Raw genomic sequence first — 48,483 nt, 5'->3', positions numbered from 1 at the left:
CTGTTCAGGTCACTGGCGCATGCGCGCCGGATATTGGCGGCCTGGCGGGACGATTACAACAATGTCAGGCCGCACTCGAAACTGGGCGGAAAAACTCCCGCCGAGATCGCCGGCCAACGGCCATGGGGGCATGCCCCCATGGCCGTTGCCATGTCAGCAACCAGCCCGCACAAAGGGCAAGGACTCTATCTCTGAGTGGTAACACTCAGGGGAGCACGTCAAGAGATACCCAATGTCCGGAAGGGGGCGACTCCCGCCGGAAGCGAACGCCGGATCGTGGGACTTTCCTGACCTTCGAGCCAAATGCCTCAGTTGGCGGCTTCGGCGAGGAGCGGCCATGGCGGGATCGCCAACGCACTCCCGACCAGGCAAAAATGGGTGGGAACCAGACGTTAAGCCCTATTTAGGCTCAGGGTCGTCAGTTTCCCAGGAATATTTGGTAAACCGAGTCTCGGTTCTCTATAGCTCTAAATGATATCCGAAGAGCAGTGCAAGCCTCTCAGTAGCCGCTCGTATCATCATTGGTCGCCTACTAATCTTGTCTACATGAGCCATGCGGTTAAAGCTTCCAGTCTGCACAACAATCCATAAAAACGAGTCAACTCTATCAGCCTTCACGCCAAGGGCATTCAACATTGTGTAAGATCCGATTCCTCGAAGCGTGCGCATTCGGCTGACTGCAGAGCTCAGTTCGATGGATCGAACGGAAGTTCGAAAAAGGATTTCCATCGCGGACAGAAGGCTCTGGGAATCGGCTGCGCTAAGCACCAACAGGATCGCCGACTTGTTATCGAGATTAACGTCTATACTTCGCGCAGCATAGTTCGCGCGGCGAATAATCTCCTCAAATGCGGCCTTTACGAGCTCATGCTTTGGTCCGAAGAAGTACGTCACAGCGGATAGAGAGACACCTGCCTTGGCGGCAACGTCGCGTTGACTCAGGCGGTCCACCCCCTTTTCAAGGATCTCTTCTATAGCTGCATCAAGGACTTTGGCGCCCCTTTCGTTGGCTGGAGCTACAGGCGGAGTCAGGGGGCCGAATTCATCAGGCGGCGAAGGCACGAGCACAACGGGCTGACGCGTAAGTCTAAGCTGCAGGCGCGTCGCCAACTCAAAGATCCAGGCGGACCCCGACGCGGTCTGTGCCTCCGACAGAGCTAATGTAGAAAGCGACATAGCCATGTCGGTCCAGGCTTGCGCATGAGCTGGAGGTGCCCCGAAGCTGGTCGCGAGACTGGTCCAGAATTTTGCCTCTTCCTCGATATCAGCGGCAAGCATGAATGTAACATCTGTCCAGCCGTTAATACGTGCTTCCTGTTCCAATTCTCCACCGAGCGTGATGAGTAACCGGCAAGAACTGATCCTTGCAAGAAGTGTCGCCGAGAAAGCGCTGGCTATACCTACCCAAAAGGGGAAATCAAAACTCTCCCCATTTCGATACCTACCTCGCCAACTCTTGAGAGCCTCAAGCATTTCCGCGCAAACTTCCGACGCCAGCTGCTGCCGATTTCCAAAGTGGTAGCTCACCGCAGACGAGCTCCCGCCGGTCTTCTCGGCGAGCGCGCGTGTGCTGAGAGACGCGAAGCCTTGATCGCGGGCCAACTCAAATGCCGCTTTCCGCAAGCGGCTGGCTGCCGCGGAACCTGATCTTGCTGATGCCATAACGCCTTGTGGCTACTGTGATCGTGCGTTGCAATCAGCTTTTCGGCGTGGGTGGCGTTCAACTGAACGAGTGATCGATATCATAAATTTGATAGAGGTCGAAAGCCCATCATCCGCTTGATATACAGCCCTCTTTGTCCTGCTGTCGCACTGAACGTATGAGCTGTGTGTCATAAACTCGTCACTTCAGCGAACTACTGAACGGGTGTCCGATTCGAAGCCGGAGCTTCCGGGGGAGTGTCGAAAAATGGCGGTCGATCAGGTGCGGCATGCCGAGAAGGGATGAAAAATGGATTTTGTGTCTGAAGACCGTTGCATGCAACATCTGACGCCGGGATCTGTGGCGTGAGTTTTCTGGCCCTGTTCGTCATTGGCGCTCTAAGGCGCCGTTGGAAACAGCGACAGTTATCCCCGGTCAAAACTTCCTGATCGCCCCGCTTCTCGTACGGCGCGAGTTACATGACGCAAAAGAGACAAAGACTGCCACGCTAGTACTGGCGCTTGAAGTGCTCAGGCACGTCTGATTCTTATTCACTAAAGATCATTTCAAAACATCGGGGGTCTCATGTCGATCACTTTACGACTGGGCGTAAGCACGCTCGCGCTTGCCATTCTTTCGCCAAGCCAAGTCCTGGCGCAAAGCTCGACCGCTAACTCCGCGACGGACGTTGGCGACGAAACGCAAGATATCACGGTGACTGCGCGACGTATCACGGAGCGACTTGCCGACGTGCCTGTCGCTGTTTCTGTGGTTTCGGGCGACCGGCTCACCGTCAGCAATTATACGCGCGTTGAGGATCTCAACCTGATCGCCCCCAGTACCAACGTGGTGGTCAGTAACGGACGCCAGACCAGCTTCTCACTCCGCGGCTTGGGTAATAACCCGGGAAATGATGGCCTTGAGGCGAGTGCGGGCGTTTTCGTCGATGGGGTCTACCTCGGTCGGCCGGGCATGGCAGTTTTCGATCTGATGGACATCAATCAGATTGAGGTGCTGCGCGGTCCTCAGGGCACGCTCTTTGGTAAGAATACCACGGCCGGTGCGATCAACATAACGACCAAGCTGCCTGAGTTCGACTTCGGCGCTCAAGCCCGAGGTTCCTACGGAAACTATGACTTCCAACAATATCAAGCTACGATCACCGGGCCGGTCATATCTGATGTTTTGGCGGCCCGCCTGACAGGATATGTCACGAGATCGGACGGCAATGTCAGAAATCTGACAATGGGCAAGAAAGTCAACATGCGCGCTCGGGAGGGCATTCGCGGACAATTGTTATTTACGCCGACGCCCGACTTGAAGCTTCGGATTATCGGTGAATATCACCACGAAGATCAGGATACCGGCACAATCTTGCGGCTGACCAATCTGGGAGCCACACCAAACCTCCTTCAGACGAAGCTGAACGCGCTGGGCGTCACTCTGATCGCCGATCCTTCCGGTGAGATCAGCTATGCCGGGACACCGGGTTCGCAAATCATGAAACAGGCGGCTGTTTCAGCGCAAGCGGACTGGAGCTTTGGACAAGGCTTCGAGCTCACCTCGATCACGGCTTGGCGCAACTGGAATTATCGCTCCAGCGCGGACTCGGATTTGACGGCCGCGGACGCAATCGTCGGGGCGCAGGCCCCCGTTCGCAGCGAGCAGTTTAGCCAGGAAGTGCGCCTGCGGGCGCCACGCGTCGGACCCGTCGATATAATCGGCGGCCTTTACTACTTTCACCAATCCGTCTTCGCCGACGGCCGGACGAAGTACGGCTCGGATGCGGCGGCTTGGTTGTCCGGCGTTTCGCCATCCAACCTTCCTGCTGCCGCAGCGTCGTCGCCAGCGGTGGCAGCACTGCTGAACTACAACAATACGCAGTGGGACGTCATCGCGACGCCCAAAACGGACAGCTACGCAGCGTTTGCCCAAGCGGTCGTCCACCTCTCCTCCCGATGGAACGTCACGGGCGGACTTCGTGCAACGCATGAGAAGAAGACAGCCCGCATATACCGGCCGCAGCCAATCAGTTCGATCACCGGACAGCCGGTCGCAGGGTTGGCGTCGCAGGCCTACGCACCGTTCTCGCTATCGACCGACGATACCGGCGTGTCCTACCTGATCAGCACGGATTATCACGTGGCGCCGGACGTGCTGCTATACGGTTCAATCAGCCGTGGCCAGAAGGCTGGCGGCGTCAATCCGGCATTGCCGCCCAGCGGAGCCGTCGACCGGCTGCTAGTTCGACCCGAAACGGCGACCGCGTACGAAATCGGGCTAAAAAGCAGCTTCTTCGATCGATTGCTGACCGCCAATCTCGCCTTCTTTCGTACCGACGTGCGCGATTATCAATCGACGGCACAGAACTTCGTCAACGGCGCCTTTATTTCGCTGCTCTCCAATGTCGGCCGGGTACGAAGCGAAGGCGTCGAGGTGGAGACGACCCTTCGTCCTGTGCGCGGGCTGACGTTAAATGCCGCCGTCTCCTATAATGACGCGCGGTATCGCTCGTTCCCCAACGCACCTTGTCCAGCGGGCACCACGGCTCCTTCCTGTGATCTGACTGGGCAGAAACTCGCTGGTGCCCCGCCCTGGATCGTCAACCTGTCGGGCCAATACGAGACCCGGGTGACGGACGCGGCCTCAGCCTTCTTCGGGGCGGACTATTCTCGTCGATCGAGCTTCAGCGGCTACGTCGATAATTCGCCTTACGCCCGGATTTCCGCCTTCGGAATCCTCAACCTGCGTGCCGGCGTGCGCTTCTCCGACGATCGTTACGACGTCACTGTCTGGGGCCGTAACGTCACCGATACACGCTACGCCCCCGGCTATATCTCCCTCGGCGGCTCCGCCCCAGGTGTCTATGCCGCGACCGTTTTCGGCGACCCCGCGACCTACGGCGTGTCGTTTCAAGCAAAATTCTAAATCCTAAGGGAGCTACTATTATGCGTCGGTTAAAAACCACGACGTTGTCGTCTGCCTTGCTGCTTTCCGCTCTATTCGCTGCAATTACCCCTGTCGCAGCGCAGAGTGGCGACAAGACCTTCACGATTGCCGTTATCCCCGACACCCAGAACTACATCGATTACACCCACCAGGAAGATCAGGGATTCCCACTGAATGGGAAGGATCTTTTTATTGAGCAGATGCAATTTATCGCAGCAAATCTGCGCAGCCAAGGTGGTGACATAGACTTTGTAACCTCGGTGGGAGATGTCTGGCAGCATCAGCCGCTCGACATCGATCGCAAGAGCGTGGCCCGGGGCTACAAGGTGGTGCCAAATCCTGTCCTCAGTTCGGCGGGGCTTGGTGCCGATGCGAACTACAAGCTAGAGACGATTACGGCGATCGAGGGATATCGCTTGCTTGAGGGCAAGGTTCCATTTTCGGTTGCGCCCGGCAATCATGACTTTGACGCCATGTGGGGCACAGGACCAGCGAAGAATGCCGGCCCCAGCGGCCCCAATGATCCGCCGCTCACGCAGTTTACCCCAATGGCTGAAGTGGCTCGTAAAGCCGGCTCCCTGATGGCGGGGGGGCTGGACAATTTCAGGTCAGTTTTTGGCGCGGAGTCGTCGTTCTTCAAGGGCAAAAGCTGGTACGTCGCATCGCACGACGGAGGCGGCGACAGTGCCCAGATCTTTGCCGCCGGTGGGTACAAATTCTTGCACATCGCATTGCAGTTCGACCCACCCAATAGCTCCCTGGAGTGGGCATCTGGAATCATCCGCCAGCATCCTGGGCTTCCGACAATTGTCACCACGCATGACTACCTCGATACCACTGGCGAGCGTCGCGCCAACCCTGCGATCGATCTTTCGGTGAACGATCCGGAGGCGAACAACCCACAGATGTTGTGGGATAAGTTCATTAGCCAGAATGATCAGATATTCATGGTCATTTGCGGGCACCAGCACGCGCAGGCATTCCGGGCCGATGACAATCGCTATGGCCATAAGGTCTATCAAATCCTCTCTGACTATCAAGATCGGCAGCATCTGCTGGAAGGCAAAACAGTCAGAAAAAATACGGTAGCGGGGCTCGGCGATGGCTGGCTAAGGCTCATGACGTTCGATATGTCTCAGCCGACTCCGGTGGTCCGTGTTCGCACCTATTCAAGCTACTTCAAGTCACACTCCCTTGACACTCCCGGCTACGCTAGCTGGTATCGAAAAACCGAAGACCCGCATCTCACAGATGAGCAGTTCATGCGTGAGGACGACTTCAAGGTAGACCTACACGACTTCCGTCAGCGATTCGGTGTTGGAAGTTTAAATTGACGACGGATAACAACGATGGCGCCTCATGGGTCGGAGTAGAAACCAACGCTCCAACATAGCAGTAACTGGGCCGCGCCCGGCTTCCATTCGTCTTGGAATTAGCCCAGTGCTTCATCTTCGGCTTTAACAACTGCGAGGAAGCCCTTAGCACATTGCTGTCCGCCATGGTCGATGGCTGGTCCTTGCTGGCGGGTGGCGCCACCCGTCCTGAAGCTATGCGGGACCGCGGCGGATTGACCGAATGGCGGGTTCGGGACGCCATCGCGATTTTCTAACGGCCGCATTTGGGCGACTGCCGACCTGACGCTTCACGCAGGCTGACCGGCAGCTTCCGCTAGGATCGGACGTTCACCGATGCTGATATAAACGACCGGAGCTGGGGCGGAAGCCGGCATTCGATTCCCTCAGGGTTTGCAATCTGAACACTGCCGAGCCTAACCCCATCCTCGCGCGAGGGCTTAAGGAAGGTCAATGCCGAGGCTACCGAGCGTACCTAAAAACGCCCGCACCTTGGAACTGGACAGGCGGCGTGAGTTCTGAAGTGCCCAGATTTCCACTTTCGGGCCATCGTACGCGCCCCATGAGACGAGCCGACCCTCGTCGATATCCTCAGTCACCATCAATTTCGGCACAAGGGCGATGCCCGCGCCCGCGAGAACAGCGTCACGCACCATCAAGAAGGACGAAAATCTCAACCTGAAATGCGGCTGCACGAACCGTGTCCCGGTGCCGGTCTTTATCGGCCAAAGTTGGTCGTCAGGCGTGCCAACGCGGCCGACCGCTGGAACGGCATGATCGGCAGCTGCCAGCTCTGGGTGAAGATCAACCGAAAACCCGGGCGGTGCTACCAGCAGGCGTTCGTCCTCGAGAATGCGGCGCCCGACCAGCCGCTCGTCCGGGCTGGGATCGATCCGGATCACGAGATCGTAATTGTCATCGACCGGGTCGACCTTGCGGTCCTCGGCAATAATTTCGAGATCGACGTGCGGATAGGTGGTGACGAAGCTGGTAGCGAGCCTGGGCAGGAGCACATGCGCCAATACGATCGGTGCGCTTATGCGAAGCCTGCCTGAGGGGACGGACGAGCCACTCGCTACGGCCTGCTCGGCTTCGATGATCTCGGCAAGCGGCCCAAGCGTGCGTTCATGCAATGCGCGCCCTTCTCCGGTCAGGCGCAGCGTCCTCGACCCACGGTCAATGAGCCGCACGCCCAAGCTCGCCTCCAGTTCCGACACTTTGCGCGACAAGGTCGCCTTCGGCCGACCGCTGGCGCGGCTCGCCCGTCCGAAACCGCCATGCGTCGCAACCAGATTGAAATCGACGAGCGCGGGCAGATCCATGTGACGTTCCATTTGTGAGACGATATGGTCCGATATTGCCATCTGTTGCGTTTTTTCGAAACGACTAATTTGCCAGCAGCGACAACGAGCCGCTCCCGTTCGATCAAGGAGATTACGACATGACGATTTTGGTCACTGGCAGCACCGGCACCATCGGAACCCAGGTGCTCAGCTTTCTCGACGGGCATGGCGCCGACATCCGCGCGCTGACCCGCGCGCCGGAGAAGGCCAATCTGCCGGCAGGCGTTACGGCGGTGAAGGGTGACCTCGCCGATATCGACAGCATCCGCGCGGCGCTGGACGGGGTCAGCACGCTGTTCCTGCTCGCGCCCAATGCGCCCGACGAACTGACCCAGGCGATGCTCGCGCTGAACGCTGCCCGCGAGGCTGGCGTGAAAGGGATCGTCTATCTCTCCGTGTTCAAGGGCGAGGCCTATGCCGACGTTCCCCACTTCGCCAGCAAGATGACCGTCGAGCGCATGATCGACGCCTATGACCTGCCCGCGACGATCCTGCGCCCGGCCTATTTCATCCAGAACGACATGCGGCAGAAGGACGCCCTGCTCGGCGGCGGCATCTACGGCATGCCGGTCGGCGCCAAGGGCATTTCGATGGTCGATGTCCGGGACATCGGCGAGGCCGCCGCCAAGGAGCTCCTGCGGCGCGAGCAGGCGAGCGCGCCGCTTCCCCGCGAGATCTACGAACTGGTCGGTCCCGACGCGCTCACCAGCGATACGCTCGCGACGCTGTGGAGCGAGATCCTCGGACGCCCGATCGCCTATGCGGGCGATGACCTGGACGGCCTGGAACAGCGTCTCAAGAGTTTTGGTCCGGCCTGGCTCGCCTATGACATGAAGCTGATGATGCGTCGCTACCAAGAAGATGGCGCGGTCGCGACCGATGAAGACGTTGCTCGCCTGACGGCACTGCTTGGCCATGCGCCGCGCTCATATCGTGACTTTGCGCAAGCCGCTGCTGCGGGCTGGTCGCAGCGCTGACTGGGAAACCCGCCGGCCTTTATGACCGGCGGGTCGCAATCATCCTTGCGACGCCGTTGAAGGAGCATCGTGATGACCGAGACCTACCGCAAGGAGCAGGATGAGATATTCCTCGACGATGCGCGGCGCATGGCTGATCGCATCGTCGCTGCCGGTTCGACCGCCGTGCTCCACAGGTGGCAGGGGATGCTCGATGTGTTCCCCGCAGACCTCGCGCTTCTGAAGGCTGCGACGGAAGCGCTCGATATCGTCGCGACCTTCCTGCGTCTTAATCTGCGGAGATAAGCGCTCGGACACGGTCCCCGACAATTTTTGAAAGGAGAATTTCCATGACTCGCATCCTATTCGTTGGCCAGAAACCCGAAACCGTGGACTTCTCGGACCCCGCTCTGCCGCCGGGGTTCGATGCGGGAAAAATCAATGCGGGGATCGCCTTGGCGGTCGCGAAGATTCACGAGCGCGGCTGGGAAGGCGATACCTGCATGATCACGCCTGACGATGCGGGGCTCGCCATGCTGGAGACACAGCTCAAGAGCGCGCACTATGATTGCGTCGTCATCGGCGGGGGCCTTCGGATCCCACCAAACGGCCTCATATTGTTCGAGATGGTGGTCAACGCCGTCCATAAGGCGGCCCCCGACGCGACGATCGCGTTCAACACCCGTCCCGAAGATACAGCTGACGCAGCCGCCCGTAATCTGCGACCTATGGATGGTTCACCGCGATGAATTTCAAAACTGCTTCGCTCGTCGCTGCGTCGATTCTTACCCTGATCGCCACGGAAGCTCGCGCGGAAGGGCCGGAGCGCTCGCCCGCCGCGATCGGCGCGACAGCCTCGTCGCCGATGACCTTCGCCCGAGGCAAAACGTCGAGCGGATGGCTGCCGTTCGAATACGTCGCCGGCACCCGGATTTTCGTTCGAGCCACAGTCAACGGGCGGCCAGTGCTCGCCATGCTCGACAGTGGTGCGTCATCGACCGTGGTCGATCGGCGCTTTGCTTCCCGCCTCGGGCTGAGTCCGAAGGGGGATCTGACAGGCGAAGGCGCGGGTGGCTCAACCCCATATAGTGTGGTCCATGGCGTTACGGTGCAGCTGGGCGATCTCAGCTGGAACGGCGGCGATGCGGTGGCGATCGATTTGTCGGCGGTCGAAAAACAGGTCGGTCATCCCCTGCCGATGGTTCTGGGCGGCGAGTTGTTCCGGGATGCGGTTGTCGAGATCGACTTCACGAGGCACAGGATCGCCTTTCACAATCCTTCATCCTACCGCGCTGCCCCCAATGCTCGCACGGTTGCATTGACGCCCGCCGGCGAAAACCAGGCGATCTCCGTGCTCGTCGAGGGGCGCGCCGCGAAGCTCCTGTTTGATCTGGGCAATGCCGGGGCAGTGGACCTTTTCCCCGGTTTCTGGGAGCAGCCCGGTTTCGCCGACAATCGGCGGACATCGACGACCCTTGCGGGCGGTGTCGGCGGGATGAGCGTCCAGAAGGTGACGATGCTCCGCACGATCGCTCTCGGCGGCGCGACATTCAAGGAACTGCCGTCCCGTCTCGAAGATCGGCAATCGTCGCTGGACGCGCGCTCAGGACTTCTGGACGGCAATATCGGCATGGGCGTCCTCAGCCGCTTTCATCTGGTCGTGGACTTTCCTCACCACCATGTGTTGTTCGCGCCTCCGGTAGACGTGAACACCCCATTTCGCGTGAACCACGGCGGTTTGACGCTGCAGCCGGGATCAACGGGCTCCAAAGTCCTCTACGTGGCCCCCGACTCTCCAGCGGCCATCGCCGACCTAAAGGCCGGTGACATCATTATCATGGTGGACGGCAACAGGGCCGCCGGGACGAACGGCGAGTGGCAAGGAGGACAGATTGGTCGAACCGTCCGGCTGACGTTGGCGGATGGACAAGAAAAAACTGTGACTCTTGCAGCATATTTCTGACGGACACGGCCGCCACTGTCCAAGGTTCCGGGCGAAAACTGCCAAGCCGTTTTCGGCAGGCGCCACCGCCCTGCGGCGTATCCGGGATTGGGTGGTTAGCGACGGGGCGAGGTGCCAATCCATCCCAGCCAGCGTGACGGAATTGGTAGACGTATCACCGCTCAGAAACGGTGGTCCCTGAAAGACGGGTGCCGGGCATCCGCTGCAAACGCTGGCCGACCCCGGCCCCGGGGCGATTTGATGTCTGGTCGAGCGGCGTCGAGACTGTAGAGAGGCTGGCTGGCAGACGCGTCGAGATCCACGAAACGGCTCGCTCACATCGGCTTCAGGCCGGTTTGGATGCCAGCCATATCGTGGAGGGCGTGCGCTCCCGCGGGCCGGCATCGATCCTGATTTGCTCGACCGCGAAACCGGCGGTTTCGAGGCGCCAGACAAAGGCGTCGTCGTCATAGGCCGACCATATCGCCAGCACGCCCGCCGGGCGCAGCGCGGCATAGGCCGCCCGCAGGCCCCAGTTGCAGTAGAGCCTGTCGTTGGCGAGGTTGATAAATCCGTCCGGGCCGTTGTCGACGTCGAGCATGATGCGATCGAAACCGCCAGGGGCGCCGACGATCACGTCATGCACATCGCGAATCTCGATCGTCACGCGCGGGTCGGCAAGATTGCCGCCGAATAGATGGGCGAGCGGGCCATTGGCCCATGTCACGACCTTGGGAACAAGCTCGGCCACCACGATGGTGGCGCTTGCCGGCAGCGCGGCCAGTGCCGCCCCCAGCGTGAACCCCATGCCGAGCCCGCCGATGAGCACGCGGTCCTGATGCTTGCCCATCCGCCGACAGGCCAGGGTCGCCAGCGCCTTTTCGGAATCGACTGCCTGACTGCTCATCAATTCGTCTTCGCCGAACTGGATCGAGAAATCCGGGCCGCAGCGCAGGAGTCGCAACAACCCGCCACCGGGGATATCCGCCGTATCGACGAGCTCGATCGAGTTCATGACGGCTCGCCTTTCTGGTGGGGAGGGCCGGCAGGCATCAAAAGCCAGCGGCGCAGCAGCGCTAGGAGGTGAATGTCGATTCGCCTAGCTTTCTTCGTTCTCGGGCCGCGCCTTGGGCGGATGCAGCCTGACCCGCTCAACCCGGGTCGGCTCGGCCTCGATCACCTCGATCGTCCAGCCGCTGTCATGGCGGATGCACTCACCCGCCTGGGGCACATGCCCGGCCAGCACCGCGGTCAGGCCGCCGATCGTGTCGATATCGCCGTCCACGTCCAATACGGTGCCGATCGTCTCGCCGACATCTTCGAGTTCGGCACGCGCATCGGCTTCCCAGGCGCCGCCGTCGAGCGGGACGATCAGCGCCTCGGGCGCATCGTCATGCTCGTCCTCGATGTCGCCGACGATCTCCTCGATCAGGTCCTCGATCGTGACGAGACCCTCGGTCCCGAAATATTCGTCGAGCACGATGGCGAGATGGACACGTTTCTGGCGCATGTCGGCGAGCAGGTCGAGCGCACCGCGCGACATCGGGACGTACAGGGGTTCGCGGATCAAACCCTCGATCGACGTCGGGTGCTCGGCACCGGTCGCCAGGATGTTGAACACGTCCTTGATATGGACCATGCCGATGATCGTATCGAGCTTTCCGCGGTACACCGGCAGCCGGCTGTGGCCGGCCTCTGCGAACAGCTTCACCAGGTCGTCGAAGCTGGTCTTCTCCTCGACCGCGACGATGTCCGCCCGCGGCACGCCGACATCGCCCGCGTCCCGCTCGCCGAAATGCAGCAGGTTGCGCACCATCTGGCGTTCCAGCGGGGAGAGGTCGCCGGCCGCGTCGGGCCCGGGCTCGTCCTCATGCGCGTCGATTGCATCTTCGAGTTGTGCCCGGAGCGATTCGTCGCCGGGATCACCGAAAATAAGGGCACGGAAGGAGCGCCATATGCTGCCTTCCTGGGTGCCGGCCGTATCCGTTTTCAGGCCGGTACCGGTGCTACTGTCGCCTTCGGGCATGGTGGTGTGTCAGTCCTCACGTATCAGATAGGGGTCCTTGAGGCCAAGCGACGCCAGCGCATCGGTTTCGATGCTCTCCATCGCTTCGGCTTCACGATCCTCCATATGGTCATAGCCTAGCAAATGAAGCGTGCCATGCACGATCAAATGTGTCGCATGGTCCTCGACCGAAATATTCTTCTCGGCCGCTTCGCGCGCGCACACGCCATGAGCGAGCACGATATCGCCGAGCAGCACTTCGCCGTCATCCGAATTCTGGTCGATCGTGTCGAGCAGATCGGCTTGCACCATCGGGAAGCTCAGCACATTGGTCGGCTTGTCCTTCTGCCGATATTGCGCATTGAGCGTCTGCACTTCCTCATCGGTGGTGAGGCGCACGGATATCTCGACCAGCGCGGCGGTGGTCAGCATTTCGCCATGCTGCGTACGTTCCATCGCCGCGGTGGCAGCGCGCAGGGCGAGCGTTTCCCAGTCGATGGTCTCGGGCCAGGGCGATTCGATGGAGAGGGCGGTTTCGAGCATAAAGCCTTTCAGGCGAGATCTGTCTGGACGAAGTCATTGCCCTTGTAGAGAAGTCGGGCGTCATTGGCCTTGGCACAGGCATAGGCGAAGCAATCGCCCATGTTGAGTGCGGCGGGGTGCCGGCCCTTACCGTAAGATCGATAGGCTTCGAAGGCCAACGCAGCCTCGTCGCCACCAATGGGTACGCGGCGCAACGGGCGCGCGGCGGCGACATCGGATACCTCGCGCTGCGCAGCCTCGCTCGAATATCCGTAGGATCGGCATAGAGCTGTCACCGTTTCCCATTCGGTCATCGCCGACCACAAGGGATCATTGTCGTCGCGCACCTGGACGGCCAGATCTACCTGTTCCGGCTCGCCCGCGATGATCGCGACCAGTGCCGATGCATCAACGAAAAGGGTCAACGACATCCTCCTCGCCGGAAAGCCAGTCGTAAAACGCCTTGTCCGCCCGCTTGCCGGTGGGCTTCGGCATGGGGTGGGCCCGGCGGTATTTCGCCAGCCATTCCACAAAATCCGGCTTGGGTTCTGCTTCGCCCAGCTCGGCCTTTCGTCGGCGAAGAAGGTCGCGAACCACCTCCGTCTTGGTCGTCCCCAGTCGCGTAGCCAGCTCGGCAGCGAGTGCCGCCGTCTCACTGTCCTTGATGAAAAGGGATGCCATATGCGCCTCCGGGATATCCTCTAATGTAGTTTGGGATATCCCATCCTTCAAGCATCCTGTCCCTCATAGGCCTCGACGATGCGCCCGACGATCGGATGCCGCACCACGTCGCCAGCGCCGAAGCGGCAGATCGACAGGCCCTCGACCCCCTCCAGCCGCCCGACCGCGTCGTTCAGCCCGGAGGCGGCCATGCCACCGGGAAGGTCCGTCTGCTTGGGATCGCCGCATACCACCATGCGGCTGTTCTCGCCGAAGCGGGTCAGGAACATCTTCATCTGCGCGGGCGTGGTGTTCTGCGCCTCGTCGAGGATGATGAAGGCATCGGCCAGCGTGCGCCCGCGCATGAAGGCGATCGGCGCGATCTCGATCTCGCCCGAGAGGATGCGCCGCTCGACCTGCTCCGCCGGCAGGCAGTCGTTGAGCGCATCGTAGAGCGGGCGGAGATAGGGATCGACCTTCTCCTTCATGTCGCCCGGCAGGAAGCCGAGCTTCTCGCCGGCCTCCACCGCCGGCCGCGACAGGATCAGCCGCTGCACGCTGCCGGTGATGAGCTGCGCGACCGCCTGTGCCACTGCGATATAGGTCTTGCCCGTACCCGCCGGCCCGAGCGCGAAGATGATGTCGTGGTTGAGCAGCTCGCGCATATAATGCTGCTGCGCCAGGGTCCGCGGCACGATCGTCTTCTTGCGCGTGCGGATCATCACCTGCGGTGCGCCGTCGGCATCGGCACGGATGATGCCGGCGAGCGTCGGCTCGACCGACATGGCGATCACCGCGTCGACCAGGCCCGCATCGGCGCGCTCGCCGCGTACGATCCGGTTGTACAGGCTTTGCAGCACGTCGCGCGCGGCCGCGACCGACTCGGCAGTGCCTTCCAGCCCCACCCGATTGCCGCGCGCGGTGATGTACACACCCATGCGGTTCTCGAGCAGCAGCAGGTTCTGGTCGAACTCCCCGAAGAGCTGCGGCATGAGCTGGGGCTTGTCGAACACGACCTCGGTACGGCTGCGATCACCGGACTGTGCTTGGACAGGCTTGCGGCTCATGCGGTTCCTTCAGGCGGGAGGGGAAGGGCGGGTGACTCGACCGAACAGACCGCTCGGGGCGGTGTTCCGGAAGAGGGGCGAGTCTGCTGCATCCGCTCGCGAGTTTGGCAGAGCCGGGGCGGCGATGACAGGGGGAATATCGATGGTCTGTGCTTTGCTCTGGCCCTGTGGCAGGATTGTCTATGCCAGCAACGCGGTGCGGCTCGCTATAGCCGCCGGATCGACATCGGTTTCGTACGCGATGGCGATGCAGAAACGTTGCCAGGTCTCTGGGTCCGCGGCCGACTCCGTCGGAAGTTCGTTGAGCAGGGAGGTCCACACATCACCTACGGTGAGCCAGCGTGGGGCATTCGCCGTATCGAGCCTTACGCTAAAGGTATGTTCGACTCGCTCGATCGCGTCGATCTCGTCGCCGTCACCACCAAGGCCGAGACTTGCCAGCATTGCCTGACCTTTCTTAAGCCTGAGAGACCTCAGGCCGCTTCGCGCACCCGCTCCACGCCCGATACAGAATTCGGCCACGCCGCCTCGATCTCCACCTCGATCACGTCGCCGATCGCGGCGCCCGAAACGAGATGTACCGATTGCAGCCAGGGGCTCTTGCCGATCAGCTGGCCGGGCAGCTTGCCCTTGCGTTCCAGCAATATTTCACAAGTGCGCCCCACGCTCGCCTTATTGAAGGCCTCCTGATCGCGGTTGATCGCGGCCTGGAGCCGCTGGAGCCGTTCGTCCATCACTTCCGCCGGCACCTGATCCGCCATGTCGGCGGCCGGGGTGCCGGGGCGGGGGCTGTATTTGAAACTGAATGCCTGGGCGTAGCCGACCGCATCGATCAGGCTGAGCGTGTCCGCGAAATCGGCCTCGGTCTCGCCGGGGAAACCGACGATGAAGTCGCCCGACAATGCGATGTCGGGCCGTGCCGCCCGGACCCGGTCGAGGATGCGCAGATAGGAATCGCGGCTGTGGCTGCGATTCATCGCCTTCAGGATCCGGTCGCTGCCGGCCTGCACCGGGAGGTGGAGGAACGGCATCAGCTTTTCGACGTCGCGGTGGGCGTCGATCAGGCCCTGCGTCATGTCGTTGGGATGGCTGGTCGTATAGCGGATGCGGGCCAGTCCCTCGATCCTGTCGAGTTCGCGGGCGAGCGCGTCGAGCCCGCCGGTGCGCCCCGCCGCGTCTTCGCCCGTCCAGGCGTTGACGTTCTGCCCGAGCAAGGTGATCTCGCGCGCGCCGGCATCGACCAGCGCCTTCGCTTCATCGACGATCGCGGCCCAGGGGCGGCTGACCTCGGCACCGCGCGTATAGGGCACCACGCAATAGGTGCAGAATTTGTCGCAGCCTTCCTGCACCGTCAGGAAGGCCGATGGCGGCACGCGGCGGCGCGCGGGGAGATGGCCGAACTTGGTCTCGACCGGCATGTCGGTGTCGAGCGCGGACTCGCCGCGCGCTGCCTTCGCCACCAGGTCCGGCAGGTTGTGATAGGCTTGCGGGCCGACCACTATGTCGACCTTCGCACGGCGCACGATCTCGGCGCCTTCGGCCTGTGCCACGCAGCCTGCAACCGCGATCATCGGCGCGCGGCCGTTCTTCCGCAGGCGGCCGATATCCGAATAGACCTTCTCGGTCGCGCGCTCGCGGATGTGACAGGTGTTGAGCACGATCAGGTCGGCGGCGTTGGCATCGTCGGTCGCGGTCATTCCGTCCGCGGCCATGAGCTCACTCATGCGGTCGCCGTCATACATGTTCATCTGGCAGCCGAACGACTTGACGTGGAAGGTCTTGGGGGTGGGTTTCATGATGCCGCGCCTATAGGCCGGGGCGTGCGGCGCCGCAAATCCTCGCCGGAACGGGGAGGGGGACCATTCGCGTCTTCAGCGGATGGTGGTGGGGTCTTCCAGTAGCGTTACGATGGAGAAAGCCCTCCTCCACCATCCTTCGGAGGCTCCCCCTGCCCGTGCCGGGGAGGATCAGGCGCCTCATATCGGACCGCATCGACCGCATGGGCGAATGGCCTGAGCGGATGCCCCAGTGACGCCACCAGCGCTTCCTCGATACGACGCCGGCTCTCCGCCGCTATCGCCTTCCGGCCGGGAAAGTCCTGAGGATAGAAGGGTTCGAGGAAATGCACCTTCATCTGGAAGGAGCCGCGTCGCGACAACAGCCGTTTGGCATTGTCGATGCCCGTCTCGACGCCGATCCAGCCGATTTCCTCGGCCACCGCGCCATAATCGAGCAATACCGGCTGGACGAGCACGCCGGCGGGCGGGGGTTCGAGCACGCGCAGCATCGGCGTCTTGAACGGCAGCAGCGATTTGCCGTCGGTCGTGGTCCCTTCGGGAAACACGGTCACCGACCAATTATCGGTCAGCGCATCGCGCAGCTGGTTGATCTGCTCCGCCACGCCCATGCGGTTCTCGCGCTTGACGAACACCGTGCGGTTGAGCGTCGAGAGCCAGCCGACCACCGGCGCTTCGCGGATCTCCTCCTTGGCGACAAAGGCGGTGCCGCTCTGCCCGGCGATCGCGAGAATATCGATCCAGCTCAGATGATTGGAGATATAGAAGACGTCGCGCGTGAGCGGTACGCCGACCCGCTCCACCCGCGCGCCGGCCATGCGGCCGGCCCAGGCGAGGAAGATCTTCGGCCAGGGGGAGGCCAGTCTCAGCAGCCGCCACAGATAATGAAGCGGCACCATCACCAGCAGCGCGAGCACGAGGCCTGAGGCCCGCAGGGCGATGCGCGCCCAGCCAAGGGTGTCGATAGGGGCGGGTTTGCCTGCCGCCGCCTCGGCGCGCCTCACATCGGCGTCGGGCAAGGCCTAGGACTTACGGTCGAGGGCGACGCCGTACAATTCCATGCGGTGGTCGACGAGGCGGAAGCCGAGCCGCTCGGCGATCGCCTTTTGCAGCTGCTCGAGCTCGGGATCGACGAATTCGATCACCTTGCCGGTCTCGACGTCGATCAGGTGATCGTGATGCGATTCAGGTGCGGGCTCGTAGCGGGAGCGGCCGTCGCCGAAATCATGGCGGTCGAGGATGCCGGCTTCCTCGAACAGGCGCACCGTGCGGTACACGGTCGCGATCGAGATGCCGGGGTCGATCGCAGAAGCGCGGGCATAGACCTTCTCCACATCGGGATGGTCTTCCGCTTCGGAAAGCACGCGCGCGATCACGCGGCGCTGGTCGGTAATCCGCAGGCCCTTTTCATTGCAAAGGGCTTCGAGGTCGATCTTGCGTGCCATGGCACACATGTAGTCATTCCGGGCTTATTGATAAAGGGCGACCGACTCGCAATAAGCAGAAGCCCCCCTTCCCGTCGGGGGAAGGGTCGGGGAGCTCGTCAAGGACGGTTGGTTCAGCGCGTCGTCTTGCGGCGCTTGGTGCCCAGGCCGATCTTCTTCGCCAGCGTGCGGCGCTGTTCGGCATAGTTGGGGGCGACCATCGGATAGTCGGCGGGCAGGTTCCACTTGGCGCGGTACTGTTCCGGGGTCATCTGATAATGCGTCATCAGGTGGCGCTTCAACATCTTGAGTTTCTTGCCGTCTTCGAGGCAGACGATATAGTCTGGCTTGATCGAAGAACGCACCGAGACTGCCGGTTCCTGCTTAACTTCCGGGACCGGAGCGGTGCCGCCAAGGCCCGCGAGCGCGCCATGCACGTTCGCGATCAGCACCGGCAGGTCCGAAACGGCCACACTGTTGTTGCTGACATGTGCGGCAACAATATCGGCAGTCAGCGTTATCAAGGTCTCCTGCAGTTCGCTTTGCGTATCCATTATATTCCTTTCGACCCATTATTCGGTTGCATTGAACTCGCATCCGTACGGCGCGCTATCCTACTTTGGATCGCGACGTGCAAGTAACAATTGGCGAACTGAGGTCGTTTTCAGTTAAGCTTGCGGCTATAGGTAAAGGCATCGAATGCCTGACCTGCAGTTCCCCGATAATAGTTACGACGCTGGCCAACCTTAACGAAACCTGTACCGTGATACAGTTTGATCGCGTCATTGCCTTCGCGGACTTCGAGATGGAGAGTAACTGCGCCGGAACTTATGGCATCGGCAATGACAGAACGTAGTAAAGCGGCGGCGACGCCGCGACGCCGCAGCGCCGGCACCGTGGCGAGCAGCAACAGTTCGGCTTCGTCGGCGACGATGCGCGACAGGGCGAAACCGGCGGGCTCCCCATCGAGCGACGCGATGGTCAGCCATACACCGGGCATGGCGAGGATGCCGAGGCACTGGTTGCGGGTCCAAGCCTCGCCGAACCGCGGGTCGAAGGCGCCCTGCATGAGCTGATCGACCAGGGCGAGATCGGCAACGCTGCCGGAACGCAATTCGATCATATGCAGCATCGTACTCATTCCGCCGGTGCGAGCGGCTTCGCGTCGGGCGCCCGGCCATAGATCGGTCGGGGCGGCAGGGTGACAAGGGGCACTGGCAGCAACAAGGCATCGGCCGCGCGCGGCAGCGCCTCGGCCAGCGATGCGGTATCGTCGAGCGCTTTCAGGAATCGCACGCCGTTGCCGATCGCGGGGCGCCCGTCCAGCATCGCCAGCGCCGCTTCGGGCTTGAGCGAGGCGAGCGCGAAAAGGGGCGTGAGCTGAGCGTCGAAGGCCTGCATGAAGACCTCGCCATGCCCGCCTTCAAGCACGACGGCAAGGCTCGACCATCCCGGATTCTGCGCAAATCCCGCCGCAGCGACGACCGACAACGACGAATAGCCGAACGCTTCCGCCCCCCAGCCGAGCGCGAGCCCGCGCGCCGCGGCGATGCCCACACGAACACCGGTGAAGCTGCCGGGTCCGCAATCGACCAGGATGCGCCGGGCCCGGCCGCCCCCCGGCAGCTCGGCGATCATCGGTACCAGCCGTTCGGCATGGCCGCGCCCGACAACCTCATGCCGAGAATCGATCACGGTGCCGCCTTCGATCCCGCCCTCGGCCCGCCCCTCGATCAGGGCGACCGAGCAGGCGGCGGTTGCGGTTTCGATGACGAGGGTTCGGGAAGCTTCAGGCAATCGTGTTGAACCGCTCGAACTCGGGCCGGGGCAGCCGGTCGAAGATCGTCGCCGGATCGCCATGGCCAAGCGTCGAGATGAAGTTGCTGCGCACCGCCGGGGTGTCGGCGAAGAAGGCTGCATCGACCTTGCCATTGTCGAAGCCGGACATCGGGCCGGTATCGAGCCCGAGCGCGCGCGCGGCGATGATGAAATAGGCGCCCTGCAGCGTGGAGTTGCGGAAGGCCGACGCCTCGCGCAGTTCACTATTGCCGTCGAACCAGCTCTTCGCGGTCTGGTTGTGCGGGAACAGTTCGGGCAGATTCTCGTGGAAATTGGTGTCCATGCCCAGGATCACGGTCACTGGCGCCGCCAGAATCTTCGGGGCGTTCTGCGCGCTGGCGCAGGCGGCGAGCTTCGCCTTGGCCTCGTCGCTCACGCACCACACCATCCGCGCGGGCAACTGGTTGGCGGAGGTCGGGCCCCACTTCATCAGGTCCCAGATCGCGCGCAGATCCGCGTCGCCGACCGGTTCGTCGGTATAGCCGTTATAGCTACGCGCGGCACGGAAGATCGTGTCGAGCGCCGCGTCGGACAGCTTCTCGCTCATGCAGAATTCCTCGAACTATGGGAAAGGCGGATCAGACCGCGCGAACCTCGGTGACCTCGGGGACATAATATTTGAGCAGCTGCTCGATCCCGTTCTTCAATGTCGCGCTCGACGAGGGGCATCCCGAGCAGGCGCCCTGCATCTGGAGATAGACCTTGCCCTTGTCGAACCCGCGATAGACGATGTCGCCGCCGTCATTCGCGACGGCCGGCCGTATCCGCGTCTCCAGCAGGTCCTTGATCTGCACGATGATGTCGGCATCCGCCGGATCTTCCGGGAAAGTCTCCGTATCGTCGGAAGGCACCGCGATGCCGCCGGCATTGCCCGGACGGAACAGCGGCATGTTCGCGCTGAAATGATCGAGCAGGATGCCGAGCACATCGGGCTTCAGCGCGTGCCACTCGACGCCCTCGGCCGCCGTGACCGAAATGAAGTCGCGCCCGAAGAACACGCCGGTCACGTCGCCCAGCCCGAACAGCGCCTCGGCAAGCGGCGAGGCGTCGGCCTCTTCGGGCGTGGCGAAGTCTCGGGTGCCAGCCTCCATGACCGTGCGGCCGGGGAGGAACTTGATGGTCGCCGGGTTCGGCGTCGTTTCGGTCTCGATCAGCATGGGTCGCATGTGGGCCGACAGCGCCGCCGGATCAAGGCGCGAAGTGGAAACGCTCGGTTGCGGGTGGCACCGATCCGGTTCCAGCCACGCTTGACCGGAAATGGCGGCTTGGTCAGGCTTCGCACCACCGGGGATGGGGGATTGTCGAACCATGGGCACGCAACAGTCGGCGACCGTCAGCATCGTCAACCAGACCGACGGCAATGCCGATATCATCCTGTTCCACAACAACGACAGCAACGGGACTCAGCGCGGCCGCTGGTCGGTCGGGCCGGGGGAGGCGACCGGTCCGCTTCAAATCCTGTTCCAGACCGGGCCCGGCACCGAGGATATCCTCGACTATTGGTCGGTGATGCTGTTCGTGAAGGACGGCAGCGATGCGGGCCTCTACATCAATGCCGGCACCCTGTTCGATCCGAACTGGAAGGAAAGCCAGCTCCACCATGAAGACGCCGGCGCCGCGCTGACTTTCCCGCTCAGCGCCTCGACCTTCGGCATCGCGCTCGCCTCGGGCGGCACCACCGATTCGATGAAACGCCTCTCGCCCGCCGCGACCAGGCCGATCAGCCATGTCTTCGTGCTGATGCTGGAGAACCGCTCGTTCGACAATCTGCTCGGCATGTCGGGCCTGCCGGGCATCACCGCGGCGACGACGTCGGATTCGAACAGCTATGTCGATCCGGACGGCAAGACCTGGACCTATCACGTCCAGTCGGGCGCGCCGCTCACGCTGCCCACCGATCCGGGCCATGAATTCGCCGACGTCGTCGAGCAACTCTGCGGCCAGGGCAAGACGTTCGATCCGACCAAAGGCTATGGCCCGATCGACAATTCGGGCTTCGCTGCAAGCTACGCGACCTCGACAAGCGAATATCCGCACAAGACGCCGCCGGCCATCGACGTGCAGGACATCATGGACTGTTTCGACAGCCCGGCGCAGCTCGGCGTGCTCTACACGCTCGCGCAGCACTTCTCGGTGTGCGACCACTGGTTCTCCTCGCTACCCGGCCCGACCTGGCCCAACCGCTTCTTCCTTCACGGCGCCTCTTCCTCGGGTTTCGACGACAGCCCGAAGAACAGCCAGATCGTCGGCTGGGAGATACCGGGAAGGGGTTTCAGCTATCCGCACGGATCGATCTTCCAGCGGCTGGATTCCAAAACGATCCCCTATCGCTTCTATCACGATGCCGGCCCGGGCTTCCTCAGCGCCTATAGCGACGATCCCAAGGCCGGCTCGATCCTCGGCGCGATCCCGCAGGTCACCGCGCTGACCGGTGTCAGCCTTTTGGACTTCCACGGGGTGGATGGGCTCGCAGCCGACCTGCAAGGCCCGTATCCCTATCCCTATACCTTCATCGAGCCGCATTATGGCGACCTGACCGGCAACTATGCCGGCGGCTCCTCCCAACATCCGATGGACGATGTCTATGGCGGCGAGCATCTGATCGCGGCGGTAAGCGCGGCGATCCAGAATTCGCCTTATTGGGAGTCGAGCCTGCTGGTCGTCACCTATGACGAACATGGCGGTTTCTACGATTCCGTCACGCCGCCGTCCGCGGTCGCGCCGGGGGACAAGCCCGATTATGGCTACAATACCAACGGCTTCGACTTCACGACCCTGGGCGTGCGTGTTCCGGCCGTCATCGTGTCGCCGCTCGTCACCAGATCGTCGGTCGACGAGACGGTCTATGACCATTCCTCGGTGCCGAAGCTGCTCGAGGATCTCTGGGGCCTCGCGCCGCTGACGGATCGGGATGCCGCCGCCAGCTCGCCGCTCGCCAGCCTGCCGCCGGCGGGAACGCCGACGGAGCGGGTCGCACTGCCGACACCGATGCCGCCGCTCCGGACATCGAGGGTGCCGATGACGATGGCGGCGCGCGCCGCGATCCTCGCCCAGCCTCTCCCCGAATCCGGCAATCTGGTCGGCGCACTGGCCAATCTCCGCAAGGCCGATGCCGAGCTTTCGGGCGGCAGCCCGGCCGAGCTGGCGGTCGTCGCGGGCCGCCATGCCACGATCAGGACAAAGGGCGATGCCGAGGCCTATGCAGCCGAGGTGCTGGCGAAGGTGCGCCTGGTGCAACAGCAGCGCAGGCTCGCGAAGAGCGGGGCCGTCTAGCGCGCCGCCGAAGACGAGATGACTACAGGATCAGAGCCCGACCTGCGGAATGGGAATCAGGCTGAATCCCGCCAGCGGTACGACGATGAAGAGCGGCGATCCCGATCCGGGGCCCGGACCCGGCGTGGGGGTCGGCGTTGGTGTCGGTCCGGGTGTCGGTGTCGGCGTGGACGAGGATGACCCGGAGATCGTGTAGGAGGTGCGGTTGCCCGCCGGATCGAACGTCGTACCCATGGTGACGCCACTGCTGGGGCCGCCCGTACGGCTCGTCGTGATGAGCCGCCCGAGCGCGTCATAGGTGTAGGTGACGTTCTCCGCCGCGGATGCCGCCGAACTGGTCAGCAGGGCGGCCGCCGCGGCCCCGGTCATCAACAGGCAACGCATTCTCATCGCAGTTCCCCTGAGGCACAGGCAACGACGCAGCAATAATCATAGCGGGCGCCGCGAGTCCCGGCTCTACGGGTGGAGCCCGGGATGATTCCGGTCAACCGCATCCGGCGGTATTTTTAGCGCCATTTCAGCGCCATTTCGCGGCCCTCACACCAGCGTGGCGCGCCGGATGCCGATCCGTCGCTGCGGCCGATGCCGCATTCGCAACCAGTCTTTGCGCCGGGCTTCATGCTCAAAAAGTGAAGCGCCCGCCCAGCGACAGCACGACCGCATGCGCATCCTGCAACGCGCCCGATACCAGGATCGGCGTCTGTGCCGTGGTGCCCGCGAACGCCGCCGTCGTACGGTCGATCGTCGCGTCGGCGAAGGCGACATAGCCGGCCGCCGCGTCGATCGCGAAGTGCGGCGACAGGCGATAGGTGCCGCCGGTGGTGAGGTTCCAGCGGTTCGAATCCGGCACGCGCGCGTCACGCTGGCCGTCGCGTGTCGGCGTCATCACCCGCTGGACGCCGGCCCGGACAGTCAGCTTCGGGCTCAACGCATAATCCGCGCCGCCTGCCAGGCTCCAGCTGTCCTTGTAATTCTCGGGAATGGCCGTGCTCACCGGCGCGCCGAGTTGAATGGCGTCGAACTGGTGCCAGCCATGCGCCTCGGCCTGCGCGTTGAGCGTCAGCCTCTGCGTCGCCCGCACACGCACGCCGCCCATCGCCTGCCAAGGGGTGCGGAAGGTCGCATCGACATTGGAGAGGGTGACGTTCGACCCGGCGAGCGGACCGACCAGGCCGGAAATGGCGACATCGCCGTTCAGCCGGTGCTTCACGCTCGATTTGTAGCTGAAGCCGATCGTGGCCACGTCATTGTGGAACTGGACGCCTGCCGACCAACCGAGATTCCAGCCATTGCCCTTCAGCGACTGGCTGCCGTCCGGCAGGCTCGCCAGTACATTTGGCAGGGCATTGGTCAGCGTCGCTTCGGCATATTCGACATTGAGCGCGGCACCGAGCCTCAGCCACTCGGTCGGCGCGATCGCGATCGAGGGCTGGATGTCATAGGTGCGCAACCGGGTCCTGTCCGCGCTGTAACGGGTCCAGCTGTCGGCGTCGTAATCGGTGGTGAAGCTGTAGGGCGAGGTGATCGCCAGCCCGACGGCGAGGCCCCGGCCCAGGGGAATGGCGAGCGCGCCGGTCGGCAATATCCCGCGACTGATCGGATTGCGCGCAAGCGGATTACCCAGGACCGGCGCCGCCGGCTGGCCTGGTCGCGTGATCCGGGTTCCGCGATCGACCACATCGCCCGACGGCAGGATCGCGCTGGCGCTGGCGACGATGCTGATGTCGCTCTCGTCGGCGATGGCGGCCGGGTTCCACCACAGCGAGTCCGGTCCTGTATCCGCCACCTCGCCGGAAAAGGCGCGCCCCGCGCCGCGCGCCGACTGCGCCTCCAGGTAAAAGGCCTGGGCATGGGCGATGCCCTGCATGCCGAACAGGCCCACGAGCCCGGTCGCGAGGAGGAGGGGAGTCTTTACGCTGGGATACATGGCAATTTCCTGATGTACGCGGGGTTACTCTGGGAAAGGGGTCAGTTCACACGGGTCCAGGTCTGCGTCTTGCAGAAGGGCACGAACACGCAGCCGCGCAGCTTCAACTGGTTCGGGCCGGCCGGGGTGATCCGCGCGCTATAGGTCTTGCCGTCCTCGGCATTGTAGATCGTGCCGTCCGACCACACGCCGCCCGAACCGGCGGTGAAGCCGCTCAGGATCTGCAGCCCGCGCAGCGGCCGGCCTCGCAGCGCCGCATTGGTGTTCCGGGTGTCGGCAAGCGACGGGTTGGTGCGCAGCGCATCGGAACTGACGATACGCCCGCAGATCGAGGCGCCGCAGCGCTGGATCTCGACCACCCCGCCGCGGGTTTCGGTCTTCCATCGCCCTGCAATGCTGCCGGGCTGCTCTGCCGGAACGGCCGGTGCCGCCCCTGCCAGGGCCAGAACCATCAGGATCGTCATCCTCTCAACCTCCATTTTTGCTCCACGGCACGGATGTCGCCCGCGTTTCGCCGATAGGGAGCCGGGGCCTTACGCTCGCTTTGGGGATTAGCGAAGGGGAGGTCTCGACTTGCTCTGAGCGCAGAACCGGGTTGGGCCTGCGCCGTTCCTCGGTTGGTCGCAATTATACGAAAGATGGGTGATGCTCGGTTTGCGTCCGGCACTTCCCCTTGCGGCGCCGGTTTGGCAGGGCGGGTTAGGCGGTCGATGTTTAATACATTCATTTTAAACATAAAAATTATTTCATCTTAGTGATCTTCGCTTGCGGTGAGTCGTGGTCGGGAGCCCTACTGGCGCAGGGTAAACGTTCCGGTGCGTTCCGTCCGAAAACTTTCCCGTCGCGCGATTGTGCCGCGGAAGGGTGTAAATAACAATGAGACGTATCAAGGTCTTTAGAGTCGTAATGGTAGTGTGCTTTGCGGTGGATTTGATATTCCTTATTTATTTTGGAAATTTCCTGACACTTAATAGGCCTTCTGTTCAAAATAATATTTTTACGATAGCGTTTGATGCACACGGTGTGTCGGTTTTTATATCTAAGGTGGACTATGCTTGGTATTACCGTGCAGAAATTCTATCATATTTATTAGGTGTGTTGGCTGCTATTCTCTACATTTCGGAATTCAGAAAGCGCTAGGTTCCGGTCATGCTGCATTCAATTTTACTTGGCCGTGCGCTTATAGTAACCTCCCATCCATGGCGCGGCCGGCCCGCCGCGCGATATGGATGGGAGTCATTTCCCGCACGGGATGTTATTGTAGTTGTAGGATATAATTCTTATTATGCTTACAAATATTGGCGACGCTCTGGGTGAATATTTTTCTTATATCAAAAAATGCGAGCGACGTACTAAGAGCATCTAATCGATGATATCGGCACCGTCCGCCTTCAGGCGGGCGAGGCCGTCCTTCATCTGTCGTAGCCGTTCAGGCGTGTGCCCTTGCCACGTCGTTACTTCGGCAATGACTCGCAGCGGATCGCGGGAGCGACAGGACAGCGTCGGATTACCAGGGAATTTCTTGTCCGTCAGGTTGGGATCGTCTTCGAACGGTCCGGTCGGCTCCACGACATAAATCCGTTCCCGGCCGTTGCCCGTCGCGAGTTCGGCGCCCCAGATCGCAGCATCCAGCGTGCCCGCAAAATATACCCATGAGAGCGGTTTGGCTTCGGTGAAGTTGGACTGGTAGCCGACAACGATCAGGTCGCCGGGTTCAAGATCGGCCTTGGTTCCGTGGAAGAATGATTGAGAAAACATGCTGGCAGTTGCCGACATAGGACCGCCGCTCCTTTGCTGTGAATCGAGGAGCGTTGTCCTGGCACAAGGCCCCCGGCTTGCCGCAAGCCCGTTTCCGGGTTAGATAATGAGAGCGGGGAGATGCGGCGACGTCTTCTCGATGCCCCGCTACCTTCATGACTCTCATTGACATCATGCCGTGGCCAAGGCCCTGCGCCGTCGATTCAATTGCGACGACGGGCGGGGTATCGATCCTGATACGGCCAGTGCCGCCGGTCTTGCTGGAACCGTGATCGAACCCCGCCTCGGAGAATCAGGGCCTCAGCGATGCGCCCTGGCCTGTTCGCGTTGTGCCTTCGCTGCCTTGGCCGCGCGGTGGTGGCCATACCAGCATCCGGCGACGGCGCCTGCCACGGCGTGGCCCTTGCCGACATAATGGCCGGCCACCCCGCCGACCGCGGCGCCCTTGAGGCAGCCCTTGGCAAGAGCCGGTGTGGCGCTGGTGGCCATCGCGATCGCAGCGATCGTCAGGACGAGACGGGACATGGCAATTCTCCTCGGTTGATGGGGGGCAACATGGTCACACCAGATGAAGGTCGACCGGGGCGGTCCCTGGAAAGACCAGTTCCAGCCGTCGCGCGTCGAGCCCGTAGTGCCGCGCCAGCAACCCGCCCGCCAGCGCCCTGTAATCGGTCAGCACCGGCAGGTCGCGGCCCTGGTTGAGGGTATCGGGTGCGACCTTCACCTGCGGCCCGACGATGCGCCCGCCGGCCACGCCGCCGCCCATCACCCAATAGATGCTGCCATGGCCATGGTCGGTCCCCTTGTCGCCATTCTCCCGAAAGGTCCGGCCGAATTCCGACACCACCAGCACGACGGTGTTCGCCCACGCGTTCGCCCCGATCTCGTCGGCAAAGCCGGCCAGGCCGCGGCCCAATTCGCCGATCCGTCCGGCCAGATACCCCTGTGCACTGCCCTGGTTGACATGGGTGTCCCATCCGCCAACATCGACGAACGCCAGGTTGAACTGGTCCCGCATCAGCCGCCCGATGCGCCGCGCGGACAGCTCGAAACCCTTGGGGCTCACGGCGCCGCGATTGGCCGCCGTCATTTCCTCCGCGATCGATTTATAGACCGTGTCGCGCACCGCGAACCCCTGCGCCACCGATCCGCCCAGGTCGCTGCCCGCGACATGCTGGCCGTGATACATCGCCTCGATCAGCTTCGCCTGGCGCGGGTCGATCGCGGGCTTGCCGATGCCGTTGAGCGCAACATTGGGGATGGCGCGCGTGCCCCCGCGAAAGATCAGCGGCATCTGGTCGGTGAAGGCGATCGGCTTATCTGTCCCGATCGCCGCCGCCAGCCGCGCCATGAAGCCCGACTGGTAATTGCGCGTGCCGCCGATCGGCTGGCCCAGCTCGATCGTGTCCTGCGTCTCGAAATGGCTCCGGCTCATGTCGTCGGTCCCGGCGAACGGCACGAACGCGATCTGCTTCTTCTGCCACAAGGGCAGGATCGACTCCTTCAGCGCCGGATGCAGGCTCCAGTCGCCATCGAGCGGCAGCGCCGCATCGGGGTTCGCCGGATCGGGCTTCTTTAGCGCCAGAGTCGGCCGGGCCGTGGCATAGAAATCGCTGCCGGTCGGCGCGATGATGTTCGCCGCGTCATAGGCGCCGCGCAGGAATACGACGAGCATCCGCGCGCCGCCTGCCTGCGGCGCCGCGAAGGCGCGCCCGGCCAGCACGAACGGCGCGGCGAGGGCTGCTGTCCCGATCAGGGTGCGACGGTCGATCATGTCTCTCTCCACGTTCATCGGCGCATGAATTCGGGGGACGACAGGAACAGGGCGTTCCAGTCCTGCGGCGACACCGCCTGGTCGAGGGCGCTACGCGTCTGCGGCGACAGGCGGTCCCGGACGCTGCCGAAATACAGCGCATTCTGCAGTTGCGGGAAGGCTGGCGGATCGGCCATGCCCGGCTGCGCCGATTTGAACAGCCCGGCCGAACTCCCGCCGATCTGCCGCGCTATCTCGAACCTTACGCTCAACTGGCCGGGGCCGGTCCAGGCGGCGCTGGTCAGCGGATAGCCGTCCGGCGTCTCGTGCGCATACAGGCCCTGGCCCATCCGGTTGAGCCAGTTCATGACCGGCGCCGCATTGGTGATCACCCGGTCGTCATAGGTCATGCGCACCGCCGAGATCGCGTAATGGACCGGGTCCTTGAACGTCTTGCCCAACGACGCCTCGAACGCGCGCGACCGGAACAGCGTGCGCAGCACCGCGGCGATGTCGCCATGGCTGCGCCGGAACGTCGCCGACATCGCCGCGACCAGATCGGCCGGCGGCGCGTCGCCGACGAAATAAGTCGCGAGCCGCTCGGACACGTGCCGCGCCGTCGCGGGCGAGGCGGCGATCAGGTCGAGCGCCTGCGTCACCTCGTCATAGCCCGACCCCTTGATCCTGTGGCCCAGGAACATCTTGTCCCCGAAATCATGCCGTGCCGGGTTGAACTCGAACAGCCCGGCCCGGACGAGCAAGGGCTGCCATGCCGGTTTCAGCTTCGGCGGGTCGGGCTTCAGGTCGACGCCAACCCCGGTCAGGATCCGCGCCAGTTCCTGCACGTCCTTCTGGCTATAGCCCGATCCGACACCCATGGAGTGAAGCTCCATGATCTCGCGCGCATAATTCTCGTTGATCTTGCCGGCGGCATTCTGGTCGTTGTCGAGGTACCGCAGCATCGCCGGATGGCGCAACGTCGCCTCCAGCAAGTCGCGATACCGGCCCAGGGCGTTCGGGCGAATCGCCTGATCCTCATAATCGCCGACCATCGCCCGGATATCGCGCTTGGCCGCCTGCACGTTGAACTGGTTGAACCAGAACCAGGTCATCTGCTCGCGCAGTTGCGCCGGCGAATAGAGGTCGCGCAGGACGGAACGCGTCGCCGCCTCGGTCGAGAGCGCGGCCATATGCTTGTTATAGGCGTCGCGTGCCGCCTTTTTCTGGTCTGGGTCGGTCAGCGCATTGGCCGCCCGGTTCTCCGCATCGAGATTGACGACCAGCGTCGCCATCGGCGTCCGGACGATCTCCATCGCATCGATCTGTGCCTGCGCGGGGGCGGGCAGGGGGCCGTCCGGCCCCATCCGCAACTGCGCGTCGATCAGGTCAGCCTTCGCGTCCATCGCCGCGGCGGAAGACGGGCTCGCCCCCCAGGTGATGCGGTCGAGCAGCGCGATGTCGCGCGCCTTGCCGGGCGGTGCCGCGGCACCGGCCAGCAAGGCGATCGGCAGCAGCGCGCCAAGGCGACGCAGGGATGGGGGCAGGGCAAGCAGGCGCAACAGCATAAACATGCAACTCGTTGTCCCGGACGATCTTCATGGCACCGGAGTGATTGCTGTCGCCTGAACGCGCGGGCGGCGGTAGCGGATCGGGGCGATCGGGCGCAATTCGGCAGTGCGTGGCCGGGGAGCGCCCGGACAACGCCGATATACGGCAACTCGGTTTATCTCGACGTGATGCTAGCCAATGGTCGGGCGGCGCGTTGCAGTCGGAAGGGCCCGCCCTCAGACGTCCAGCTGCTTCACCGCCTCGTTCCATGTCTGGATATTGTCCCGCGCCTCCTGCACGAAGGCGGATCGCCGGACTACGCCCAGGAACAGGTCGGCGATCCATTTGCCCGGACGGCGCAGCGGCCGCTCGAACTGGATCAGCAGGACCACGCGCGTGCCGGCCGTGTCGTTCCACACCTCATGACTGTAAGTGTCGTCGAACACCAGAGTCTCGCCCTCCGACCAGCGCACGACGCGGTCGTCCACGCGCATACGGACGTCGCCGTCGCGCGGCACGATCAGTCCGAGATGGCAAGTGATCAGCCCCTTGGTCACGCCGCGGTGATCGGGAATATGCGTGCCCGGCGCCAGGATCGAGAAGAAGGCGCTGTTGAGGTTGGGGACCTGCGCGACGATCGCCGCGGTCTTCGGGCATTGCGCCAGATTGTCCTCGATCGGGTAGCTGTACCCCCACAGGAAGAAGGACCGCCACATGTTCACCGCCGCGATGGCGCGGTGATCCGGGGAGATGGTCGCAAGGCTCGGCGAGGCATCGCCCTGCAGCGCGACCGTGATCGCCTCGTCGCGGATATCGCGCCAATGCTCGCGCAGCAGCGCCGTCCAGGGGAAATCGCGCACGTCGAGCACCGGCTCGTTCGAGACGAGCGACGAGGAGGCGATCAGCCGGTCGAAAAGCCCGCGGAAATGCTTGCCCCATTTGATGATCAGCGGCCGGTTGCGTTCCGCCTCCAGCGTCGGCTTCGGAATGGGAGACCCGGAAATCACGTTGAGATCGGGAATCCGCGCGCTGCGGGTGCTGGCGCGCGTTTCGGGGCGAATCCCGGCCGCCTCGCCCGATTTGCGCCACAAAGCGCCTGCGTCCGGTCTCGTCTCGGCGCTCATCTCGCTACCACACCTCCGTATGCCACAGGCGACGCGCCGGCCCGGAAAAGCCACTTATGCGTCGCGGTCGATCTCTCCCCACAACAAGGGGAAGAGTGAGTCGTTATCGGCCGTCTTGGTCCAAATAGTGGCGATGGCGTGGAGTTTCACGGCAGGTTCAGCTTTGCCACACCAGTGCTGGCCCCGGCCGGATAAGGCCGCTAGGATTACACCCATGCATTTCACACCGCGCGCGCTGCGCCTTTCGCTCATCGCCTCGCTGCTGCTCGGCCTTTCCCCCACGGTCAGTGGCCAGACCGTTCCGGCGGCGGAGGCCGGTTCCAATATCGCGAGCCGTGACGCCTGGCTCTACAAGGGCAGCGACATCGCGCCCGATCCTGCCTGGCGTTTCGGCACGCTGACCAACGGCCTGCGCTATGCGGTGCGCAAGAACGGGGTGCCGCCAGGCCAGGTTTCGGTGCGGGTGCGGATCGATGCCGGCTCGCTGATGGAAAAGGACAGCGAGCTCGGATACGCCCATCTGATCGAGCATCTTTCCTTCCGCGGCTCGGAATTCGTGCCGGACGGCGAGACCAAGCGGGTGTGGCAGCGCCTCGGCGCCACGTTCGGGTCGGACAGCAATGCCCAGACCACGCCGACCCAGACCGTCTACAAGCTCGATCTGCCCAACGCGTCCGAGGCCAGCCTCGACGATGCGCTGAAGATCCTCGCCGGCATGGTCAGCAAGCCCAACATCACGTCCGCGGCGCTGACCGGGGAGCGGCCTGCCGTGCTGGCTGAGCAGCGCGAGCAGCCGGGGCCTCAGGTTCGCCTGTCGGACGCGATGAACAAGGCGTTTTTTGCCGGCCAGCCCTTCGCCGACCGCTCGCCGATCGGCCACACCAAGACGCTCGAGGAAGCCACCGCCGATACGGTCAGGGCCTTTCACGACCGCTGGTACCGGCCCGAGCGTGCCGTGGTGGTGGTGTCGGGCGATCTCGATCCGGCGCTGTTCGAGCGCCTCGTCGCCAAATATTTCGGTGCCTGGCGCGGCACCGGCCCGGCTCCGGCCGAGCCCGATTTCGGCGTGCCGGACCCCAAGCAGCCGACCACCAGCGCAATCGTCGAGCCGGGGCTCCCAACCATGGCGATGATGGCGGTGCTGCGCCCGTGGAAGTTCAACGCCGATACGGTGATCTTCAACCAGAATCGCCTGGTCGACCTGATCGCCCTCGCGGTGATCAACCGCCGGTTGGAAACCCGCGCGCGCGCCGGGGGCAGTTATGTCTCGGCACGGGTCGGCCTCGACGATCCGGCGCGTTCGGCCAATGTCACCTTCGTCCAGGTCGCGCCTGTCGGCGATGATTGGGAAGCGGCGTTGAAGGATGTGCGCGCGGTGATCGCCGACGCCCAGGCAGCGCCGGCCTCCCAGGCGGAGATCGACCGCGAACTGGCCGAGCAGGGTATCGCCTACAAGACGATGGTGGATACTGCCCGCGCGGACGCTGGCAGCAAGCTTGCCGACGACATGGTGCAGGCAGTCGATATCCGCGAAACGACGACCAGCGCCGCCGTCATCCAGAACGTGTTCCTCGACGCACGGCGCAAGGGCATGTTCTCGCCCGCGCGAATCCTCGCCTCGACGAAGAAGATCTTCGAGGGCACGGCAACCCGCGCCCTGGTCAGCGCGCAGAAGCCGGAAGACGGCGCGGCAACCAAGCTCGCGGCCGCGCTCAGCGCCGATGTGAAGGGTGTCGCCGGCATCCGCAGCACCCAGGCCTCGGTCGATTTCTCGAAGCTCCCCAAGCTCGGGCCTCCGGGCAAGGTCGTGAAGCGGCAGAAGATCGCCGAATACGACCTGGAAAAGGTCGAGTTCGCCAATGGCGTGCGGCTGATGGTCTATTCGACCACATCGGAGTCCGACCGCGTCTATGTCCGCGTTCGCTTCGGCGGCGGGTTCAACGCGCTGCCGGCCGATCGTGAATCCCCGGCCTGGGCGGCCGAGTTCGCCCTCATCGCAGGCGGCATCGGAAAGCTGAAACAGGGTGATCTCGACGCGATGTCGGCCGGTCGCCGCATCGGCCTCGACTTCGACGTGGACGATGATGCGTTCCAGCTCGCCGCGATGACGTCGCCGCGCGATCTTGGCGACCAGCTCCGCCTGATGGCGGCGAAGCTCGCCGTGCCGGGCTGGGATCCGAGCCCGCTCGCCCGTGCCAAGACGGCGGTGCTCGCGAATTACGCCGGCCTCGAATCCTCGCCCGACGGGGTGCTCTCGCGCGACCTGGACGGGCTGCTCCGCGCCGGCGATCCGCGCTGGGGCACGCCGACCCGTGACGAGATCCGCGATACCACGCCCGAGGCCTTCCGCGCCTTGTGGGAGCCGCTGCTGGCGACCGGTCCGATCGAGGTCCAGGTGTTCGGTGACATCGGCGTCGACAAGGCGATCGATGCCGTCGCGCGTAGCGTCGGTGCGCTGAAGCCTCGCACGCCCGATACGCGCCCGGTGCCCCCGGTCAATTTCCCCGCGCACAACGCCACGCCGGTGGTTCGCACCCATAATGGGCCTGAGAACCAGGCCGCAGCGGTGATCGCCTGGCCGACCGGCGGCGGAGTCGAGGGTATCTCCGAAAGCCGCCGCCTCGAGGTGCTGGCGGCGATCTTCAGCGACCGGCTGTTCGATCGGCTTCGGTCTGAGGCAGGGGCGAGCTACAGCCCGAACGTGTCGAGCAGCTGGCCGATCGGTCTCCCGAGCGGCGGCCGCCTGATGGCGGTCGGCCAGGTGGCGCCGGCCAACCTTCCGCTGTTCTTCAAGCTCTCGCGTGAAATCGCGGCGGACCTCGTCGCCAATCCGGTGAGCGACGACGAGCTGCGGCGGACGATCGGCCCGATGATCGAGGTGCTCAAGCGCCAGTCGACCGGCAACCAGTTCTGGATGCTCCAGCTGGAAGGCGCGACCTATGACCCGCGCCGCATCGCCGCTTTCGGTCGCGTGCTGACCGACATCGCATCGCTAACCTCCGCCCAGCTCCAGGAAACCGCCCGCAAATATCTGCGGCCGGACACCGACTGGACGATGGAAGTCGTGCCGAAGTCGGCGGCGGGCACGATCGCAGCAGCGAAGTGACCTGAACTCCCGCTCCCAGCGGGAGTGGAAGGGCGAGGGTGAGAGTGAGAGGGAATGCGCCGGATCGCCCTCATCCGGCGCTACGCGCCACCTTCTCCCGCTGGGAGAAGGGAAGTCCGATAGCTTGCTACAAGGTTACCCCTTGTATAGCGCGTCCAGTCTCGGCCCGTAGACCTCCTTCAGCACATGCCGCCGGATCTTCAGCGACGGCGTCAGCTGCTCGTTTTCGATCGTGAAATGCTCGTCGGCCAGGATGAAGCGGCGGATGCGTTCGATCACCGACAGGTCCTTGTTGACCCGCTCGACCGCGGCCCCGATCGCGGTGCGATAACTGCTGTTCTCCGCCAGGCGCGAGAAATCGCACGCGTCGCCGTTCCTGGCGCACCATTCCTGGGTCCATTCGGGATCGGCCACCAGCACCGCGACCATATAAGGCTTGCGATCGCCATAGATCATCGCCTGGACGATCTCGGGCTGCAGCGTCAGCATGCCCTCCACCTTTTGCGGCGCGACATTGTCGCCCTTGTCGTTGACGATGATGTCCTTCTTGCGATCGGTGATCTTGATGCGGCCCTTGTCGTCGATAAGCCCGATATCGCCGGTGTGCAGCCAGCCGTCCTTCAGCACCCGTGCCGTCTCCGCCTCGTTGCGCCAGTAACCGTGCATCACCAGTTCGCCGCGCACCAGGATCTCGCCATCCTCGGCGATCCTCACCTCGGTGTTCTTGAGCGGCGGGCCGACCGTATCCATGCGCAGGCCGACCGAGGGGCGGTTGCACGAGATGACCGGCGCGGCCTCGGTCTGGCCGTAGCCCTGCAGGAAGGTCAGCCCGAGCGACTGGAAGAAGATGCCGACCTCCGGTGTAAGAGGGGCGCCACCCGATACCATCGCCTTGATACGACCGCCGAAGCGCTTCTGGATCTTGGGCTTCAGCGTCGCCTTGAGGAACAGGTTCATCGGCTGGTCGAGCAGCCCAAGTCGCCCTTCATATTCCTTGACGCCGAGCGCCTGGGACCGGTCGAGCAGATAGGAGGAGAATTTGCCCTGCTTCTCGACCGCTTTGGAGATGCGGGTGCGCAGCACCTCGAACAGGCGCGGCACCACGACCATGATGGTCGGGCGTGTCTCCTCGATATTGGAGGCGAGCTTGTCGAGCCCTTCGGCATAATAGATCTGGGCGCCGAGCCCGATCGGGAAATGCTGCCCGCCGCTATGCTCATACGCATGGGAAAGGGGAAGGAAGGACAGGAAAACCTCATCCTCCCAGCCGAAATCCTCGCTGATCACCGTGCAACAGCCATCGACATTATGTAGGATCGCGCCGTGGTGCTGCATCACGCCGCGCGGCGCGCCGCCGGTGCCGCTGGTGTAGATGATGCAGGCGGTGTCCTCGCGCGTCGCCGTGCTGACGATCTGCGACGGGTCGGTCTTGTGATCGGCGATCAGCTTTGACCAGCTATGCACCTCCAGCGCGCCGGACTGGCCAATGCGGATATCCTCGATGCCGATCACGATCTTCGCCTCGGACGCGCGGATCGCCGCCGGGAGCAGCGTCTTGGCCAGCTTCGCGGTCGAGACGATCACCGCCTTCGCACCCGAATTCTCGATGATGTGCGTGTGGTCGCGCTCGGTATTGGTGGTGTAGGTCGGCACGGTGATGCAGCCGGCCGCCATGATGGCGAGGTCGCTGATGCACCATTCGGGGCGGTTCTCCGCGACCAGCATCACGCGGTCGCCGGGCTCCAGCCCGATCGCCTTCAGCGCCGTCGCCAGGCTCGCGACCTTGTCGGCTGTCTCGCGCCAGCTGGTCGGCACCCATTTGCTGCCGGCCTTGTGCCACAGAAAGGGCTTGTCGCCCTTTTCCCGCGCCCGCGCGAAGAACATCGTGACGAGGTTGGGGAAGTGTTCGAGCGTTCGCATGGTCTCTCCCGGGGAGGGGCGCGCCGTGTTCGGCTGCGCTGGTTTCTTCTACTCGCTCAGCGCGGTGCCGACACTCCGCGGATCGGCCGCGCCGACCCAGCCCTTGGCCGTCCGCTCGGCCGCGTTCGCCTTGAGCCCAAGGCTCGATATCACGACCTGGTGGCCAAGCTTCTCGAGCGGCTCCTTCATCGGTTCGAGCGAGGTGCCCTTTTCGAGGATCAACGTCCGGCCGCTGAAATAGATCAGTCCCTGGCCGATCGATTCCTGCGCGCTCATGCCCCAGTCGATATGGGCGATCAGCGCCTTGGCGACCTGCATGATGATGGTCTTGCCGCCGGCCGCGCCGACGGTGAACACCGGCCTGCCCTTGGCGTCATAGACGATGGTCGGCGCCATCGACGACAGCGGTCGCTTGCCGCCCTCGACCCGGTTGGCGACCGGCGCGCCGTTCTTCTCGGGCGCGAGAGTGAAGTCGGTCAGCTCGTTGTTGAGGATATAGCCGTTTGCCATCAACTGGCTGCCGAACGGCCCTTCGACGGTCGAGGTCATGCCGACGACGTCGCCTGCCTTGTCGATCGCGATGAAATGCGTCGTGCCGTGAACCTCGTTCTGCACCGCGGCGGTGCGCGCCTGCGCACCCGGCGGGGTGCCCGCGTCATAGGAGGGCAGGGTGGCGGTGGTCGAGATCAGCTTCGACCGCTGGTCGAGATAGGCCGGGTCGATCAGTCCCTTCACCGGCACCTGCACGAAATCCGCGTCGCCGAGATATTTCTCGCGGTCGGCATAGGCCAGTTCCATCGCCTCGCCGATCAGATGCCATGCGACTGGCGATTTCGGCCCGAGCTTCTTCATGTCGAACCGTTTCAGCATGCCGAGAATCTCGAGCACCGTCACCGCGCCGGAGGACGGCGGCGCCATCCCGCAAATCTTGTAGCTGCGATAGAAGCCGCACACGGGTGCCCGTTCCTTCGCCTGATAGGCAGCCAGGTCGGCGCCGGTCATGTCGCTGGTGTTGATCGTGGTACCGGTCGCGGCGGCGACGATCGCCCTGGCATTGTCGCCGGTATAGAATGCGTCAGGGCCTTCATCGGCGATCCGGCGCAGGATCGCGGCAAGCGCCGGGTTCTTCAGCGTGGTGCCGATCGCGGGCGTCTGTCCATCGACCGTGTACTGCTTCGCGATCTCGGGGAAGTTGCTCCAGATGCGCGACATGCCCGCGATGCGGTCGTTCAGCGGCCTGGTGACCTGATAGCCCTCCTCGGCCAGCTTGATCGCCGGCGCGAACAACGTCTTCCACGGCAGCTTGCCCCATTTCTTGTGGGTCAGCGCCATCAGCCGGATATTGCCGGGCACGCCGATCGACTTGCCGCCCTGGAACGCCTGGCTGAACGGCATCGGCTTGCCATCGGCATCGAGGAAGCGCTGCGGCGTCGCGGCGGCGGGTGCGGTCTCGCGGCCGTCGATCGTTTCCATCCTGCCGGTCTTGCCGTCGTTATGGACCAGGAAGCCGCCGCCGCCGATACCGCTCGATTGCGGCTCCACCACGGTCAGCGCCAGCATCATCGCCATCGCGGCATCGGCCGCGCTTCCCCCCTCGCGCAGGATCTGCCGGCCCGCCTCGGTCGCGCGCGGATCCGCCGAGGTGACGACCCCCTGGGCGGAGGCAATGGGAGAATAGACGAGGATGACGAGCGCGAGCAGGAGCTTCTTCATAGGCCCACCGTGGTAGCGGGGGCGGGCGCTACGTCAACCAGCCCCGACCGCGTCGGCGACATGATCATACCCATCCTGTCTCAGCAGGCGGGACAGGCCGCGCGCGATACGGCCCGGCAGGCCGGGACCTTCGTAGACAAGAGCGCTGTAGAGCTGGATCAGGCTCGCCCCGGCGCGGATACGGGCATAGGCCTCCTCGGCGCTGCCGATTCCGCCGGCGGAGATCAGCGGCATCGCGCCACCGGTCGCCTTGCGGAAATCGGCCAGGCGCTGCCGCGCCAGTCCGGCGAGCGGTGCGCCGGAAAGGCCACCGGTCTCGGCACCGTGCGACGATGTCAGGCCCGGCCGCGAGATGGTCGTGTTGCTGACGATCAGCCCGTCGATATGATGCTCGATCGCCGCCCGGGCGATCCCGTCGATCGCGGCCGGATCGAGGTCGGGTGCTACCTTCAGGAACAGGGGTGGGCGCTGGATCGGCAGTCGCCGCGCCTCGTCGGCGGCGGCGAGCAGTTCGGCCAGCGCCGCGCCGTGCTGCAGGTCGCGCAGGCCGGGCGTATTGGGCGAGCTGATGTTGATCGTGACATAATCGGCGACCTGCGCCGCTTTCTCCACGCCGTGCCGGTAATCGGCGATGCGGTCGGTCGCATCCTTGTTGGCGCCGACATTGATGCCGAGCACACCGCGCCGCTTCGCCGCGACGGCGCGGGGCAGGGCAGCCTCCAGCCCGCCATTGTTGAAGCCCATGCGGTTGATCACCGCGCGGTCCTCGACCAGGCGGAACAGGCGGGGCTTCGGATTGCCAGGCTGCGGCACCGGGGTCAGCGTACCGATCTCGACCGAGCCGAAGCCAAGGCCGAAAAATCCGTCGATCGCCCGGCCATCCTTGTCGACCCCCGCGGCAAGGCCGATCGGGTTGGCGAAATCCACGCCCGCGACGGTCGTGCGCAGGCGAGAATCGCCCGTGCCGGCGGCCAGCGGCGTGCCGGCCCGGCCCCAGGCCTCGAGCATCGCGACGGTCAGTCCGTGCGCGCGCTCGGCTTCGATGCTGAACAGGGCGGAGCGGATAAGGGGGAAGATCATCTGACCGCTTTGGCATCCCCTGGGCGATGGGTCAAAAATCACCCTAACCTGCGATAAGATTGCGACGAATATGACCGATTTGGCGCTTTCGTCCAATACGGCCGATCCGGGCGCTGCTTAAACAAACCTGCGACCCGAAGAGCTCCCAACAGGGGTCTCTTTCACTAGGCCCGGCCAGCTTGCTGGCCGGGCCTCTTTTCATTGGTCGCAGGGCGGAGTAATGTCGCTTCTGTACAAAAACAGGGGCGTGTACAGTGCCTGACATACAGCTCGACTATGCCGTCCCGGCTGCTGACTTGGCAGAGTACATCACTCTTTTCTATCACTTCCGTGCGGATGTTCCGATATTCGAGGACACCGAGCGCGCTGACCATGCCCAGTTGCGCTTTCGTCTTTCGCCTGGGCGGTCGGACTATAAATTCCCCGACGGCACGCTGCAGGAGGCGACGGAGAACCATGTCGTCGGCCCGACCAGCGGTGCGATGGGTGTCCGTTGCGAGGGGCCGGTCCTGGTCCTGGGCATGGGCCTTACTGCGACCGGCTGGGCCGCGCTGATCGGCAACGATGCGTCGAGCATGCTCAACCGGGTGATCGACGCGAGCGATCTGTTCGGTGGGCCGAGGATGCGTGCCACCGCCAACGCCCTGCGTGCAGCGCCCGACATCCCCGCCCGTGTCACGATCGCCGAGCAGCTTATCCGCGACTTGGTGCGGGGGTGCGACCGGGGTGCGGTCATTTTCGTGCGGCATGTCGACACATGGCTCGCAGGCAATCCTTCGCCCGACATGGAGGAACTGATCACGGCGACCCAGCTTTCCCGTCGCCAGGTCGAGCGCAAGTGCAAGGCGCTGTACGGCGCACCGCCCAAGCTGCTCGCGCGCAAATATCGTGCGTTGCGGGCGGCGGTGGCATTGGTCTCGGAGAGCCAGACGATCGACGACCTCATCGCGCGCGGTTTCTACGACCAGTCTCACTTGATCCGGGAGGTGAAGCAGTTCACTGGCCACACCCCGCGCCAGATCAAGGCTGAACCAAGCCTGTTGGCGCAGCTGACGATCAGCCAGCGCGTCGCGCTGGGTGGTCAGGTAAGTCCCCTGATCAGTGATACCTGAACGACCCTCCCGACACGGGGAGGAATAGGGTTGACCTCGGCCCCTCAGGCTACCACATGTCCAATCGGAACGAATCAATCCGATTGGACCAGATGCGCCTTTCCAGCCTTGCAGATTATGCGGTCGTGATGATGACCGCCGCGGCACGCCATTGCGGCGGCGCGGCACGTCTGAACGCGACCCTGCTGGCGGAGGAAACCGGCCTGCCGCTGCCGACCGTGCAGAAGCTGGTCAGCCGTCTGTCGTCCGCCGGCCTGATCGAGAGCGCGCGCGGCACCGGCGGAGGCTTTCGTCTCGCGCGTCCGGCCGCGGCGATCACTTTGGCCGATATCGTCGAGGCGATCGAAGGCCCGATCGCGATGACCGCCTGTGTCGAAAATGGCAGCCATGATTGCTGCATCGAGGAGAATTGCCGCGTGAAGCCGCACTGGAATGCCGTCAACGGCGCCGTGAAGGGCGCGCTCGCGGGCGTATCGCTCGCCAGCCTGTCGCAGGTGCCGGCATAATGGCCACCAAGAACGCCGAAGCACATGCCGCCGCGAACAAGACGTACGAATGGGGTTTCCATTCGGACATCGAGCAGGAATTCGCGCCCAAGGGCCTGAGCGAGGACACGGTCCGCTTCATCTCGGCCAAGAAGAACGAGCCGGAATGGATGCTCGACTGGCGGCTCAAGGCCTATCGCCTGTGGCTGACCATGACGCCGCCCGACTGGGCCAAGCTCAACGTGCCGCCGATCGACTACCAGGACGCTTATTATTACGCCGAGCCCAAGGCGAAGCCGAAGCTCGGCAGCCTGGACGAGGTCGATCCCGAGATCCTGCGTGTCTACGAAAAGCTCGGCATCCCGATCGAGGAGCAGAAGATGCTCGCCGGGGTCGAGGGCGCGCGCAAGGTCGCGGTCGATGCCGTGTTCGACAGCGTCTCCGTCGCGACGACCTTCCGCAAGGAGCTCGAAGCCGCGGGCGTGATCTTCCGGTCGATCAGCGAGGCGATCAAGGAATATCCCGATCTCGTGCGCAAATGGCTGGGCAAGGTCGTGCCGCAGCACGACAATTATTTTGCGGCGTTGAACTGCGCTGTCTTCTCCGACGGGACCTTCGTCTACATCCCGGAGGGCGTGCGCTGCCCGATGGAGCTGTCGACCTATTTCCGTATCAACGCCGAGAATACCGGCCAATTCGAACGCACGCTGATCGTCGCCGACAAGGGCTCCTATGTGAGCTACCTGGAAGGCTGCACGGCCCCGATGCGCGACGAGAACCAGCTTCACGCCGCCGTGGTCGAGCTGGTCGCGCTCGACGATGCCGAGATCAAATATTCCACCGTGCAGAACTGGTACCCGGGCGACGAGAACGGCAAGGGCGGCATCTATAATTTCGTCACCAAGCGCGCGCTCTGCCAGGGGAAGAACTCCAAGGTCAGCTGGACCCAGGTCGAGACCGGCAGCGCGATCACCTGGAAGTACCCGAGCTGCGTGCTAGCGGGCGAGAACAGCGTCGGCGAATTCTATTCGGTCGCCGTCACCAACAACTGCCAGCAGGCCGACACCGGCACCAAGATGATCCATCTCGGCAAGGGCAGCCGATCGACCATCGTGTCGAAGGGCATCAGCGCCGGGCGTAGCGACAACACCTATCGCGGCCTGGTGCGCGTCGCGCCGACTGCAGAGGGCGTGCGCAACTTCACCCAGTGCGACAGCCTTTTGCTGAGCGATCAGTGCGGCGCCCACACCGTACCCTATATCGAGGTGCGCAACCCCTCGGCGCAGATCGAGCATGAGGCGACCACGTCGAAGATCAGCGAAGACCAGATGTTCTACGCGATGCAGCGCGGCCTCGATGCCGAAGCAGCGGTGGCGCTGATCGTCAACGGCTTTGCGCGCGAGGTGCTGCAGCAGCTTCCGATGGAGTTCGCGGTCGAGGCGCAGAAGCTGCTGGGGATCTCGCTTGAGGGGAGCGTTGGGTGATCGATCACCATCGTCATGCCGGACTTGTTCCGGCATCCATCGTGCCGCGGGCGATGGCAGCGCGGGCTGAGGGATGGACCCCAGAACAAGTCCGGGGTGACGCGTCGTGAAGTACGATCGTCGGTATGATTTGAAGGTAAGCTGATTTAACTATGCTTAAGATCGAAAACCTCCACGCCGAAATCGACGGCAAGGAAATCCTCAAGGGCCTCTCGCTCAGCGTGAACGCGGGCGAAGTGCATGCGATCATGGGCCCGAATGGTGCCGGCAAGTCGACGCTCGGCTATGTGCTCGGCGGGCGTCCAGGCTACGAGGTCACCTCCGGCGCCGTCAGCTTCGCGGGTGAGGACCTGCTGGAAATGGCGCCGCATGAGCGCGCCGCCGCCGGACTGTTCCTCGGCTTCCAATATCCGGTCGAGATCCCCGGCGTCTCCAACGTCCAGTTCCTGCGCGAGGCACTCAACGCCCAGCGCAAGGTGCGCGGCGAGGCCCCGCTGTCGGGTGGCGAGTTCCTGAAGCTCGCCCGTGCCCAGGCCGATCTTCTGTCGATGGACCAGGAAATGCTCAAGCGTCCGGTCAATGTCGGCTTCTCCGGCGGCGAGAAGAAGCGCAACGAGATGGTCCAGATGGGCATCATCGGCCCGAAGCTGGCGATCCTCGACGAGACGGACTCCGGCCTCGACATCGATGCGCTGCGCGTCGTCGGCGACGGCATCAACCGCATCATGCGCGCGCCCGACAAGGCGGTGCTGCTGATCACCCATTACCAGCGGCTGCTCGACTATGTGAAGCCGGACTTCGTGCATGTGCTGGCCGACGGCCGCATCGTGCGCTCCGGCGGGGCGGAATTAGCGCTGGAACTGGAGCGCGAAGGTTACGGAGCGCTGGCGGCGTGAGCGGTCTCTACCACCGTCATGCCGGACTTGTTCCGGCATCCATCGGGCCTCGTACACTCCGGTTTGAGATGGCGCGCGCGTTACCATGCTGTGCGTTTGCGGAAGCTTGGACCCCGGAACAAGTCCGGGGTGACGGAGAATGAGTGTGGCCGCGCTCGCCCTTCCCACGCGCCGCGACGAGGCGTGGCGCTATAGCGATCTCGATGCGGTTGCCACCGTCTGGCCGATCGCCGGACCCGAAGTGATCCATGTCGCCGCCGGCGAGGAAATCAGCCGTGTCGTCGTGCAGGATGCGCCCGCTGACGCCGTCGCGATCCGCGACTATGCCGTCACCCTCGAAGCCGGCGCCCGCGCGACCTTTCACATCCTCAACACCGGCGGCAAGCTCGGCCGCATCGCGATCGACGTAACCCTGCACGATGGTGCGCATTTCGAGCTGGGCGGCGCGATCCTTGGCGGTGACCAGCAGACGCTGGAGATCGTGACGACGATGCGCCACATCGAGCCGAACGCGACCAGCAACCAGGTCGTGCGGTCGGTGTTGGGTGGCCGGGCGACGGGCAGCTATCTCGGCAAGGTCGCTGTCGCGCGCCACGCGCAGAAGACCGACGCGAGTCAGTCGGTCAAGGCGATGCTGCTGACCCGCACCGCAACCGCCAATGCCAAGCCCGAGCTGGAGATATACGCCGACGACGTGAAGTGCGCGCATGGTGCGACCGTGGGCGAACTCGACGCGATGGCGCTCTTCTACCTCGCCAGCCGCGGCATCGCCCCGGCCGAAGCGAAGGCGCTGCTGTTGCGCGCGTTCATCGGATCGGTGTTCGACGACGTTGCCGATGCGGGCGAGCGCGAGGCGCTTGAAGCGGCCGCGCAGGCTGCGCTGGAGCGGATGCTGGAGTCCCCCTCCCGCTTGCGGGAGGGGTTAGGGGAGGGCCTGTCTCAATGACCGATCTTGCCCTTTCCGGACAGGCCCTCCCCCGACCCCTCCCGCTTGCGGGAGGGGAGCAGATTCGCCCCCTCGACGTGCTCGCGGACTTCCCCGCCATCCCGCAAGGCTGGGCCTATCTCGACACCGCCGCCACGGCGCAAAAACCGCAGCCGGTGATCGACGCCATCAACCGCGGCTATGCCGAGACCTACGCGACCGTCCATCGCGGCGTGTATCAGCGCTCGGCCGACATGACGCTCGCCTATGAGGCTGCCCGCAGGAAAGTGGCCCGCTTCATCGGCGCGGGCAGCGCCGACGAGATCGTCTTCGTGCGCGGCGCTACCGAGGGCATCAATCTCGTCGCGCAGTGCTGGGCGCGCGAGCAGTTGAAGGCGGGCGACCGCATCCTGCTTTCCACGCTGGAGCATCATTCCAACATCGTGCCGTGGCAGATGGCGGCCGAACGCGTCGGCGCGGAAATCGATGTGATTCCGCTGACCGCCGATCACCGTATCGATCTCGACGCGATGGCCGCGATGATCACGCCCGCACACAAGCTGGTCGCGCTCGCCCATGTCTCGAACGTGCTCGGCTCGGTGCTCGACGCCAGGCGCGCCGCCGATATCGCCCATTCGGTGGGCGCGAAGATCCTGCTCGACGGCTGCCAGGCGGTACCGCGCATGGTCGTCGATGTCGCGGCGCTGGATTGCGACTTCTACGTGTTTTCCGGCCACAAGCTCTATGGCCCGACCGGCATTGGCGTGCTCTGGGCCCGGCCCGAACTGCTCGAAGCGATGCCGCCCTATCAGGGTGGCGGCTCGATGATCGACCGGGTTACCTTCGCCAAAACGACGTATGCACCCCCGCCGGGACGGTTCGAGGCGGGCACGCCGCATATCGTCGGCGCACTCGGCCTGCATGCGGCGATCGACTATGTCGAGCGCATCGGCCTCGACGCGATCCACGCGCACGAGACGGCTTTGGTCGCGAAGACGCGCGAGGCGCTGTCGCAGATCAACTCGGTCACGCTCTACGGCCCCGAAGATTCCGCCGGCATCGTCAGTTTCTCGATCCAGGGGGTGCATCCGCATGACATCGGCACCATCTTGGATGAGGAACGCGTGGCGATCCGGGCGGGGCACCACTGCGCACAGCCTTTGATGGAGACTCTGGGCATCCCGGCGACCGCCCGGGCAAGCTTTGGCGTCTATAATGGCGCGGCGGACGTGGATGCGCTGGTGCGCGGGATCGAACGGGTAACACGGATTTTCGGGTAGGGTTCGCATGAACGAAGAGCGCAAGATCATTGTGGAAGAAGTCGACGCGGTCGAAGCGCCGCCGAAGGCGCGCGTCGAGGGCGGCGTGACGGAGACGTTCGAGCGCAAGCGCGACTATCTGGAAGGCTTTCTCGCCCAGAAACCGCAGCCGCTGACCGAGGGTGAGCCGGGCGGGGCGCTGTATGAGGCGGTGGTCGAGGCGCTCAAGGAAATCTACGATCCGGAAATCCCGGTGAACATCTACGATCTCGGCCTGATCTACGGCGTCGAGGTGACGGATGAGGGCCATGCCTCGGTGACGATGACGCTCACCACGCCGCATTGCCCGGTCGCCGAATCCATGCCGGCCGAGGTCGAGCTGCGCGTCGGCTCGGTGCCGGGCGTCGGTACGGCCGACGTCAACCTCGTCTGGGATCCGCCATGGGATCCGCAGAAGATGTCGGACGACGCCAAGCTTGAGCTTGGGATGTTATGATTTTTTACTCCCCTCCCGCTTGCGGGGGGAGGAAGAAGGAAGAAGATGGCAACTACCGCACGCGTGCGCCCAGCGGCGCTGATCCTGACCCCGACCGCCGAAGCGCGGATCGCCGACCTGATGGACAAGGCCCCGGAGGGCGCGATCGGCGTGAAGCTCTCGACGCCGAAGCGCGGCTGCTCCGGCCTCGCTTATTCGGTCGATTACGTCACTGAAGCCAAGCCGTTCGACGAACGCATCGACACGCCCGGCGGCACGCTGTTCGTTGACGGCGGATCGATCCTCTACCTGATCGGATCGACCATGAACTGGGTCGAGGATGATTTCACCGCCGGCTTCGTCTTCCAGAACCCCAACGCCAAGGGCGCATGCGGCTGCGGGGAGAGCTTTACCGTCTAGGCGTACCTCCCGACCACCGTTCGAAACGAACGGAGGTCGTAAGTTCGCTCAACGCGATTCAGGCATCAGCCAGGGCGCTTCTTCAACAATGCCGTCCTGAGGCAAGAGCACACCTCCTCATCCCGCTGGTTCAGCATCCGGTGGCGGAACGTCACCAACCCGGCATCGGGCCGCGATTTGCTGTCGCGCAGCTCTACCACCTCGGTCTCCCCGCGCAGCGTATCTCCGATAAACACGGGTTTCGGCATGACCAGCTTGTCGTAGCCGAGGTTCGCGACCAGCGTGCCGAGTGTCGTGTCACCCACCGACACTCCGACCATCAGCGCAAACGTGAAAGTCCCGTTGACGACGATCCGCCCGAACTCGGTGGCGCCGGCATATTCGGCGTCAAGGTGAAGCGGCTGCGGATTATGGGTGAGCGTGGACATCAACAGATTGTCAGTCTCGGTCACCGTCCGGCGGATCTCATGGACGATCCGGTCGCCGACCTGCCACTCGTCGTAGAACCGACCGGCCATCAGCCCATGCCTCCCAGCGACCGCCCCGCGGTCCAGCCCCCATCGGCCGGCAGCACGACACCCGAGACATAACGCGCATAGTCGGAGGCAAGGAACAGGCAGACATCGGCGACATCGTCGACTGTGCCCATCCGCCCGAGCGGCACCGACTTCGCCGACTTGGCCTTGGCCTCGGGCGTGGGCGCGAGGCGCTCCATGCCTTCGGTCCCGGCGATCGGCCCCGGCGAGACGGAATTCACCCGCACGCCCTCAGGCCCCCATTCGATCGCCAGCGTCTTGGTGATCATGTCGACCCCGGCCTTGGCCGCGCAGACATGCACCTGGAACGGCGTAGCGATGAACGCCTGGGGCGCAGAAATGTTGATGATGCTCGCGCCCGGCTTGGTCAGATGCTCGTACGCGGCGCGCATGACATGGAAAGTGCCGAGCGTGTCGATCTCGGTAACGGCCTTGAACCCGTTCGAACTGAGCATCGCCGCCGCGACGGGGAAATTCCCCGCTGCACCCGACACCAACACGTCGATCGTGCCGCGTTGCGCGCGGAAATCGTCGATCGCCGCCTTCACCGCATCATAGTCGCGCACGTCGAGGCTGTAGCCGAGCGCCGGCGTGTTCTCCGAAAGTGCCGCCACCGCAGCGTCGACCTTGTCCTGGCTCCGGCTCGCGACGCCGAGCTTCGCGCCGCGTCGCGCAAAGGACTTGGCGATGCCCAGGTTGATGCCACTGGTCCCGCCAAATACCATCACGGTCTTGCCGGTGAAATCGAAGCCGTCGGCCATATCCATCCCCTTTTTGTCGCTCAGAGCTTCAACTTGAACCCGGCATGGCTCTTCTTCCAGCCCGTCTTGTCATAGAAGCGATGCGCATCGGTCCGATCATCTGCCGGCGGAAGGCGAGATCGCTCATGCCGGCCGCTCGATCCGCGCCAGAACCGCGCCTTCGCTGACCTGCCCACCGGTCTCGGCGCTCAACTCCGCCACGATTCCGTCGAACGGCGCGATGAGGCTGTGCTCCATCTTCATGGCTTCGAGAGTGAGCAGCTTCTGGCCCTTGGTGACGGCATCGCCAGCCGCGACCTCGACCGCGATGACACGGCCCGGCATGGGGGATAGGATCGCGCCGTCGGCTGCCGCGCCTGCGGCGCCCGCACCTTCGTCACGATATGGCCGGGTCTCGAACGCTGCGCCATTCTCGAACAGCGTGGTCGACTGCCCGATCTGCACATAGCCGGGATGATCGTCGAAATAGGAACTGCGTCCCCATTCGCCGATATAGTCGACCTGTGTGGCGCGGCCATCGACGGCCAGCCTTACACGACGATTGGCCGGAGCATTCAGCCGGAAGCCAAGCATTCCACGCAACCGGTCGAAATCCGGATCGCCGACTTGGCCGCGGACGAAGTCATCATGGAATATTGCCTGATCGGCTGCCGCTTGAAGCAACGCCGGTCCCGGCTCCGGCACACTTGTGAGTCCCTCCGCGTGATCGCCGATAAAGCCGGTTGTCACCTCGCCAGCCTTAAAAGCCGGCTCCTTCAGCAATCGTGCAAGGAACCAGGCATTGGTCTTTACTGGTTCGCACATCACGTGCGCGCAGCCATCGGCAAGCTCGCTCAAGGCTTGGTCGCGCGTTTCGGCATGGGCAACGAGCTTTGCGATCATCGGGTCGTAGAATGGGGAGATCGCGTCGCCTTCTTCGACTCCGGTTTCGATCCGCAGGTCTTGCGGCAGCCATAGATAATCGAGCGGGCCGGTGGATGGGAGGAATCCGGTCGCAGGGTTCTCGGCATAGAGCCGCGCCTCCATCGCCCAGCCATTGATGGCCAACTCATCCTGCCGCTTCGGCAACGCCTCGCCCGAGGCCACCCGCAACTGCCACTCGACCAGATCCTGGCCGGTGATCTCTTCGGTCACCGGATGCTCGACCTGAAGGCGGGTGTTCATCTCCATGAACCAGATGCGGTCGGCGCGCAGGCCCTCGCTCGCATCGGCGATGAACTCGATGGTGCCGGCGCCGACATAGTCGACGGCCTGCGCCGCTTTCACCGCTGCGGCGCAGATCGCCTCCCGCGTCGTCTCGTCCATGCCGGGGGCAGGGGCTTCCTCGATCACCTTCTGGTGGCGGCGCTGGAGCGAGCAGTCGCGCTCGAACAGGTGGACGACATTGCCATGGCTGTCGCCGAAGACGACATTGCCATGGCTGTCGCCGAA

The 48,483-nt window shown here is 63.8% G+C and carries 48 protein-coding genes; 17 read left to right on the top strand and 31 right to left on the bottom strand.

Going from position 1 to position 48,483, the window contains the following annotated elements; genetic code table 11:
- On the top strand, window positions 1–195 hold a 195-nt coding region (locus tag AC1DT7_RS21620), incomplete at its 5' end, for an integrase core domain-containing protein (RefSeq protein WP_478038246.1).
- A 264-nt stretch (window positions 196–459) separates the two neighbouring features.
- Here AC1DT7_RS21620 and AC1DT7_RS21615 read toward each other — a convergent pair.
- A complete protein-coding gene (locus AC1DT7_RS21615; protein WP_478038245.1) occupies window positions 460–1,662 on the bottom strand; it encodes a TetR family transcriptional regulator in 1,203 nt (400 codons plus the stop codon).
- A gap of 565 nt (window positions 1,663–2,227) precedes the next feature.
- Between AC1DT7_RS21615 and AC1DT7_RS21610 the strand changes: the two genes are divergently transcribed.
- Together AC1DT7_RS21610 and AC1DT7_RS21605 are read left to right on the top strand one after the other, a co-directional pair.
- Window positions 2,228–4,570 carry a TonB-dependent receptor gene (locus tag AC1DT7_RS21610; RefSeq protein WP_478038244.1) on the top strand — a complete coding sequence of 781 codons (2,343 nt, stop codon included), beginning with the start codon at window positions 2,228–2,230 and terminating at the stop codon, window positions 4,568–4,570.
- 20 nt (window positions 4,571–4,590) lie between these two features.
- Window positions 4,591–5,925, top strand: a complete 1,335-nt coding sequence (locus AC1DT7_RS21605) for a metallophosphoesterase family protein (protein ID WP_478038243.1) — start codon at window positions 4,591–4,593, stop codon at window positions 5,923–5,925.
- 458 nt (window positions 5,926–6,383) lie between these two features.
- Here AC1DT7_RS21605 and AC1DT7_RS21600 read toward each other — a convergent pair whose 3' ends face one another.
- Complete coding sequence (locus AC1DT7_RS21600; protein ID WP_478038242.1) at window positions 6,384–7,265, bottom strand: LysR family transcriptional regulator; 882 nt, start codon at window positions 7,263–7,265, stop codon at window positions 6,384–6,386.
- A 119-nt stretch (window positions 7,266–7,384) separates the two neighbouring features.
- On the opposite strand from AC1DT7_RS21600, the gene AC1DT7_RS21595 reads away from it, so the two are divergent.
- The 4 genes from AC1DT7_RS21595 to AC1DT7_RS21580 all read left to right on the top strand — a co-directional run bounded on the left by AC1DT7_RS21595 (window position 7,385) and on the right by AC1DT7_RS21580 (window position 10,205).
- Window positions 7,385–8,263: an NmrA/HSCARG family protein gene (locus AC1DT7_RS21595; RefSeq protein WP_478038241.1), complete on the top strand. Its 879-nt coding sequence runs from the start codon at window positions 7,385–7,387 to the stop codon at window positions 8,261–8,263.
- Between the two features lie 72 nt (window positions 8,264–8,335).
- Window positions 8,336–8,548: a hypothetical protein gene (locus tag AC1DT7_RS21590; RefSeq protein ID WP_478038240.1), complete on the top strand. Its 213-nt coding sequence runs from the start codon at window positions 8,336–8,338 to the stop codon at window positions 8,546–8,548.
- A gap of 44 nt (window positions 8,549–8,592) precedes the next feature.
- Window positions 8,593–8,991 carry a hypothetical protein gene (locus AC1DT7_RS21585; RefSeq protein WP_478038239.1) on the top strand — a complete coding sequence of 133 codons (399 nt, stop codon included), beginning with the start codon at window positions 8,593–8,595 and terminating at the stop codon, window positions 8,989–8,991.
- Window positions 8,988–10,205: a retropepsin-like aspartic protease gene (locus AC1DT7_RS21580; RefSeq protein WP_478038238.1), complete on the top strand. Its 1,218-nt coding sequence runs from the start codon at window positions 8,988–8,990 to the stop codon at window positions 10,203–10,205. Before AC1DT7_RS21585 ends, AC1DT7_RS21580 begins: the two co-directional genes overlap by 4 nt.
- Before the next feature lie 325 nt (window positions 10,206–10,530).
- On the opposite strand, the gene AC1DT7_RS21575 is transcribed toward AC1DT7_RS21580, so the two are convergent.
- The 15 genes from AC1DT7_RS21575 to AC1DT7_RS21505 all read right to left on the bottom strand — a co-directional run bounded on the left by AC1DT7_RS21575 (window position 10,531) and on the right by AC1DT7_RS21505 (window position 20,654).
- Window positions 10,531–11,199, bottom strand: coding sequence for a spermidine synthase (locus AC1DT7_RS21575; RefSeq protein ID WP_478038237.1), 669 nt, complete (start codon window positions 11,197–11,199; stop codon window positions 10,531–10,533).
- 84 nt (window positions 11,200–11,283) lie between these two features.
- Complete coding sequence (locus AC1DT7_RS21570) at window positions 11,284–12,210, bottom strand: hemolysin family protein (RefSeq protein WP_478038236.1); 927 nt, start codon at window positions 12,208–12,210, stop codon at window positions 11,284–11,286.
- A gap of 9 nt (window positions 12,211–12,219) precedes the next feature.
- Window positions 12,220–12,732: an rRNA maturation RNase YbeY gene (gene ybeY / locus AC1DT7_RS21565; RefSeq protein WP_478038235.1), complete on the bottom strand. Its 513-nt coding sequence runs from the start codon at window positions 12,730–12,732 to the stop codon at window positions 12,220–12,222.
- A gap of 8 nt (window positions 12,733–12,740) precedes the next feature.
- Entirely contained in the window at window positions 12,741–13,142 is a 402-nt protein-coding gene (locus AC1DT7_RS21560) for a type II toxin-antitoxin system VapC family toxin (RefSeq protein WP_478038234.1), read from the bottom strand.
- On the bottom strand, window positions 13,120–13,392 hold the full coding sequence (locus tag AC1DT7_RS21555) for a type II toxin-antitoxin system VapB family antitoxin (RefSeq protein ID WP_478038233.1): 273 nt from the start codon (window positions 13,390–13,392) through the stop codon (window positions 13,120–13,122). Before AC1DT7_RS21555 ends, AC1DT7_RS21560 begins: the two co-directional genes overlap by 23 nt.
- Before the next feature lie 47 nt (window positions 13,393–13,439).
- On the bottom strand, window positions 13,440–14,438 hold the full coding sequence (locus AC1DT7_RS21550) for a PhoH family protein (protein WP_478038232.1): 999 nt from the start codon (window positions 14,436–14,438) through the stop codon (window positions 13,440–13,442).
- 180 nt (window positions 14,439–14,618) lie between these two features.
- Window positions 14,619–14,882: a hypothetical protein gene (locus tag AC1DT7_RS21545; protein ID WP_478038231.1), complete on the bottom strand. Its 264-nt coding sequence runs from the start codon at window positions 14,880–14,882 to the stop codon at window positions 14,619–14,621.
- Between the two features lie 29 nt (window positions 14,883–14,911).
- Window positions 14,912–16,234, bottom strand: a complete 1,323-nt coding sequence (gene miaB, locus AC1DT7_RS21540) for a tRNA (N6-isopentenyl adenosine(37)-C2)-methylthiotransferase MiaB (protein WP_478038230.1) — start codon at window positions 16,232–16,234, stop codon at window positions 14,912–14,914.
- Between the two features lie 107 nt (window positions 16,235–16,341).
- Window positions 16,342–17,253, bottom strand: a complete 912-nt coding sequence (locus AC1DT7_RS21535; protein ID WP_478038229.1) for a lysophospholipid acyltransferase family protein — start codon at window positions 17,251–17,253, stop codon at window positions 16,342–16,344.
- A gap of 3 nt (window positions 17,254–17,256) precedes the next feature.
- Complete coding sequence (locus AC1DT7_RS21530) at window positions 17,257–17,679, bottom strand: Fur family transcriptional regulator (RefSeq protein WP_372853105.1); 423 nt, start codon at window positions 17,677–17,679, stop codon at window positions 17,257–17,259.
- Between the two features lie 113 nt (window positions 17,680–17,792).
- Window positions 17,793–18,212 carry a Ros/MucR family transcriptional regulator gene (locus AC1DT7_RS21525; protein WP_478038228.1) on the bottom strand — a complete coding sequence of 140 codons (420 nt, stop codon included), beginning with the start codon at window positions 18,210–18,212 and terminating at the stop codon, window positions 17,793–17,795.
- 110 nt (window positions 18,213–18,322) lie between these two features.
- On the bottom strand, window positions 18,323–18,799 hold the full coding sequence (locus AC1DT7_RS21520) for a GNAT family N-acetyltransferase (RefSeq protein WP_478038227.1): 477 nt from the start codon (window positions 18,797–18,799) through the stop codon (window positions 18,323–18,325).
- Window positions 18,796–19,455 carry a tRNA (adenosine(37)-N6)-threonylcarbamoyltransferase complex dimerization subunit type 1 TsaB gene (tsaB, locus tag AC1DT7_RS21515; RefSeq protein WP_478038226.1) on the bottom strand — a complete coding sequence of 220 codons (660 nt, stop codon included), beginning with the start codon at window positions 19,453–19,455 and terminating at the stop codon, window positions 18,796–18,798. Before tsaB ends, AC1DT7_RS21520 begins: the two co-directional genes overlap by 4 nt.
- Entirely contained in the window at window positions 19,448–20,044 is a 597-nt protein-coding gene (locus AC1DT7_RS21510; protein ID WP_478038225.1) for a malonic semialdehyde reductase, read from the bottom strand. The genes tsaB and AC1DT7_RS21510 overlap by 8 nt, the downstream gene beginning before the upstream one ends.
- 31 nt (window positions 20,045–20,075) lie before the next feature.
- Entirely contained in the window at window positions 20,076–20,654 is a 579-nt protein-coding gene (locus tag AC1DT7_RS21505) for a NifU family protein (RefSeq protein WP_478038224.1), read from the bottom strand.
- Window positions 20,655–20,805: 151 nt separating this feature from the next.
- Between AC1DT7_RS21505 and AC1DT7_RS21500 the strand changes: the two genes are divergently transcribed.
- On the top strand, window positions 20,806–22,770 hold the full coding sequence (locus AC1DT7_RS21500; protein ID WP_478038223.1) for an alkaline phosphatase family protein: 1,965 nt from the start codon (window positions 20,806–20,808) through the stop codon (window positions 22,768–22,770).
- A 30-nt stretch (window positions 22,771–22,800) separates the two neighbouring features.
- Here the strand turns inward: AC1DT7_RS21500 and AC1DT7_RS21495 are convergent, their stop codons facing one another.
- From AC1DT7_RS21495 to AC1DT7_RS21460, 8 genes are all read right to left on the bottom strand, one after another.
- Window positions 22,801–23,154, bottom strand: a complete 354-nt coding sequence (locus tag AC1DT7_RS21495; RefSeq protein ID WP_478038222.1) for a hypothetical protein — start codon at window positions 23,152–23,154, stop codon at window positions 22,801–22,803.
- Window positions 23,155–23,392: 238 nt separating this feature from the next.
- Complete coding sequence (locus AC1DT7_RS21490) at window positions 23,393–24,697, bottom strand: OmpP1/FadL family transporter (protein WP_478038221.1); 1,305 nt, start codon at window positions 24,695–24,697, stop codon at window positions 23,393–23,395.
- Between the two features lie 41 nt (window positions 24,698–24,738).
- The gene (locus AC1DT7_RS21485; RefSeq protein WP_478038220.1) at window positions 24,739–25,161 is read right to left on the bottom strand and encodes a DUF2147 domain-containing protein; all 423 of its coding nucleotides are present in this window, start codon (window positions 25,159–25,161) and stop codon (window positions 24,739–24,741) included.
- A gap of 898 nt (window positions 25,162–26,059) precedes the next feature.
- Complete coding sequence (gene arr, locus AC1DT7_RS21480; protein WP_478038219.1) at window positions 26,060–26,473, bottom strand: NAD(+)--rifampin ADP-ribosyltransferase; 414 nt, start codon at window positions 26,471–26,473, stop codon at window positions 26,060–26,062.
- 282 nt (window positions 26,474–26,755) lie between these two features.
- Window positions 26,756–26,980, bottom strand: coding sequence for a hypothetical protein (locus AC1DT7_RS21475; RefSeq protein ID WP_478038218.1), 225 nt, complete (start codon window positions 26,978–26,980; stop codon window positions 26,756–26,758).
- A gap of 34 nt (window positions 26,981–27,014) precedes the next feature.
- Complete coding sequence (locus AC1DT7_RS21470) at window positions 27,015–28,229, bottom strand: DUF1501 domain-containing protein (RefSeq protein WP_478038217.1); 1,215 nt, start codon at window positions 28,227–28,229, stop codon at window positions 27,015–27,017.
- A 14-nt stretch (window positions 28,230–28,243) separates the two neighbouring features.
- Window positions 28,244–29,779 (bottom strand): DUF1800 domain-containing protein, encoded by a 1,536-nt coding sequence (locus AC1DT7_RS21465; RefSeq protein ID WP_478038216.1) that lies wholly within the window; start codon window positions 29,777–29,779, stop codon window positions 28,244–28,246.
- A 213-nt stretch (window positions 29,780–29,992) separates the two neighbouring features.
- Window positions 29,993–30,880 (bottom strand): aspartyl/asparaginyl beta-hydroxylase domain-containing protein, encoded by an 888-nt coding sequence (locus AC1DT7_RS21460; protein WP_478038215.1) that lies wholly within the window; start codon window positions 30,878–30,880, stop codon window positions 29,993–29,995.
- A gap of 214 nt (window positions 30,881–31,094) precedes the next feature.
- On the opposite strand from AC1DT7_RS21460, the gene AC1DT7_RS21455 reads away from it, so the two are divergent.
- Window positions 31,095–33,986, top strand: a complete 2,892-nt coding sequence (locus AC1DT7_RS21455) for a M16 family metallopeptidase (RefSeq protein ID WP_478038214.1) — start codon at window positions 31,095–31,097, stop codon at window positions 33,984–33,986.
- 135 nt (window positions 33,987–34,121) lie between these two features.
- Here the strand turns inward: AC1DT7_RS21455 and AC1DT7_RS21450 are convergent, their stop codons facing one another.
- From AC1DT7_RS21450 to AC1DT7_RS21440, 3 genes are read right to left on the bottom strand one after another with little or no spacing between them, the layout of a single operon-like run.
- Window positions 34,122–35,906, bottom strand: a complete 1,785-nt coding sequence (locus tag AC1DT7_RS21450) for an AMP-dependent synthetase/ligase (protein ID WP_478038213.1) — start codon at window positions 35,904–35,906, stop codon at window positions 34,122–34,124.
- 48 nt (window positions 35,907–35,954) lie between these two features.
- Window positions 35,955–37,619: a gamma-glutamyltransferase gene (gene ggt, locus AC1DT7_RS21445; RefSeq protein WP_478038212.1), complete on the bottom strand. Its 1,665-nt coding sequence runs from the start codon at window positions 37,617–37,619 to the stop codon at window positions 35,955–35,957.
- 33 nt (window positions 37,620–37,652) lie between these two features.
- Window positions 37,653–38,699, bottom strand: a complete 1,047-nt coding sequence (locus tag AC1DT7_RS21440) for a quinone-dependent dihydroorotate dehydrogenase (RefSeq protein ID WP_478038211.1) — start codon at window positions 38,697–38,699, stop codon at window positions 37,653–37,655.
- A gap of 254 nt (window positions 38,700–38,953) precedes the next feature.
- Here AC1DT7_RS21440 and AC1DT7_RS21435 point away from each other — a divergent pair, with 254 nt between their 5' ends.
- From AC1DT7_RS21435 to AC1DT7_RS21400, 8 genes are all read left to right on the top strand, one after another.
- Entirely contained in the window at window positions 38,954–39,811 is an 858-nt protein-coding gene (locus AC1DT7_RS21435; protein ID WP_478038210.1) for a helix-turn-helix domain-containing protein, read from the top strand.
- A 92-nt stretch (window positions 39,812–39,903) separates the two neighbouring features.
- Window positions 39,904–40,317: an SUF system Fe-S cluster assembly regulator gene (locus AC1DT7_RS21430; protein ID WP_478038209.1), complete on the top strand. Its 414-nt coding sequence runs from the start codon at window positions 39,904–39,906 to the stop codon at window positions 40,315–40,317.
- The gene (gene sufB, locus AC1DT7_RS21425) at window positions 40,317–41,780 is read left to right on the top strand and encodes a Fe-S cluster assembly protein SufB (protein ID WP_478038208.1); all 1,464 of its coding nucleotides are present in this window, start codon (window positions 40,317–40,319) and stop codon (window positions 41,778–41,780) included. The genes AC1DT7_RS21430 and sufB overlap by 1 nt, the downstream gene beginning before the upstream one ends.
- Window positions 41,781–41,932: 152 nt before the next feature.
- Window positions 41,933–42,676 carry a Fe-S cluster assembly ATPase SufC gene (gene sufC, locus AC1DT7_RS21420; RefSeq protein WP_478038207.1) on the top strand — a complete coding sequence of 248 codons (744 nt, stop codon included), beginning with the start codon at window positions 41,933–41,935 and terminating at the stop codon, window positions 42,674–42,676.
- Between the two features lie 145 nt (window positions 42,677–42,821).
- On the top strand, window positions 42,822–43,622 hold the full coding sequence (locus AC1DT7_RS21415; protein ID WP_478038247.1) for a SufD family Fe-S cluster assembly protein: 801 nt from the start codon (window positions 42,822–42,824) through the stop codon (window positions 43,620–43,622).
- Window positions 43,619–44,881, top strand: coding sequence for an aminotransferase class V-fold PLP-dependent enzyme (locus tag AC1DT7_RS21410; protein ID WP_478038206.1), 1,263 nt, complete (start codon window positions 43,619–43,621; stop codon window positions 44,879–44,881). Before AC1DT7_RS21415 ends, AC1DT7_RS21410 begins: the two co-directional genes overlap by 4 nt.
- A 7-nt stretch (window positions 44,882–44,888) precedes the next feature.
- Entirely contained in the window at window positions 44,889–45,356 is a 468-nt protein-coding gene (locus AC1DT7_RS21405; RefSeq protein WP_478038205.1) for an SUF system Fe-S cluster assembly protein, read from the top strand.
- A 45-nt stretch (window positions 45,357–45,401) separates the two neighbouring features.
- On the top strand, window positions 45,402–45,755 hold the full coding sequence (locus tag AC1DT7_RS21400; RefSeq protein WP_478038204.1) for a HesB/IscA family protein: 354 nt from the start codon (window positions 45,402–45,404) through the stop codon (window positions 45,753–45,755).
- Window positions 45,756–45,820: 65 nt separating this feature from the next.
- Here the strand turns inward: AC1DT7_RS21400 and AC1DT7_RS21395 are convergent, their stop codons facing one another.
- The 3 genes from AC1DT7_RS21395 to AC1DT7_RS21385 all read right to left on the bottom strand — a co-directional run.
- On the bottom strand, window positions 45,821–46,273 hold the full coding sequence (locus tag AC1DT7_RS21395) for a MaoC family dehydratase (protein WP_478038203.1): 453 nt from the start codon (window positions 46,271–46,273) through the stop codon (window positions 45,821–45,823).
- Complete coding sequence (locus tag AC1DT7_RS21390) at window positions 46,273–47,052, bottom strand: SDR family oxidoreductase (RefSeq protein WP_478038202.1); 780 nt, start codon at window positions 47,050–47,052, stop codon at window positions 46,273–46,275. Before AC1DT7_RS21390 ends, AC1DT7_RS21395 begins: the two co-directional genes overlap by 1 nt.
- Before the next feature lie 123 nt (window positions 47,053–47,175).
- Window positions 47,176–48,483, bottom strand: a 1,308-nt coding sequence (locus tag AC1DT7_RS21385; RefSeq protein WP_478038201.1) for an ATP-binding protein, incomplete at its 5' end; no start/stop codon positions are given.

The sequence above is a fragment of the Sphingomonas sp. P3_C6 genome (assembly GCF_056402595.1).
Note: the sequence above shows the minus strand (reverse complement) of the source record. Positions and strands in the feature narration are given on the sequence as shown.

Bases quoted from the DNA above. Each gene is read 5' to 3' on its own strand.
- AC1DT7_RS21615 (WP_478038245.1), bottom strand. From the start codon at position 1,662: ATGGCATCAGCAAGATCAGGTTCCGCGGCAGCCAGCCGCTTGCGGAAA.
- AC1DT7_RS21610 (WP_478038244.1), top strand. From the start codon at position 2,228: ATGTCGATCACTTTACGACTGGGCGTAAGCACGCTCGCGCTTGCCATT.
- AC1DT7_RS21605 (WP_478038243.1), top strand. From the start codon at position 4,591: ATGCGTCGGTTAAAAACCACGACGTTGTCGTCTGCCTTGCTGCTTTCC.
- AC1DT7_RS21600 (WP_478038242.1), bottom strand. From the start codon at position 7,265: ATGGATCTGCCCGCGCTCGTCGATTTCAATCTGGTTGCGACGCATGGC.
- AC1DT7_RS21595 (WP_478038241.1), top strand. From the start codon at position 7,385: ATGACGATTTTGGTCACTGGCAGCACCGGCACCATCGGAACCCAGGTG.
- AC1DT7_RS21590 (WP_478038240.1), top strand. From the start codon at position 8,336: ATGACCGAGACCTACCGCAAGGAGCAGGATGAGATATTCCTCGACGAT.
- AC1DT7_RS21585 (WP_478038239.1), top strand. From the start codon at position 8,593: ATGACTCGCATCCTATTCGTTGGCCAGAAACCCGAAACCGTGGACTTC.
- AC1DT7_RS21580 (WP_478038238.1), top strand. From the start codon at position 8,988: ATGAATTTCAAAACTGCTTCGCTCGTCGCTGCGTCGATTCTTACCCTG.
- AC1DT7_RS21575 (WP_478038237.1), bottom strand. From the start codon at position 11,199: ATGAACTCGATCGAGCTCGTCGATACGGCGGATATCCCCGGTGGCGGG.
- AC1DT7_RS21570 (WP_478038236.1), bottom strand. From the start codon at position 12,210: ATGCCCGAAGGCGACAGTAGCACCGGTACCGGCCTGAAAACGGATACG.
- ybeY (WP_478038235.1), bottom strand. From the start codon at position 12,732: ATGCTCGAAACCGCCCTCTCCATCGAATCGCCCTGGCCCGAGACCATC.
- AC1DT7_RS21560 (WP_478038234.1), bottom strand. From the start codon at position 13,142: ATGTCGTTGACCCTTTTCGTTGATGCATCGGCACTGGTCGCGATCATC.
- AC1DT7_RS21555 (WP_478038233.1), bottom strand. From the start codon at position 13,392: ATGGCATCCCTTTTCATCAAGGACAGTGAGACGGCGGCACTCGCTGCC.
- AC1DT7_RS21550 (WP_478038232.1), bottom strand. From the start codon at position 14,438: ATGAGCCGCAAGCCTGTCCAAGCACAGTCCGGTGATCGCAGCCGTACC.
- AC1DT7_RS21545 (WP_478038231.1), bottom strand. From the start codon at position 14,882: ATGCTGGCAAGTCTCGGCCTTGGTGGTGACGGCGACGAGATCGACGCG.
- miaB (WP_478038230.1), bottom strand. From the start codon at position 16,234: ATGAAACCCACCCCCAAGACCTTCCACGTCAAGTCGTTCGGCTGCCAG.
- AC1DT7_RS21530 (WP_372853105.1), bottom strand. From the start codon at position 17,679: ATGGCACGCAAGATCGACCTCGAAGCCCTTTGCAATGAAAAGGGCCTG.
- AC1DT7_RS21525 (WP_478038228.1), bottom strand. From the start codon at position 18,212: ATGGATACGCAAAGCGAACTGCAGGAGACCTTGATAACGCTGACTGCC.
- AC1DT7_RS21520 (WP_478038227.1), bottom strand. From the start codon at position 18,799: ATGAGTACGATGCTGCATATGATCGAATTGCGTTCCGGCAGCGTTGCC.
- AC1DT7_RS21510 (WP_478038225.1), bottom strand. From the start codon at position 20,044: ATGAGCGAGAAGCTGTCCGACGCGGCGCTCGACACGATCTTCCGTGCC.
- AC1DT7_RS21505 (WP_478038224.1), bottom strand. From the start codon at position 20,654: ATGCTGATCGAGACCGAAACGACGCCGAACCCGGCGACCATCAAGTTC.
- AC1DT7_RS21500 (WP_478038223.1), top strand. From the start codon at position 20,806: ATGGGCACGCAACAGTCGGCGACCGTCAGCATCGTCAACCAGACCGAC.
- AC1DT7_RS21495 (WP_478038222.1), bottom strand. From the start codon at position 23,154: ATGCGTTGCCTGTTGATGACCGGGGCCGCGGCGGCCGCCCTGCTGACC.
- AC1DT7_RS21490 (WP_478038221.1), bottom strand. From the start codon at position 24,697: ATGTATCCCAGCGTAAAGACTCCCCTCCTCCTCGCGACCGGGCTCGTG.
- AC1DT7_RS21485 (WP_478038220.1), bottom strand. From the start codon at position 25,161: ATGACGATCCTGATGGTTCTGGCCCTGGCAGGGGCGGCACCGGCCGTT.
- arr (WP_478038219.1), bottom strand. From the start codon at position 26,473: ATGTCGGCAACTGCCAGCATGTTTTCTCAATCATTCTTCCACGGAACC.
- AC1DT7_RS21475 (WP_478038218.1), bottom strand. From the start codon at position 26,980: ATGTCCCGTCTCGTCCTGACGATCGCTGCGATCGCGATGGCCACCAGC.
- AC1DT7_RS21470 (WP_478038217.1), bottom strand. From the start codon at position 28,229: ATGATCGACCGTCGCACCCTGATCGGGACAGCAGCCCTCGCCGCGCCG.
- AC1DT7_RS21465 (WP_478038216.1), bottom strand. From the start codon at position 29,779: ATGTTTATGCTGTTGCGCCTGCTTGCCCTGCCCCCATCCCTGCGTCGC.
- AC1DT7_RS21460 (WP_478038215.1), bottom strand. From the start codon at position 30,880: ATGAGCGCCGAGACGAGACCGGACGCAGGCGCTTTGTGGCGCAAATCG.
- AC1DT7_RS21455 (WP_478038214.1), top strand. From the start codon at position 31,095: ATGCATTTCACACCGCGCGCGCTGCGCCTTTCGCTCATCGCCTCGCTG.
- AC1DT7_RS21450 (WP_478038213.1), bottom strand. From the start codon at position 35,906: ATGCGAACGCTCGAACACTTCCCCAACCTCGTCACGATGTTCTTCGCG.
- ggt (WP_478038212.1), bottom strand. From the start codon at position 37,619: ATGAAGAAGCTCCTGCTCGCGCTCGTCATCCTCGTCTATTCTCCCATT.
- AC1DT7_RS21440 (WP_478038211.1), bottom strand. From the start codon at position 38,699: ATGATCTTCCCCCTTATCCGCTCCGCCCTGTTCAGCATCGAAGCCGAG.
- AC1DT7_RS21430 (WP_478038209.1), top strand. From the start codon at position 39,904: ATGCGCCTTTCCAGCCTTGCAGATTATGCGGTCGTGATGATGACCGCC.
- sufB (WP_478038208.1), top strand. From the start codon at position 40,317: ATGGCCACCAAGAACGCCGAAGCACATGCCGCCGCGAACAAGACGTAC.
- sufC (WP_478038207.1), top strand. From the start codon at position 41,933: ATGCTTAAGATCGAAAACCTCCACGCCGAAATCGACGGCAAGGAAATC.
- AC1DT7_RS21410 (WP_478038206.1), top strand. From the start codon at position 43,619: ATGACCGATCTTGCCCTTTCCGGACAGGCCCTCCCCCGACCCCTCCCG.
- AC1DT7_RS21405 (WP_478038205.1), top strand. From the start codon at position 44,889: ATGAACGAAGAGCGCAAGATCATTGTGGAAGAAGTCGACGCGGTCGAA.
- AC1DT7_RS21400 (WP_478038204.1), top strand. From the start codon at position 45,402: ATGGCAACTACCGCACGCGTGCGCCCAGCGGCGCTGATCCTGACCCCG.
- AC1DT7_RS21395 (WP_478038203.1), bottom strand. From the start codon at position 46,273: ATGGCCGGTCGGTTCTACGACGAGTGGCAGGTCGGCGACCGGATCGTC.
- AC1DT7_RS21390 (WP_478038202.1), bottom strand. From the start codon at position 47,052: ATGGCCGACGGCTTCGATTTCACCGGCAAGACCGTGATGGTATTTGGC.